General features: G+C 67.0%; 55 protein-coding genes and 1 pseudogene (2 of these 56 cut by a window edge). 33 read left to right on the top strand and 23 right to left on the bottom strand.

The annotated features are described in order from the left end of the window. Nucleotides 1-2,431: the 5' portion of an ABC transporter permease gene (locus tag BST40_RS00510; RefSeq protein WP_371686865.1), read on the bottom strand. Its footprint begins 89 nt before the window's first position; only the first 2,431 of its 2,520 coding nucleotides appear in the window; the start codon lies at nucleotides 2,429-2,431; its stop codon lies beyond the left edge, outside the window. Next, entirely contained in the window at nucleotides 2,425-3,120 is a 696-nt protein-coding gene (locus tag BST40_RS00505) for an ABC transporter ATP-binding protein (protein WP_075547168.1), read from the bottom strand. Before BST40_RS00505 ends, BST40_RS00510 begins: the two co-directional genes overlap by 7 nt. Nucleotides 3,121-3,385: 265 nt before the next feature. Here BST40_RS00505 and BST40_RS00500 point away from each other — a divergent pair, with 265 nt between their 5' ends. After that, a complete protein-coding gene (locus BST40_RS00500) occupies nucleotides 3,386-3,796 on the top strand; it encodes a hypothetical protein (RefSeq protein WP_075547081.1) in 411 nt (136 codons plus the stop codon). Between the two features lie 8 nt (nucleotides 3,797-3,804). On the opposite strand, the gene BST40_RS33105 is transcribed toward BST40_RS00500, so the two are convergent. From BST40_RS33105 to BST40_RS00475, 5 genes are all read right to left on the bottom strand, one after another. After that, entirely contained in the window at nucleotides 3,805-4,272 is a 468-nt protein-coding gene (locus BST40_RS33105; protein ID WP_131808292.1) for a hypothetical protein, read from the bottom strand. A 137-nt stretch (nucleotides 4,273-4,409) separates the two neighbouring features. Beyond that, the gene (locus tag BST40_RS00490; RefSeq protein WP_438269425.1) at nucleotides 4,410-4,856 is read right to left on the bottom strand and encodes a lipoprotein LpqH; all 447 of its coding nucleotides are present in this window, start codon (nucleotides 4,854-4,856) and stop codon (nucleotides 4,410-4,412) included. Between the two features lie 142 nt (nucleotides 4,857-4,998). Further along, nucleotides 4,999-5,607 (bottom strand): dTDP-4-dehydrorhamnose 3,5-epimerase, encoded by a 609-nt coding sequence (gene rfbC / locus BST40_RS00485; RefSeq protein WP_075547083.1) that lies wholly within the window; start codon nucleotides 5,605-5,607, stop codon nucleotides 4,999-5,001. Nucleotide 5,608: 1 nt separating this feature from the next. Continuing rightward, nucleotides 5,609-6,604, bottom strand: coding sequence for a dTDP-glucose 4,6-dehydratase (gene rfbB / locus BST40_RS00480; protein ID WP_075547084.1), 996 nt, complete (start codon nucleotides 6,602-6,604; stop codon nucleotides 5,609-5,611). A gap of 115 nt (nucleotides 6,605-6,719) precedes the next feature. After that, on the bottom strand, nucleotides 6,720-7,613 hold the full coding sequence (locus BST40_RS00475) for an LLM class F420-dependent oxidoreductase (protein ID WP_075547085.1): 894 nt from the start codon (nucleotides 7,611-7,613) through the stop codon (nucleotides 6,720-6,722). Nucleotides 7,614-7,867: 254 nt separating this feature from the next. Here BST40_RS00475 and infA point away from each other — a divergent pair, with 254 nt between their 5' ends. From infA to truA, 8 genes are all read left to right on the top strand, one after another. Beyond that, the gene (gene infA / locus BST40_RS00470) at nucleotides 7,868-8,089 is read left to right on the top strand and encodes a translation initiation factor IF-1 (RefSeq protein ID WP_003418601.1); all 222 of its coding nucleotides are present in this window, start codon (nucleotides 7,868-7,870) and stop codon (nucleotides 8,087-8,089) included. Between the two features lie 50 nt (nucleotides 8,090-8,139). After that, nucleotides 8,140-8,253, top strand: coding sequence for a 50S ribosomal protein L36 (gene rpmJ, locus BST40_RS00465; protein WP_003879483.1), 114 nt, complete (start codon nucleotides 8,140-8,142; stop codon nucleotides 8,251-8,253). 182 nt (nucleotides 8,254-8,435) lie between these two features. Beyond that, nucleotides 8,436-8,810, top strand: coding sequence for a 30S ribosomal protein S13 (rpsM, locus tag BST40_RS00460; RefSeq protein WP_023371064.1), 375 nt, complete (start codon nucleotides 8,436-8,438; stop codon nucleotides 8,808-8,810). A 3-nt stretch (nucleotides 8,811-8,813) separates the two neighbouring features. Then, nucleotides 8,814-9,242: a 30S ribosomal protein S11 gene (gene rpsK, locus BST40_RS00455; RefSeq protein ID WP_023371066.1), complete on the top strand. Its 429-nt coding sequence runs from the start codon at nucleotides 8,814-8,816 to the stop codon at nucleotides 9,240-9,242. A gap of 8 nt (nucleotides 9,243-9,250) precedes the next feature. Then, complete coding sequence (rpsD, locus tag BST40_RS00450; protein ID WP_023371068.1) at nucleotides 9,251-9,856, top strand: 30S ribosomal protein S4; 606 nt, start codon at nucleotides 9,251-9,253, stop codon at nucleotides 9,854-9,856. A 92-nt stretch (nucleotides 9,857-9,948) separates the two neighbouring features. Next, complete coding sequence (locus tag BST40_RS00445; protein WP_075547086.1) at nucleotides 9,949-10,992, top strand: DNA-directed RNA polymerase subunit alpha; 1,044 nt, start codon at nucleotides 9,949-9,951, stop codon at nucleotides 10,990-10,992. Nucleotides 10,993-11,024: 32 nt separating this feature from the next. Continuing rightward, entirely contained in the window at nucleotides 11,025-11,648 is a 624-nt protein-coding gene (rplQ, locus tag BST40_RS00440) for a 50S ribosomal protein L17 (protein WP_083153106.1), read from the top strand. Further along, nucleotides 11,593-12,492, top strand: a complete 900-nt coding sequence (truA, locus tag BST40_RS00435; RefSeq protein ID WP_082275407.1) for a tRNA pseudouridine(38-40) synthase TruA — start codon at nucleotides 11,593-11,595, stop codon at nucleotides 12,490-12,492. The genes rplQ and truA overlap by 56 nt, the downstream gene beginning before the upstream one ends. Here truA and BST40_RS00430 read toward each other — a convergent pair. From BST40_RS00430 to BST40_RS00420, 3 genes are all read right to left on the bottom strand, one after another. Beyond that, nucleotides 12,448-13,926, bottom strand: a complete 1,479-nt coding sequence (locus BST40_RS00430; protein ID WP_075547088.1) for an amino acid permease — start codon at nucleotides 13,924-13,926, stop codon at nucleotides 12,448-12,450. The genes truA and BST40_RS00430 overlap by 45 nt on opposite strands. An 84-nt stretch (nucleotides 13,927-14,010) precedes the next feature. Next, nucleotides 14,011-15,183 carry a PPE family protein gene (locus BST40_RS00425; RefSeq protein WP_075547089.1) on the bottom strand — a complete coding sequence of 391 codons (1,173 nt, stop codon included), beginning with the start codon at nucleotides 15,181-15,183 and terminating at the stop codon, nucleotides 14,011-14,013. A gap of 194 nt (nucleotides 15,184-15,377) precedes the next feature. Further along, nucleotides 15,378-16,598 carry a PPE family protein gene (locus BST40_RS00420; RefSeq protein ID WP_075547090.1) on the bottom strand — a complete coding sequence of 407 codons (1,221 nt, stop codon included), beginning with the start codon at nucleotides 16,596-16,598 and terminating at the stop codon, nucleotides 15,378-15,380. A gap of 1,448 nt (nucleotides 16,599-18,046) precedes the next feature. Between BST40_RS00420 and BST40_RS33610 the strand changes: the two genes are divergently transcribed. Next, nucleotides 18,047-18,334, top strand: coding sequence for an Mtp family mycobacterial-type pilin (locus BST40_RS33610; protein WP_082275398.1), 288 nt, complete (start codon nucleotides 18,047-18,049; stop codon nucleotides 18,332-18,334). Nucleotides 18,335-18,412: 78 nt separating this feature from the next. On the opposite strand, the gene BST40_RS00410 is transcribed toward BST40_RS33610, so the two are convergent. From BST40_RS00410 to BST40_RS00400, 3 genes are all read right to left on the bottom strand, one after another. Continuing rightward, on the bottom strand, nucleotides 18,413-20,089 hold the full coding sequence (locus tag BST40_RS00410; protein ID WP_075547091.1) for a purine-cytosine permease family protein: 1,677 nt from the start codon (nucleotides 20,087-20,089) through the stop codon (nucleotides 18,413-18,415). A gap of 266 nt (nucleotides 20,090-20,355) precedes the next feature. Further along, entirely contained in the window at nucleotides 20,356-21,012 is a 657-nt protein-coding gene (locus BST40_RS00405; protein ID WP_075547092.1) for a cutinase family protein, read from the bottom strand. A 40-nt stretch (nucleotides 21,013-21,052) separates the two neighbouring features. After that, on the bottom strand, nucleotides 21,053-21,856 hold the full coding sequence (locus BST40_RS00400) for a cutinase family protein (protein WP_075547093.1): 804 nt from the start codon (nucleotides 21,854-21,856) through the stop codon (nucleotides 21,053-21,055). Nucleotides 21,857-21,976: 120 nt separating this feature from the next. Here BST40_RS00400 and eccB point away from each other — a divergent pair, with 120 nt between their 5' ends. Beyond that, a complete protein-coding gene (eccB, locus tag BST40_RS00395; RefSeq protein WP_083153104.1) occupies nucleotides 21,977-23,368 on the top strand; it encodes a type VII secretion protein EccB in 1,392 nt (463 codons plus the stop codon). Here the strand turns inward: eccB and mycP are convergent. Both mycP and eccD read right to left on the bottom strand, forming a co-directional pair. Continuing rightward, complete coding sequence (mycP, locus tag BST40_RS00390; protein WP_075547095.1) at nucleotides 23,330-24,694, bottom strand: type VII secretion-associated serine protease mycosin; 1,365 nt, start codon at nucleotides 24,692-24,694, stop codon at nucleotides 23,330-23,332. The genes eccB and mycP overlap by 39 nt on opposite strands. Further along, the gene (gene eccD / locus BST40_RS00385) at nucleotides 24,691-26,061 is read right to left on the bottom strand and encodes a type VII secretion integral membrane protein EccD (protein WP_075547096.1); all 1,371 of its coding nucleotides are present in this window, start codon (nucleotides 26,059-26,061) and stop codon (nucleotides 24,691-24,693) included. The genes mycP and eccD overlap by 4 nt, the downstream gene beginning before the upstream one ends. A 115-nt stretch (nucleotides 26,062-26,176) precedes the next feature. Here eccD and eccCb point away from each other — a divergent pair, with 115 nt between their 5' ends. The 9 genes from eccCb (at nucleotide 26,177) to BST40_RS00340 (ending at nucleotide 36,119) form a co-directional block, all read left to right on the top strand. Then, on the top strand, nucleotides 26,177-29,794 hold the full coding sequence (eccCb, locus tag BST40_RS00380; RefSeq protein WP_083153102.1) for a type VII secretion protein EccCb: 3,618 nt from the start codon (nucleotides 26,177-26,179) through the stop codon (nucleotides 29,792-29,794). Next, a complete protein-coding gene (locus tag BST40_RS00375; RefSeq protein ID WP_075547172.1) occupies nucleotides 29,791-31,020 on the top strand; it encodes a type VII secretion-associated protein in 1,230 nt (409 codons plus the stop codon). Before eccCb ends, BST40_RS00375 begins: the two co-directional genes overlap by 4 nt. Before the next feature lie 87 nt (nucleotides 31,021-31,107). Continuing rightward, nucleotides 31,108-31,422 (top strand): WXG100 family type VII secretion target, encoded by a 315-nt coding sequence (locus BST40_RS00370; protein ID WP_255245940.1) that lies wholly within the window; start codon nucleotides 31,108-31,110, stop codon nucleotides 31,420-31,422. 21 nt (nucleotides 31,423-31,443) lie between these two features. Next, nucleotides 31,444-31,746: a WXG100 family type VII secretion target gene (locus tag BST40_RS00365; RefSeq protein WP_075547098.1), complete on the top strand. Its 303-nt coding sequence runs from the start codon at nucleotides 31,444-31,446 to the stop codon at nucleotides 31,744-31,746. A 252-nt stretch (nucleotides 31,747-31,998) separates the two neighbouring features. Then, the gene (gene rplM, locus BST40_RS00360) at nucleotides 31,999-32,442 is read left to right on the top strand and encodes a 50S ribosomal protein L13 (protein WP_023371098.1); all 444 of its coding nucleotides are present in this window, start codon (nucleotides 31,999-32,001) and stop codon (nucleotides 32,440-32,442) included. Then, a complete protein-coding gene (gene rpsI, locus BST40_RS00355; protein WP_075547099.1) occupies nucleotides 32,439-32,891 on the top strand; it encodes a 30S ribosomal protein S9 in 453 nt (150 codons plus the stop codon). The genes rplM and rpsI overlap by 4 nt, the downstream gene beginning before the upstream one ends. 138 nt (nucleotides 32,892-33,029) lie before the next feature. Beyond that, on the top strand, nucleotides 33,030-34,367 hold the full coding sequence (glmM, locus tag BST40_RS00350; RefSeq protein ID WP_075547100.1) for a phosphoglucosamine mutase: 1,338 nt from the start codon (nucleotides 33,030-33,032) through the stop codon (nucleotides 34,365-34,367). Nucleotides 34,368-34,410: 43 nt separating this feature from the next. After that, nucleotides 34,411-34,749: a hypothetical protein gene (locus tag BST40_RS00345; protein ID WP_075547174.1), complete on the top strand. Its 339-nt coding sequence runs from the start codon at nucleotides 34,411-34,413 to the stop codon at nucleotides 34,747-34,749. A 2-nt stretch (nucleotides 34,750-34,751) separates the two neighbouring features. Further along, nucleotides 34,752-36,119 (top strand): hypothetical protein, encoded by a 1,368-nt coding sequence (locus BST40_RS00340; RefSeq protein ID WP_075547101.1) that lies wholly within the window; start codon nucleotides 34,752-34,754, stop codon nucleotides 36,117-36,119. Nucleotides 36,120-36,124: 5 nt separating this feature from the next. Here the strand turns inward: BST40_RS00340 and BST40_RS00335 are convergent, their stop codons facing one another. From BST40_RS00335 to BST40_RS00325, 3 genes are read right to left on the bottom strand one after another with little or no spacing between them, the layout of a single operon-like run. Continuing rightward, entirely contained in the window at nucleotides 36,125-37,168 is a 1,044-nt protein-coding gene (locus BST40_RS00335; protein WP_075547175.1) for an LLM class F420-dependent oxidoreductase, read from the bottom strand. 26 nt (nucleotides 37,169-37,194) lie between these two features. Next, nucleotides 37,195-37,548: a nuclear transport factor 2 family protein gene (locus tag BST40_RS00330; protein ID WP_083153100.1), complete on the bottom strand. Its 354-nt coding sequence runs from the start codon at nucleotides 37,546-37,548 to the stop codon at nucleotides 37,195-37,197. A 43-nt stretch (nucleotides 37,549-37,591) separates the two neighbouring features. After that, nucleotides 37,592-38,431, bottom strand: coding sequence for a dienelactone hydrolase family protein (locus BST40_RS00325; protein WP_075547102.1), 840 nt, complete (start codon nucleotides 38,429-38,431; stop codon nucleotides 37,592-37,594). A gap of 99 nt (nucleotides 38,432-38,530) precedes the next feature. Here BST40_RS00325 and glmS point away from each other — a divergent pair, with 99 nt between their 5' ends. From glmS to BST40_RS00260, 13 genes are all read left to right on the top strand, one after another. Next, a complete protein-coding gene (glmS, locus tag BST40_RS00320; protein WP_083153099.1) occupies nucleotides 38,531-40,399 on the top strand; it encodes a glutamine--fructose-6-phosphate transaminase (isomerizing) in 1,869 nt (622 codons plus the stop codon). 55 nt (nucleotides 40,400-40,454) lie between these two features. Continuing rightward, on the top strand, nucleotides 40,455-41,180 hold the full coding sequence (locus BST40_RS00315) for a rhomboid-like protein (RefSeq protein ID WP_075547104.1): 726 nt from the start codon (nucleotides 40,455-40,457) through the stop codon (nucleotides 41,178-41,180). Nucleotides 41,181-41,210: 30 nt separating this feature from the next. Then, a complete protein-coding gene (locus tag BST40_RS00310; protein ID WP_083153167.1) occupies nucleotides 41,211-42,632 on the top strand; it encodes an NAD(P)H-hydrate dehydratase in 1,422 nt (473 codons plus the stop codon). A gap of 27 nt (nucleotides 42,633-42,659) precedes the next feature. After that, a complete protein-coding gene (gad, locus tag BST40_RS00305) occupies nucleotides 42,660-44,042 on the top strand; it encodes a glutamate decarboxylase (protein ID WP_089024955.1) in 1,383 nt (460 codons plus the stop codon). A 187-nt stretch (nucleotides 44,043-44,229) separates the two neighbouring features. Further along, nucleotides 44,230-45,390, top strand: a complete 1,161-nt coding sequence (gene alr, locus BST40_RS00300) for an alanine racemase (RefSeq protein ID WP_083153097.1) — start codon at nucleotides 44,230-44,232, stop codon at nucleotides 45,388-45,390. Nucleotides 45,391-45,449: 59 nt separating this feature from the next. Beyond that, entirely contained in the window at nucleotides 45,450-46,508 is a 1,059-nt protein-coding gene (locus BST40_RS00295) for an alpha/beta fold hydrolase (RefSeq protein ID WP_425270685.1), read from the top strand. Further along, nucleotides 46,501-46,956: a tRNA (adenosine(37)-N6)-threonylcarbamoyltransferase complex ATPase subunit type 1 TsaE gene (gene tsaE, locus BST40_RS00290; protein ID WP_075547107.1), complete on the top strand. Its 456-nt coding sequence runs from the start codon at nucleotides 46,501-46,503 to the stop codon at nucleotides 46,954-46,956. Before BST40_RS00295 ends, tsaE begins: the two co-directional genes overlap by 8 nt. After that, a complete protein-coding gene (tsaB, locus tag BST40_RS00285) occupies nucleotides 46,953-47,576 on the top strand; it encodes a tRNA (adenosine(37)-N6)-threonylcarbamoyltransferase complex dimerization subunit type 1 TsaB (RefSeq protein WP_083153094.1) in 624 nt (207 codons plus the stop codon). The genes tsaE and tsaB overlap by 4 nt, the downstream gene beginning before the upstream one ends. Next, nucleotides 47,573-48,043 (top strand): ribosomal protein S18-alanine N-acetyltransferase, encoded by a 471-nt coding sequence (gene rimI, locus BST40_RS00280; RefSeq protein ID WP_075547109.1) that lies wholly within the window; start codon nucleotides 47,573-47,575, stop codon nucleotides 48,041-48,043. Before tsaB ends, rimI begins: the two co-directional genes overlap by 4 nt. Then, nucleotides 48,040-49,074: a tRNA (adenosine(37)-N6)-threonylcarbamoyltransferase complex transferase subunit TsaD gene (gene tsaD, locus BST40_RS00275; RefSeq protein WP_083153092.1), complete on the top strand. Its 1,035-nt coding sequence runs from the start codon at nucleotides 48,040-48,042 to the stop codon at nucleotides 49,072-49,074. Before rimI ends, tsaD begins: the two co-directional genes overlap by 4 nt. 319 nt (nucleotides 49,075-49,393) lie before the next feature. Next, a complete protein-coding gene (gene groES / locus BST40_RS00270; RefSeq protein ID WP_003418028.1) occupies nucleotides 49,394-49,696 on the top strand; it encodes a co-chaperone GroES in 303 nt (100 codons plus the stop codon). Nucleotides 49,697-49,774: 78 nt separating this feature from the next. Beyond that, entirely contained in the window at nucleotides 49,775-51,406 is a 1,632-nt protein-coding gene (gene groL, locus BST40_RS00265; protein ID WP_083153090.1) for a chaperonin GroEL, read from the top strand. A gap of 87 nt (nucleotides 51,407-51,493) precedes the next feature. Beyond that, on the top strand, nucleotides 51,494-53,020 hold the full coding sequence (locus BST40_RS00260; protein ID WP_083153088.1) for an adenylate/guanylate cyclase domain-containing protein: 1,527 nt from the start codon (nucleotides 51,494-51,496) through the stop codon (nucleotides 53,018-53,020). Nucleotides 53,021-53,084: 64 nt separating this feature from the next. On the opposite strand, the gene BST40_RS00255 is transcribed toward BST40_RS00260, so the two are convergent. The 5 genes and pseudogenes from BST40_RS00255 to BST40_RS00235 all read right to left on the bottom strand — a co-directional run. Next, nucleotides 53,085-53,573: a hypothetical protein gene (locus BST40_RS00255; protein ID WP_083153086.1), complete on the bottom strand. Its 489-nt coding sequence runs from the start codon at nucleotides 53,571-53,573 to the stop codon at nucleotides 53,085-53,087. A 298-nt stretch (nucleotides 53,574-53,871) separates the two neighbouring features. After that, nucleotides 53,872-54,553, bottom strand: a pseudogene (gene sodC / locus BST40_RS00250) (superoxide dismutase[Cu-Zn]). A 55-nt stretch (nucleotides 54,554-54,608) separates the two neighbouring features. Continuing rightward, nucleotides 54,609-55,727, bottom strand: coding sequence for an ADP-ribosylglycohydrolase family protein (locus BST40_RS00245; protein ID WP_075547114.1), 1,119 nt, complete (start codon nucleotides 55,725-55,727; stop codon nucleotides 54,609-54,611). 69 nt (nucleotides 55,728-55,796) lie between these two features. Then, on the bottom strand, nucleotides 55,797-57,347 hold the full coding sequence (locus BST40_RS00240; RefSeq protein ID WP_083153084.1) for an MFS transporter: 1,551 nt from the start codon (nucleotides 57,345-57,347) through the stop codon (nucleotides 55,797-55,799). A gap of 36 nt (nucleotides 57,348-57,383) precedes the next feature. Then, nucleotides 57,384-57,671, bottom strand: the final stretch of a protein-coding gene (locus BST40_RS00235) for a PPE family protein (RefSeq protein ID WP_083153083.1). It continues 819 nt past the right edge of the window; 288 of the gene's 1,107 nt are visible here — the last part of the coding sequence; its start codon lies off the right edge, out of view; it ends in the stop codon at nucleotides 57,384-57,386.

Here is a 57,671-nt window from a genome sequence, read left to right as displayed (position 1 = left end):
CGATCGTCAACACGAGCGCTGAGGGGCCCGGCCGGAAACCAACCCCGAAGTTCATGACGTCCGCGCTGACGAGGCTGTACAGCCACTGGTCGGTCAGTCCGAACGCAAGCCCCGCGACACCACCGACAACCCCGATGCCCGCCGCCTCGGCCAACACCATCTGCACCGTGAACCGCCGACTGCAGCCCATTGCCCGCAGCACCCCGATCTCCCGGCGCCGTTGCAGCACCGACAGTGTCAACGTGTTGAGCAGCGCGACGCCGGCCACGAAGACCACGATGATCCAGACGGCGTCGGCGATGAACATGCTCTGCCGCAGCGGGGCTGCAGCGCCCGCCAGTGCCGCGCGACCGTCGTACACGTAATTCGGTGGCGGCACCACCCGTCGCACGTTGTCCGACAAGCGATGTCGATCAACGCCCGGGGCCGCGGTGATCTGCAGTGTGGTCGCCGCCGGCCGGTCGAACCAGGACCGCAGCTGATCCAGGCTCATCCCCACCGTGCCGATGACGGTGGAGAAGTACGGCACCAGCGCCAACACGGTGGGCCGTTGCCGTCCGTGCGGGGTGTCCAATGGCAGCTGATCTCCGACCCGCACCCGCAGCGCCGCACCCAGATTCCGGGTGAGCACCACGCCCCGCCCGGCCAGCACCTCCTCGCGCACCCGATCATCCAGCGCCCGGTAGAGCGAGTCGGCGGTTCCGGGGGAAAACCCGTCGAGCAGCACCCGGGTACCGCCCACCACGGCAAACGCAGCCGCTCCCTCGGTAACCCGGGCGACGCCGGGCACCGCTGCCAACTGTTCGGAAAGGCCTTGCGGCAGTGGGTCGGTGGGGTATCTGTCCGGCGGATCTGCGCTCACCCACACGTCGACGCCGGCCACCGGAGCGAAGATTTCCCGCGCGGAGGAGATCATGTCGGAGTTGGTGCCGGTGATCACCACCGTGGTGACAACCGCGATCAACACGGTCATGACGGTCGCCCAGACGCGCCGCGGCGCCCGTTGGATGGTCGCCGCCGCGAGTGCGCCCGCCGGTCCGAACCTTCGCGCCGTCGCGGCGACGGCGCCGACGACGGGCGCGGTGAGCGCAAACCCCAGCGCGATCTCGGCGCCGAACAGGGCAAGCATCGCGGCCAAGGCGTACCTGACGCGGTGGTCGACCACGACCAGGCTGGACGCCGCGAACATCGCCACGGCTGCGGCCCCGGTCGCGACCCGCAGCCAACGCGGCACCACATCTGCCGACGAGACCCCGACCGGCGCCAAAGCCTCGATCGGCGAGACCCGGTACACCTGCCGGGCGGCCATCGCGGACGCGGCCACGCTGGTGAGCATCGTCGTCGCCGAGGCAACCGGTAGCGCATAGCCGGGCAGCCAGTACTCGACACGAGCCTCCAGCCCCTGGGTCAGTGCCGGCGGAAGCCGGCCAATCGCCATGCGGCCCAAGACTATTCCGCCGCACGCCCCGATAGCTCCGCCGACCAGCCCGAGAACCGCGGACTCTGCGAGTAGGTCGCCGACTATGGCGATGCGCCGGCCGCCGATCGCGCGCAGCAGCGAGATGACGGGCCGCCGCTGAGCAATCGTCATGGTCATCGTGGTGTAGATCAGGAATGCGCCGACCAGCAAGGCAACCCCGGCGCCCATCAGGGCCATGTAGTTCATCAGCTTCACACCGTCGCCGGCCCGTGTCGCCCGCATGCTCGGGTTGGCCACAATGGCGCGACCGTTCACCGCGGCGACCACGCCGGCGCGCACCGCGGCAAGATCGGCCCCCGGCCGGGTGGTGATCAGTATCGAGTCCAGCCGGCCTTGACGCCCGGTAACGCTCTGCGCCAAGGCAAGTGGCGCCAGGACATAACGGCCGCCGTTGAGCTCGGCGAGTCGCCGGCCTCCGAGCACCTCGACGACGGTGACCGAGCCCGAGCCCAGCCGGAACGTCTCGCCTTTCGGGTGGCCGGCACCGGGTCCGACCCGAACTCCGCCGGGAGTCGTCGACGGCGCGTCCAACGGTTGTGCCCCAATACTTTTGAAGGCGTCTTTCAGGGCGCCGCTCAGCTCGGCACTGCGAGCGTCGGCGCCGAAAAGCAGTACCGGGCCCGACGCCGTGGGCGCCGACATCCGGATCATCGGCGCCGCAGTGCCGACACCGGGGACCGCCGCGACGTCGGCCGCGATCGTGTCGGGAAAGCCGGCATCGGTGATGCCCGAAACCTCGAGCGCGGCAAGGCCGGCGACGCCGTCGGCCAATCGGTTGACCGATCCGGTGATCGATCCGAAGATGCCGAATACCGCAACCAGGTACATCGCCGCCACTGCCATGACGGCGATGGAGGCGCTGGTGCGGCGGCGATGCACGGCAAGCTCGCGCAGGCCGAACAGTCGTAGCCGGCTTGCCGCAGCCGGCAATGTCGAGCCCGGTCTCACCATGGCGCCACCGCCGCGTCACAGCAGACCCGGCCGTCCTGCAGGGTGATCACCCGATCGGTGGTCGCCGCGGCGTCCGAATTGTGGGTCACCATCACCACCAGCCGACCGCGGCCCGGTTCGTGCGCCACCTCGGCGAGCAACGCCAAAATCGAAGCGCCCGTCGTGGAGTCGAGGTTCCCGGTCGGCTCGTCGGCAAGAATCAGCGGCGGGTCCATCATCAACGCCCGCGCCACCGCAACCCGCTGCATCTGACCCCCGGACAGTTCCGACGGCCGGTGCTCGGCGCGGTTACCCAGCCCCACCCGGTGCAACAGCTGAACCGCTTCGGCTTTGGCCCTACCCAGTCGGACACCGTCGAGCAGCTTGGGCACCGCCACGTTCTCCCACGCCGACAACGTCGGCAACAGGTTGAAGAACTGAAACACAAACCCCACACAACGATGCCGGAATTGCGACTGCTGCTCATCGCGGAGGCGGCCGATCTCCTCGCCGTCGAAGATGATGGACCCGGAGTCGGGGCTGTCCAACGCGCCCAGCAGATGCAACAACGTGCTCTTGCCCGCGCCCGACGGCCCGACGACCGAGACGAACCGCCCGCCTGCCAAGTCCAGGTTGACGCGGCGCAGTGCGCGCACGGTCTGGCCCCCGACCCGATACTGGCGGGCCACATCACGGAGTTCGATGGTCAGCTCGTGGCCGGGCGATCCGGCGGCACCGATTGCTGGCGCCGCGGTCCGCGGCGAGACCGAACCACCCTGCGTGCGACGGCCGCTACCCACATGCGTTACTACGAGACCGGTCGCGAATCGGTTCGATTCTGCCGGCGTCGAATATCGCGTTTCATCGTATCCTCGTCGGCGGGTGTAACCCGGCCTCCGGTGACGCGCTCGGCATCCGCGAGGTGAGCTATACCCGCGGGGAGCACCGGCTGGCGTTGAAAGAGCGAACACTGCAATGACTTCCACGGTAAGACTGCTTCGATTCTGCATCGCTGCATCGCTGCATCGCTGCATCGCTGCATCGGTGGCCGTCAGCGCCATCAGCCATGCTTGTCTCTATGTCCATGGATACCAACACATCCCGGTGATCGGCGCCGCTTTTCTCGTGGGGGCCAGTGTCTCGTTCGCAGTGGCGGTGTTGGTTCTGTTAGGCAGTCCGGGGTGGTTGTGCTGGGTAGCGGCGGCGGTCGCGGGCGGCTCGTTGACCGCTTTCGCCCGGTCGCGCACCGTCGGGATTTCCGGCTTTTCCGAACGTGGCTGGCATCCCGCACCGCACGCGGGGTTCAGTGCCGGCGCCGAACTGGTGACGGTGGCGCTGTGGGTCGCCGTCGTCGCAGCCCGCCGGAGGTCGTTGCGGCGGTCGTAGCTTCGGGGTTAGCGCAGCGCGGCCTGCGCGTTGGCGCGATAATGCGGCCGGCCGCGAGCAGCGGACTTCCTCTTCAGGAAGCGGGTTTTGCACGACAGCGCGGGCTTTTCCGCCAGGAACCAGCTCAGCGCGGCGATCGGCAGCGTGGCCAGGGTCGCAATGCCCCACAACGCAAATGGGTTCACGTTGTCCAGCCCGCCGATGACCAGCAACCGCTGGATGGGGAACGCGAAAATGTATACGCCATATGACAGATCCGTGCGCATGGAAAAGCGTACCGAGCTGAGAAGTTGACGGACCGCCGGGACATCCACGTCGCGGCCGGTGAGCGGAAAGCAGTGCCACAGGATCACCGCGATCGCCAGGGCGAGCCGAAATGCGTTCAGCGCGTTTTTTCGCGGGTCGAATTGCTCCCCGAGTGTCATCCGTTCCAGCCAGTCGTCGCGCTGCGTGCTCGGCGCGGCAGCTCCAGACAACAACTGGCCGATCGCGCTGCTACCTGGAGGTTGCGCTCCGGGTAGATTTACGTGGCGGACCAGGCGGATGTGCTGTTATTGCCGAACCTTCACCCGGCTTCGGACCGGTGACGGCATCGAGGTAGCCGATGCGGCTGCTAGGGGCAGGTGACGTCGACCTCGAACGGCTTGTGCACCTGCTGACCGGCATTGTCGACACCGCTGGCCACACCGGTGATGTGGTAGCTGTTGCCGGTTTTGGTGGCGCTGGCGTTCTCGTCGGGCACGCCCTCGGTGAAGCTCATGACCACGCCGTCGACGGTGCCCAGGCCGGCGCTGTGCACCACCGAGCCGTCCGGCTCCAAGCCGACGATGACTCCCGTCGCCATGTCGCCGACGGCGATGGAGAACCTGCCGGCATTCGTCGAGCACACCACCGGGCCGCTGACGTTTTGCGGCTGGCCGCCGATGACGACCTTGGTTTCTCCAGACGCGGCCGGGGTGCTGCTCGACGCCGGCGCCGACGTCGAACTCGAGGCGGCGCTCGACGACGTGGCGGTGCTGGATGACGGTCCGGACTTGTTGTCGTTGGAGCATCCCGCCATACCCGCGACGATTGTCGCCGCCCCGACGGCGATCAACAACTCACGCTTCACCAAGTTCTCCTTCGGATAGGTCCGCACCCGCGATACCGGCAGATCTTCTGAAGCAGTATGTATGGCGGCGTAGCCGACGTACAGATGCGAATTACTCGCCGCGCAGCGCGTCGATGAATTTCCGGGTCGCTGCCCAGGTCGGCAACACGCCCGTGGCGCGTACCTCGTCGAGACCGGGGGCCGCTGCGTCGCGGTCGGACAGGCTCGCCGCCACACCGTCGACCAACGGCCAATCGATCGCCAGCGATGGATCTGTCGCGCAGATCGTGTGCTCGCGCTGCGGGTTGTACTCCGCCGAGCACAGATACATCACGGTCGAATTATCTTGCAGTGCAAGGAAACCATGTGCCAAGCCTTCGGAGATGTACACCGTCCGGCGGTCTACGTCGTCGAGCACCACCGCATCCCATCGCCCGAATGTCGGTGAACCCAAACGGATGTCGACGACGACATCGAACACTGAGCCGGATACGCAGGTCACATACTTGGCCTGGCCCGGCGGCAACTCGGCGAAATGCAGACCGCGCAAGACACCGGCCGCCGATACCGAGCAATTGGCTTGCCGGACGTCCAGGCGATGACCCGCGAAAGCGCTGAAGTCGCGCTCGGTTAGCCATTCGAAGAACAGCCCGCGCGAATCGCCGTGGATGGCAGGGGTGATCTCCCAGGCGCCGGGGATGTCGAGTTCGCGTACCTTCATGTCACTGACCGCGCTGCTCGTAGCGTGCCTCCGCGGCGTCTTTCAGCGGTCGCCACCACGCTTCGTTGTCGCGATACCAGTCGATGGTGGTGCGCAATCCCTCTTCGAAATCGGTGTGCGCTGGCGCCCAAGCCAATTCGTCGTAGAGCGGGGACGGGTCGATGGCGTAACGCAGGTCGTGACCGATTCGGTCGGTGACGTGGTCGAAATCGTCGGGGTCGCGGCCCATCATCCGCAGCAGGGTGCGCAACACGGTCAAGTTGTCGCGCTCGCCCTCGGCGCTGATCAGGTAGGTCCGGCCTATCTGGCCCTTTTCGAGAATTCGCCATACCGCGCTGTTGTGGTCGTCGACGTGGATCCAGTCGCGGACGTTGGCGCCGCTGCCGTAGAGCTTGGGTCGCCGCCCGGTGAGCACATTGGTGATCTGGCGCGGAATGAACTTCTCGACGTGCTGATACGGCCCGTAGTTGTTGGAGCAGTTGGAGATGGTGGCGCGTACCCCGTAGGACCGCACCCAGGCCCGGACCAGCATGTCACCGGCCGCCTTGGACGCCGAGTACGGACTCGACGGGTTGTACGGTGTCGCCTCGGTGAACCGTTGCGGGTCGTCGAGTTCCAAGTCTCCGTAGACCTCGTCGGTGGAGATGTGGTGCAGCCGCACGCCGTGGCGCCGGACCGCCTCCAAGATCGTGTACGTCCCGATCACGTTGGTGTGCAGGAACGGTTCGGGGTCGTCCAGCGCGTTGTCGACGTGGGTTTCGGCCGCAAAATGCACGACCGCATCCGACGGGGCCACCAGCCGGGAAACCAGCTCGGTGTCGGTGATGTCGCCTTCGACCAGTGTGATCGCGTCCGCGATGTCGGCCAGCGAATCGCGCCGGCCGGCGTAAGTAAACGCATCGAGGACCGTGACCTCAACCTCGGGGCGTTCGCGCACGGTGCTGTGCACGAAGTTGGCGCCGATGAAGCCCGCTCCACCGGTAACTAGCAGCCGCATGGCCAAACCCTAACGGGTAGTCCCAGCGGCCCGGCCAGTTCGGTCGGTGCCGGCAACAACGTCTCCTCGGTCTGCGAGCCGCAGTGTTCGGGGTTGACCGAAACGACCTCCGTCACTAGGCCCGGGTGAGCCCGAGTGGACCGGCCAATTCGGCGAGCGCCGGGACCAGGTTCTCCGCGTTGGTCAGGATCTGAACGGGGACATGGTCGGCGCCGGCGTCGAGGTGCTGCTGGAGCCGTGCCGCGATCGCCTCCGGGGTGCCGTAGGCGACCACCGCGTCGACCAAGCGGTCGCTCCCCGGCCGGGCGACGTCGTCGTCGCTGAAGCCCAGCCGCTTCCAGTTGTTGCGGTAGTTGGTCAGGTTGAAATAGACGTCGAGGGCCTTGCGGCCCACCGAACGGGCCCGCTCGGGGTCTGTGGTCAGCACCACCTTGTGTTCGGGCGCCAGGAACGCCGACGGGCCGATCAGTTCGCGGGCCTGCGCGGTGTGCTCCGGGGTGGTCAGGTAGGGGTGGGCCCCGGCGCTGCGTTCGGCCGACAGCTTGAGCACCCGGGGACCCAGGGCCGCCACCACGCGTCGGTCGGCCGGCACGCCGTACTCGTCCAGCTGGTCCAGGTACTGCACCAGGGCCGCGTAAGGCTGTCGGTACTCGGCGGTCGCCTCGGGGTGGCCGACACCGATACCCAGCAGGAAACGACCCGGGTAGGCCTGGTCGATCCGGTGGAACGACTCGGCGACCGGCTTGGCAGCCGCCGACCAGATGTTGACGATGCCGGTGGCCACCTGAAGGGTGGTCGTCGCCTCGAGAATCGGTTCCACCCAGGCCAACTCCGCGGGTGGCGAGCGACCCACCCAGACGGCCCCGTAGCCCAGGGCTTCGATTTCTCTGGCTTGCTGAGGGGTTACGCCCCATCCGAAGGATCCGAACCGGCCGAGGTCCGGCTTGCCGGCGGCAGAACTGGTTTGATCGTCGGGAGCATTGGGGGCACTGGCACCAGAATCGGTCACGGTGGGTCCAACCCGCCGGTCCTGGCAGCCTATTCCTGCGATTCCTGCGATTGCTGCCGGGTTTTGCGTCGGACGCGGCGATGCGGGTATTGTGGACCAACGGTGCGGCGTCCGTGCCGGCTTCTGGCGTGCCCAGTCCCGAAATTTCTCGGAAACGCTTCGCGGAATTTCCACCACCGGCTCACGTTTGTAGTCCGGGCAGGTGCTGCGCCGAACCCGGTGCACTGACAAGAAGTGAGGATCGCCAGAACGCAATGGCCAAGAAGGACGGCGCCATCGAGGTCGAGGGTCGCGTGGTCGAACCCCTGCCCAATGCCATGTTTCGCATTGAGCTGGAAAACGGCCACAAGGTGCTCGCCCACATCAGCGGCAAGATGCGGCAGCACTACATCCGCATCCTGCCCGAGGACCGCGTGGTGGTGGAGTTGTCTCCCTACGACCTGTCCCGGGGCCGCATCGTGTACCGGTACAAGTAGCCCGCGCCGGCATTGAGACCAAACACCCAGAGAACAGGACCGAGACTGCCGTGAAGGTGAACCCGAGCGTCAAGCCGATCTGTGACAAGTGCAGGGTGATCCGTCGACACGGGCGGGTCATGGTGATCTGCTCCGATCCGCGTCACAAGCAGCGGCAGGGTTAGTCAAGCCGCCGGACCCGGCGGAGCACCACAGACAACTGAATGCAGACCTCCCAGCACCAATGAGCGGCTGGCATCTCTAGAGATGGGCCGGCTCATCCACGCCCGGACGGAGGCCGGGCCCCGCAAGTTTGGCGGGAACGGACTGGGACCACACCTCCGCCGAGAAAGAGGAAACGCCATCTATGGCTCGACTAGTCGGCGTCGACCTGCCGCGCGACAAGCGGATGGAGGTCGCCCTGACCTACATCTATGGCATCGGCCGTACCCGCTCCAACGAAATTCTGGCCGCCACCGGCATCGACCGGGACCTTCGTACCAGGGATCTCACCGACGACCAGCTCACCCATCTGCGTGACTACATCGAAGCGAACCTGAAGATCGAGGGTGACCTGCGCCGCGAGGTGCAGGCCGACATTCGCCGCAAGATCGAAATCGGCTGCTACCAGGGTCTGCGGCACCGCCGTGGGCTGCCGGTGCGTGGCCAGCGGACCAAGACGAACGCGCGGACCCGTAAAGGTCCCAAGCGCACCATCGCAGGCAAGAAGAAGGCCAGGTAACCGATGCCACCCGCCAAGAAAACAGCAAGCGGCGCCGCCAAGAAGGGTCAAAAGGGACAGAAGACCCGGAGGCGGGAAAAGAAGAACGTCCCGCACGGCGCCGCCCACATCAAGAGCACCTTCAACAACACGATCGTGACGATCACCGACCCCCAGGGCAATGTCATCGCCTGGGCGTCGTCGGGTCATGTCGGCTTCAAAGGTTCTCGGAAGTCGACGCCGTTCGCCGCGCAGCTGGCTGCGGAGAACGCCGCGCGCAAGGCACAGGAGCACGGCGTCCGCAAGGTCGACGTGTTCGTCAAGGGGCCGGGCTCGGGCCGTGAGACCGCGATCCGCTCGCTGCAGGCCGCCGGCCTGGAGGTCGGTGCGATCTCTGATGTCACCCCCCAGCCGCACAACGGCGTCCGCCCACCCAAGCGCAGAAGGGTCTAGCAGACAACATGGCTCGTTACACCGGACCCGTCACCCGTAAATCGCGCCGGCTGCGCACCGACCTTGTCGGCGGCGACCAGGCCTTCGAAAAGCGTCCCTACCCGCCCGGCCAGCACGGCCGCGCCCGAATCAAGGAAAGCGAATATCTGCTGCAGCTGCAGGAGAAGCAGAAGGCCCGCTTCACCTACGGCGTCATGGAAAAGCAGTTCCGCCGCTACTACGAAGAGGCCGTGCGGCAGCCCGGCAAGACCGGCGAGGAACTGCTGCGAATCCTGGAGAGCCGGCTGGACAACGTGGTCTACCGCGCCGGCCTGGCCCGCACCCGCAGGATGGCCCGCCAGCTGGTCAGCCATGGGCATTTCAGCGTCAACGGCGTGCACGTCAACGTCCCCAGCTACCGGGTGTCGCAGTACGACATCATCGACGTGCGAGACACGTCCCTGAACACCGTGCCGTTCCAGATCGCCCGGGAGACCGCGGGTGACCGGCCGATCCCGAGCTGGCTGCAGGTGGTGGGGGAGCGGCAACGCATCCTGATCCACCAACTGCCCGAACGCGCCCAGATCGACGTCCCGCTGACCGAGCAGCTGATCGTCGAGTTCTACTCCAAGTAACCGCACCCTCGGGGGGCTCGAAGGAGAACCGGTCCCCTAAGTACCCCGACGGCATCAAATAGCGGGTGCCGAGAAGGAGAAGAAGAAACACCATGCTGATCTCTCAGCGTCCCACCCTGTCGGAGGAAGTCCTCACCGACAACCGGTCCCAGTTCACCATCGAACCGCTGGAGCCCGGATTCGGCTATACCCTTGGCAATTCGCTGCGACGCACCCTGTTGTCGTCTATCCCGGGTGCGGCCGTCACCAGTATTCGCATCGACGGCGTGCTGCACGAGTTCACCACGGTGCCGGGAGTCAAAGAAGACGTCACCGACATCATCCTGAACCTCAAGAGCCTCGTCGTGTCCTCCGAGGAGGACGAGCCGGTCACCATGTACCTGCGCAAGCAGGGTCCCGGTGAGGTCACCGCCGGCGACATCGTGCCGCCGGCCGGTGTCACGGTGCACAACCCCGGCATGCACATCGCCACGTTGAACGACAAGGGCAAGCTGGAAGTGGAACTCGTCGTCGAGCGTGGCCGCGGCTACGTCCCGGCGGTCCAAAACCGGGCTTCTGGTGCCGAAATCGGCCGTATCCCAGTCGATTCCATCTACTCGCCGGTGCTCAAGGTCACCTACAAGGTGGAAGCCACCCGGGTCGAGCAGCGTACCGACTTCGACAAGCTGATTCTCGACGTGGAGACCAAGAGTTCGATCACGCCACGCGACGCGCTGGCGTCGGCGGGCAAGACGCTGGTCGAATTGTTCGGTCTGGCACGCGAGCTCAATATCGAGGCCGAAGGCATCGAGATCGGGCCGTCGCCGGCCGAGGCCGACCACATAGCCTCGTTCGCGCTGCCCATCGACGACCTGGATCTGACCGTCCGCTCCTACAACTGCCTCAAGCGTGAGGGCGTGCACACCGTCGGTGAATTGGTCTCGCGCACCGAGTCCGATCTGCTCGACATCCGCAACTTCGGTCAGAAGTCCATCGACGAGGTGAAGGTGAAGCTGCATCAGCTGGGTCTGTCGCTCAAGGACAGTCCGCCCACCTTCGACCCGTCGGAGGTCGCGGGCTACGACGTGGCCACCGGCACCTGGTCCACGGAGGGTTCCTACGACGACCAGGACTACGCCGAAACCGAACAGCTTTAATTTTGCGTCCGATCTAGACAGGAGCGTCAGCAATGCCCAAGCCCACCAAGGGCCCACGCCTCGGCGGGTCATCGTCGCACCAGAAGGCGATCCTGGCCAACCTGGCCACGTCCCTGTTCGAGCACGGCCGGATCAAGACCACCGAGCCGAAGGCTCGGGCGTTGCGCCCGTACGCGGAGAAGCTGATCACCCACGCCAAGAAGGGCACGCTGCACAATCGGCGCGAGGTGCTCAAGAAAATCCGCGACAAGGATGTGGTGCACACCTTGTTCGCCGAGATCGGGCCGTTTTTCTCCGACCGCGATGGTGGCTATATCCGCATCATCAAGGTCGAGCCGCGTAAAGGCGACAACGCTCCGATGGCCGTCATCGAGTTGGTGCGGGAGAAGACGGTGACGTCGGAGGCGGATCGGGCACGGCGAGTGAAGGCGTCCAAGGCTTCTCAGGATCCAGCAGCACCAGTGGCAGCGGCGGCGGCGCCGCAGGCGGCGGTCGAGCCTGAAGCCGCTGTCGGTGTGACCGCCCAAGAGGCCGCTGACGAGACCGCAGGGGCCGAGACCGGAGGGGCCGAGCCTGCCGACGGGGGTGGCGAGGCCGAGCCTGTCGACGAGGCCACCGAGGACACCCAGGACGCCGAAGGGGCCACCGAGGATTAGTGCGGACGTCCGGCTGCGGCTCGACATCGCCTACGACGGAACCGACTTCGCGGGCTGGGCGACGCAGCCGGGGCAGCGTACGGTCGCCGGTGTGCTCGATGCGGCACTGACGACGATATTTCGCACGCCGATACGGCTGCGTGCGGCCGGACGGACCGATGCCGGCGTCCATGCGAGCGGACAAGTGGCCCATGCCGATGTGCCCGTCGACGCATTGCCGAACGCCTATTCGCATTCGGCCCGCCCCGGCCAAGCCGAATTCCGGCCGTTGGTGGGACGGCTGGGCCGCTTCCTGCCCTCAGATGTCCGAGTTCTCGATATTGCCCGCGCCCCAGCGGATTTCGATGCCAGATTTTCCGCACTGCGTCGGCATTATGTCTATCGCCTGTCGACGGCGCCCTATGGGGTGGTGCCGCAGCTGGCTCGCTATGTGACCGCCTGGCCACGGGATCTGGATGTGGAGGCGATGGCCGTCGCGTCGCGAGAGCTGTTGGGGTTGAACGATTTCGCTGCCTTTTGCCGTCATCGAGACGGTGCCACCACGATCCGCGACTTGCAGCGGCTGGACTGGGCGCGTGACGGCGACTTGGTCACCGCGCATGTCACCGCCGACGCGTTCTGCTGGTCCATGGTGCGGTCGCTGGTCGGTGCCCTGCTGGCCGTCGGCGAGCATCGGCGCAGCATGACCTGGTGTCGTGAATTGCTCACCGCGACGGGGCGTTCCAGTGACTTCGCGGCTGCGCCGGCACACGGGCTGACGCTGGTCCGGGTGGACTATCCGCCCGCCGACCAGCTGGGGTCACGAGTATTGATCACGCGCGACCTGCGCAGGCGTACCGACTAGATCGCCGTTCATTTCGACTTGGAACCGCAGGTACTGCTCGACGCGGCTGGGTCGGCGGCGGACGAACAGCCAACTAACGGCAAGGATGACGAACCACACCGGAATCCACGCCAGGGCGGTTGCAGTTTCCGGTTTGGTGGTTAGCGTCCAGATCACGAACGCGAAGAAGACCAGGACCGCCCAGCACATCGCCACGCCACCCGGCATCTTGTAGCGAGAATCGGCGTGCCGCTGGGGATGCCGTCGGCGATAGACGAGGTAGCTGATGATGATCATCGTCCAGACAAACATGAACAGCGTCGAGGAAACGGTCGTGATGACGGTGAAGGCGCCGATCACCGTCCCGCCCGCGTAGAGCAACGGGATGGTGGTCAGCAGCAACGCCGCCGTCAGCAATAGAGCGGGCGCCGGAACGCCGCGGCGGTTGAGTCGGGCGAACAGCGCAGGCGCGTTGCCCTCGTCAGCCAGGCCATAGAGCATCCGTCCGGTCGAGAAAACTCCGGAGTTCGCGGAGGAGGCAGCCGAGGTGATGACTACGAAGTTGACGAAGGACGCCGCTGCGGCCAGACCGGCGAGGGAGAACATCGCGACAAACGGGGACTCTCCGCTGGCGAATCGCCGCCATGGGACGACGGTCAGGATCGCCAGCAGTGCACCGACGTAAAAGATGGCTACCCGCAGTGGGACCGCGTTGATCGCACGGGGCAGGGTGCGCTGGGGGTCGGCGGTCTCGGCCGCCGCAGTGCCGACCAGTTCCACCCCGATATAGGCGAAAAATCCAATCTGAAAACCACTGACCACACCCATGAACCCGGTGGCGAAGAATCCGCCGTCGTTCCAAAGATTCTCGAACGCCGCACGATCACCATCGGGCGAAACGAAATGGCCGGCGACCAGGATGGCGCCGATGATGACCAGGCAGAGAATCGCAACGACCTTGATCAGCGCGAACCAGAATTCGGTCTCACCGAACTTGCTGACGCCGAACAGGTTAATGGTCAGTATCAGGCCGATGGCGACAACTGCGGGTAACCACCTCGGCAAGTCCGGCCACCAAAACATCGCATAGCCCGTAATCGCGACGAGGTCGGCGACCCCGGTCACGATCCAAGCGAACCAGTACGACCATCCCATGAGGTAGCCGGCCGCCGGCCCGAGCAGGTCGGCTGCGCAATCGACGAATGACTTGTAGCGCAGGTTCGACAGCAACAGCTCACCCATCGCACGCAGCACGAAGAAGGCAAAGAAGCCGATGATTCCGTACACCAGCATTACCGCCGGGCCGGCGAGCGAGATCGTCCTGCCGGAACCCATGAACAGCCCGGTGCCGATCGCGCCTCCGATCGCGATCAGCTGAACATGGCGGTTGGAAAGACCCCTATGCAGATGCGGAGCATGGTCATCGGTGTGGTGAGTGCCGATATCGGACGACATAGGTGGATCCCTCGTAGATCGGAGCAACAGGATGCCGGCTGGCGGTGTCTAGGCTCGCGCAGTACGTGTGAACGAGTGAGAGCCTTATCCGGCACACGTCGGGCGGATCATGACTTTCGGACGAAAGCCGTACCGGGGACCGCTAGCCGATGTAGCTGCGCCTGCGCCGGTCAGCGGCACGCCACCGAACACATCGCCGCCGGAGGAAGCCGCTTCGGTCTCCACTATGTCGTTGACAAAAGGTGCGGACGCCGAACGCACCGCCGGGGTAAGCTCCGTGCCTGCCCCTGGCCAGGCGGCCGGAACCGACAGCTTGCCAATAGATCCCGCATTACCTAAGCCCGCGGCTACCTGCCCACCATTGCCGAGTATCCCGACGGCTTCTTTGCCGGCTTCCGCTACGGCGCCAGCAGCCGCCGCGGCGGCGTCTGGGCCGATCGCTCCGATCGCTCTTGCCGACGAGATGAGGCTGTTGCCGATACCGATACCGAAATACGGCAAGCCGGTCAGGTCGTACCAAATGTCGTACACCGGCCAAAGTAGGTTCAAGAAGTTCGTGAGCCAGACAATCCATGCCGGTGTTGACCCGGCAAGCGTGGAGATGGGCGATGAGAGTCCGTGAAGCGCCCCCGGCAGCGCGGAAACCAGCTTCATCAGCGTTTCCTCCGCGGTACCTGCTGCCGTGGCTGCGGCGTGCGCGACCGCGGCGGCTTGTGTCGTCGCTGCGGTCGGATTGGTGGTATGCGGTGGCGCGGTAAACATCGTCACTTGTGCCGCGTTCGCAGAGGAACCTGCATAGGCGTACATGGCCGCGGCGTCTTGGGCCCACATCTGGGCGTATTCGGCTTCAACGGCTGCAATCGCTGCGGTGTTTTGACCGAATACGTTCCTGGCAAGCAGTGTCGCAAGCTGAACGCGGTTGGCTGCAATCAGTGGTGGCGGAACCACTGACGATATCGCGGTCTCGTAGGCAGCAACCGCCATTCGTGCCTGGGCAGCTGCCTGTTCGGCTTGACTGGCGGTGGCTTTCATCCATGCCACGTAAGGTGCAACCGCTTCGGTCATCAATGCCGACGCGGGCCCGCTCCAGTACTCCTCATGCAGCGTCATGATCACTTTCTCGTAGCCGGCCGCGGCCGAAGCGAGCTCACTGGCCAAGCCGCTCCACGCTGACGCGGCAGTGACCATCGGCGCCGATCCCGGGCCGGTATACAGCCGCCCCGAGTTGAGTTCCGGCGGTAACGCCCCGAAATCCATCATCGGGAACTCCGTGCCTCGCCGCGGATTGCGTTCCGGGGGCTCATCGGTGGACAGTTATCCCGTAGCGGGATGGCCATCGCTGGCAACGCAGATCGCGGACCACGTTGTTGCCTGGACATGAGTGACATACCGTTTCCTTTCAATCGCCCTCGGGCTGAAGAATTTTGATGGGTTCGCTCGTTCCCACGGCGCTAACCGATCGCCTGCGGACTTAACACGCTGGGCCGGAACCCGTATCGGCGCTGGGTGAAGTTCGAAGCGCGTCGAGAGCCGCCCGTTGGCATGCCCCGAAGCAGGCTCGCTGGCTTGGTTGTTGTTGGTGCAGTGTGGAATACGGTGCGCGAGCTCGTCGCGGAAACGTCGTGGGGCACGGTAGGTGCAGTGGCCCAACTTGGTGGCGTCGACAAAAGTCCAATCTTCTCGGCTTGCCCCAAACTTGCCGACACCGAACCTGCGCCCAAGCCGGCCAAGCTGGGCTCGAGTGCGGCCGCACCCAAGCCGGCCGCCGGTGCTGCCGCTGCCGCCGCCGCACCCAGGGGCGCCCAGGTCATCGCCTGCCCTATCTGCAGGATGTTCAAGGTGTACCCCTGCGTGTCATAAATCAGGGACATGATGTCGACCAGGGTGAAACTCCAAGCGATCCACACGTTGAGCAGTGCTGGCCAGTTCGCCTTGAGCCATGTCAACACTGCCCAATACCACGGGGTGGGCGCCGTCGACGAAAGTTGCGCCAGCATATGCAGTCCCGCCAAGGCAAAGCTCATCGGGTGAGTCACCGATGAGACAATCGATTTCGACACGCCTGCTGCTGTCGTCGCCGCTCTTTCGGTCGCGGCCGCCTGCGCGGCAAGTCCGGGCGGGTTGCTGGTATCCGGCGGCGCCGTGAACGGGGTCAGGGTCGAGACAGCTGCCGAACTACTCGCATATTCGTTCATGGCGGCGGCATCTTGAGCCCACATCTCGGCGTAGAGGATCTCGGTGGTCGCGATAGCCGGAGTGTTTTGCCCGAAGAAATTCGTTGCGATCAATGCCAGCAACAAGGTCCGATTCGCCGCGATCAACGGTGGAGGCACCGTCATAGCGTGTGCGGTTTCGAACGCGGCGATCGCCGCGCGGGCATTGGTCGCTGTCATCTCGGCTAGCCCAGCGGTAGCCCGCAACCAGCCGACATAGGGCGTGATCGCCGCGAGCATGGCTGCCGACGTGGGCCCCACCCACTTGCTACTGAGCTCCGAAATTACCGAGTCGTAGCTTGTGGCGGCCACGGCAAGCTCGGCAGCCAGCTCGTCCCAGGCAGCGGCGGCCGCGATCAACGGCCCGGATCCGGGGCCGCAATACATGCGTCCTGAATTGATCTCGGGGGGCAGGACCCCGAAATCACATACCCATCGAGGGTGAGGCGCAGTCAGCATCGGCAAGCCACCAGCCGATCGGAAGTAGGCCGTGTCAGGCCCAACGCGATATCGCTGCTTGGGTCGTTTGCCTGGGCCGCCGCGAACGCGTCGACAGGCGTCGGCACCACCGGAGCTAGTAGGGGCAGCCCGGACACGACACTGCTGTAGGCGTCGGAAGTCATCTGACTGTCCCGAGCACGTCGGGAATGGTTATGCCATACCGTCCCGCTGCTGCCATTGGTAGACTTCGGATCCGTAGCTGGTTGATTTTGCACCGGCATGCACTGGGAATATTTCCTCCTATTGTTTACGGTCTATGCTTATTGCTCTCTGGTGGACGGTTGCATCCAGCCACCTTGCCGAAGCAATCGGAAACATTGATAACCGACCGGCTCGTTCGGATGCTGTGGCGACTCTGATTGGTCGTGTAATCGACAATCAGGCATCCGGAAACGATCTCCGCGTTGCCAGAAGAGGCTTGCCGACGAGCGCTCTCAACCGGCACCTACAGCTTTCACGACTTGCCTGAACATCAGCCGGACCGATGTTGAGTTCAATCGTATTCATCACCACCGACCCGGAGATATTCATAGTTGTTTGAGAAGGTGGACGGTATTGATACTGTCGCGGTCAACCACGACACTGCGCGAGACGTTAACGCCATGCCTCGGCGAGTCGCTGGACGGCCGGAGCGCTGCCATGTCGAATGGTAAGGGCGGGCTGCTGATCATTCCTTTCTGTCCGCTTACGTATTGGCAGGGCAACTTTGCTCACCGCTCGCACTGCCCAAGGGTCCCATTCGAGCTAGCCGGCGACACCCAGCTACGACGCGCGACCAAAGGTCGGCGCCACGAGCGGCGAGAAGTCGAGCCGACTGCATCATCCGCGCCGAAGCGCGGTCAGCAGGGCCAATCGCCAGGGTCGTGCTGGCTGAGCCTGCGAAAAATACCGACAGCGTCACCAACGCCCCTTGCGTTCGATCACGGATTTAGGACACGTCATCGGGCCTTGGCTGCAGGGTTCTGGCATACTATACGTATATACTAAGAACCCATACATCAGTATTGGTAATAGTTGCATACGTCGACGGTTTAGTCAATCGCTCGGCGCCGATCACGCGAACGCGCGGTTATCGACGAGCGTCAGCGGGCTGAGGAGGTTGCTGTCGTCGGGCCGCTCGGCCGTGTCGCCTCGGCCAAGCGACGCTTCCGTTCGACCTGACTATAACCGCGATAAAGGAAGTCGGGCGATACAAATTTCGAATGGCGTTATAACTTTAAGTTATTGGTAATCTTGCCGGCACTTCAGGTGCAAGCGCTCAGGGGTATGCAAGAGCGCGCAGATGACCTAGGCTGCGCTGTACGTGCACGAGCACTAATGTGAGGAAATGGCAACCCTGCAGCCGGGGACGCGCGCCATGTGACTTGTATTTCCGTTGAGACCGAGTATTAGCGCTGAGGTGGAACATGTTCAGGTTGGTTTACCGTGCATCTTTGTCGGCGACGCTCGCCGCGACCGCCGCGTTGTGTTCGACAGAATTCGCCTGGGAAGCGAACGCTATAGCGCAGCCCTCGCTGATGCCAACTTATTTCTGGTGTCCGGGCCAGCCATTTGACCCGAGTTGGGGACCAAATTGGGACCCGAATGACTGCCATGACGACAATCGCTACTTCCCGGGCCTTCAGGACCAACCGCCAATATACGACGATCCGGATGACGCGCCGCCTCCGCCGGCTGCTGGCGGCGGAGGTTAACGAGTAATCCGCTCATCGAATCGGAATTCCACACGCCTTACGCGTATTCTGTGAAGCGGCTCGTCACATTCTGAGCATCTAGGCGTTCGATGTCGACGCTGGGATTACCCGTGCAAGGATATGCTCGGCTCGCTTGTCGGTGGAGACGCACAACGAGCAGACGTGGGCGGTGTGTGTATGACAGGCCAGCATGTCGGGCCGCTCGAAATCATGACGGCAGACATGACAGTTCAGTTGCTCGGCCGAGGGGTTGCCGTGTTCGTCGTACATCGGCAGGTCGATGCCGTCGTGGGTGCGCCGAAGGTAGTACCGGCCGCGAGTGGCGATCGCCAGGACCGGTGGCATCACCACCGCGATAACGATTGCGACCAGGGGTGAATAGGGCCGCAGGGTCTCGCCGAGGCCGCCGAAGAACGCGACGATCGAGAGCCCTGCGGCCAACAGCAGGGAGCCGAAGCCGACCGGGTTGATGGCATACAACATGCCGCGGCGAAATTCCGGGGTCTTCGGCGACAGGCGCAGCAGGTACTTGTTGACGACGATGTCGGAAGCCACCGTCACCACCCATGCCATGCCGCAGTTGGCGTAGAACCCGAGGATCGTGTTCAGGAAGTCGAACATGTTGGCTTCCATCAGGATTAACGCGATTGCGAGATTGACGGCGAGAAACACGATGCGGCCGGGGTAATGCTTGGTGACGCGGGTAAACGAATTGGTCCATGCCAGCGAGCCTGAATAGGCGTTGGTTACGTTGATCTTGACCTGACTGAGGACCACCAGGATCACGGCGAGCGTCAGCGCCAGCCAGCCCGGCATCACATTGCGGTAAATCTGCATGAATTGGTGCACCGGAAGATTGGCGATCGCCGTGGCCCCGGCGATGTGGCAGATCAGATACACCGCCAGGAACAACCCGATGATCTGCTTGAGCGCACCGAAGACCACCCAGCCGGGCCCGGCCAGCAGCGTCCAGGTCCACCAGCTGCGGGCATTCGCCGGCGTCCGTGGCGGCATGAAGCGCAGGTAGTCGATCTGTTCGGCGATCTGGGCGATCAGCGATAGGCATACGCCTGCCGCCAACAGGACCGAGCCGATGGTGACGCCGCCGCCACCGTGCTTGCCGGCGTAGGAGAAGAACTCTCCGATGGATTCCGGGTGGCTGACGACCAGGTAGCCGAACGGGGCCACCATCAGCAGCAGCCATAGCGGAGTGGTCCAAAGTTGCAGCTGCGAAAGGACTTTCATCCCATACATTACCAGCGGGAAAATCAGCAGCGTCGAGCAGGCGTAACCCAGCCAAAGCGGTACCTGCAGGCCCAGATTGAGGCCTTGCGCCATGATCGAGCCCTCGAGCGCAAAGAAGATGAACGTGAAGGTGGCGAAGATCACGTTGGTGACCACCGACCCGTAGTAGCCGAAACCGCTACCGCGGGTGATCAGATCCAAATCGATGTTGTAGCGCGCCGCGTAGTACGCCAGCGGCAGCCCGGTGGCGAAGACCACGACGGCGAAAATTCCTATGCCCCAGAGGGCGTTCGCGGTACCCCAGGTGATGCCGACATTGGCGCCGATCGCGAAGTCGGCCAGGTAGGCGATTCCCCCGAGGGCCGAGATCCCCACCACCGCCGGGGACCACCGTCGGTAGCCGCGCGGGGCGAAGCGCAGCGGGTAATCTTCAAGCGTCTCGCCGGTGGTCGTGATGTGATCGAAGTCGCTTGGCGCCGTTGGCTTGACGTCTATATCGGTGCCCGACATCAACTCTCCTCAGCGCATTCGCCGGTCGATGGCAATCAGATTCCATGGTGTGCCCACGCACTTGCCTTCGTGGAAAGTGTGCAAGTGAACTCGTGCGGCTACGCGTTCGGTGAACGTCGTTGCGGTCCGGCGTGATCGTAACCCCGGGTTTCGACCGCGTGCCAGCTGAAAGCGCTCCGGCACAGCGATACCCAAGCGGTTGCTCAGTTGCCTCACAAGGTCAGCCGGACCGCCCGGCGGTCGCGGTCGGTGACCCGGCCGCCGCGTCAGATCTTGCCCACGACGAAATTGGCGGCTTGGTTGGTCAGTCCCGGCACGTAGCCGGTGTGGGCCTTCCACTGGTTGCCGTCGGAGCAGATTGGGTCGCCCTGGTTGCACAGGTTGAGGATTTTGCCCTCGAAATGCGGGCTCAGGGCATTCATGAGCCCGCCCGCGCGGCCGGACGGGTTACCGAAGAGGGTGACCGCGGCGACGTGATCTGCCGCTTCGGCCGGTAGTGGCTGAGTGAAGCCCAAGGCGGCCAGTGGAGCGGCGGTGACGATGTCGATGACCGCCGCGCCCTGGGAGTACCCGCCGAGCACCAGTTTGGTGTTCGGGCACGCGTTCGCCATCTGCTGCACATGGTCGCTGGCGTCGTTGGCACCGTCCGCGGCCGCCAAGAAGTCCTTATTGGCGGGGTAATTCACTCCGTATGCTCCGATGTTCCGGCCGGTCCGCTGGCGCAGTGAGGCGAGCATGGCGTTGCCCACCCGGCCGAGCCCGGGTGGCTCGCCGGTTCCCCGGGCGAACACGACTTCGACGTCCGGGCAGGACGCGGAGGCCCTGGGTGGCAGTGGCCAGGCAAGTGACAACGCGCCCGCCGCGAGTGCGGCGGCCGCCAGGCGGCTGATGAGTCTTGCTCTGCCCGTGGGGATAAGCCGCATGACGCGATCTTACGGGCTTATTGCACATGCGTTGCTGGCGTCAGTGAACCTGCACCACCGACCCGGGCGCTCCCACCACCGATCCGGGTACCCCGTCCGCCGGTCCGGGCGCCTGTGGAGCCGGTCCGGGCGCCGGCGGGACCGGGCCGGGCAACTGCAGTACCGGTGGCGTAGAGGAGGCCGCGAGCTTGGCCGCCACAAAGCTCGCCGCCTGGGTGGTGTAGGTGGGGACGTAGCCGTCGGTGTGGTCGCTCCACTCATTGCCCGGGCCCGCATGACAAATCGGGTCGCCGGGATTACACAGATCGATCGCCTTGGAACCCAGCAACGCGCTCTGGGTCGTCAACGACCCGCCGGAGCGGTCGGCCACGTTGCCGAAGACGGCGACCGCCGCGATGTTGTCGGCGTATTCGGCGGGAAGCGGGCTGCCGAAACTGATGCCCGCCAACGGAACTCCCGCCACGATGTCGATCACGTCGGCGCCCTGGGAGTAGCCACCGAGAACCAGCTTGGTGTTCGGGCATGACGAGGCCATGGATTTGATGTGTGCGATGGCGTCGTTGGCGCCGTCACCGGTATGCAGTTGAAGGCGGCTGGCGGCATAGTTCACGGCGTACACGCCGATGTTCTTGCCGGTTTGCTGGCGCAGTGAGTCGACGAATGCTTCGCCGACCCGGCCGATGCCGGGAGGTTCGCTGGTACCGCGGGCGAAAATGACCTCCGCGTCCGGGCAGTCGGTGGCGGCGGCCGACGGGATCGCGGACGAAACGGTGGACGGGGCGAGAACCATGCCGGCGGCGGCGACAAAAGCGCCGGCCAACAGGCCCATGGGGTGCGTGTTCACGCCGAGATTTTACCCGCTGCCGACCGCTACAAAACCTGCGACAATTTCCGGTCTGTGGATGAGTGACTGAAGAAGCTCCTGCTCAAGGCCTACTGTCTGGGCATGGACGGTGGGGATTAAATGTCCGGCCAATCGAGTGCAGGGCGGCACGTCAATGCCTACCGTTTTCTGCTCCGACGCCTCGAGTGTGTGTTGCTGCATCGGGATGGTGATCGGGGACTGCGGGCCCCCACGCTGGCGCTGGCGGTCGGCTGCGTACTGGCGACCGTCGCGGCGGCCGCCTGCGCGATCGGCGCGCTGGCGCAGCCGCAGCCGGGCCTCGGTGACGCGCACATCGTGATGGGCCGCGACACCGGGGCGCTGTACGTGCGAGTGGGCGATACCTGGCATCCGGTGCTGAACTTGGCCTCGGCGCGATTGATCGCAGCATCGGACGCCAATCCCCGGCGGGTGCGTGAGGCTGACCTGCGTCACACCAAACGCGGTCCGCTGCTGGGCATTCCGGGAGCGCCGCAGCTGATCGGGCCGTCGCTGGCCGCCGCCGAGTCGCGGTGGACCGTCTGCGACGCCGATCGGGGAGCGGCAACCACGGTGCTGGTCGGTCCTGTTTCCGAGACGTCGGTTCGCCGGCTGGCCCCCGAGCAGACACTCCTGGTCACCGTCGGGTCCGGTGCACCGGCGTATCTGCTGTACCACGGACGCCGTGCCGTGGTGGATCTTGCCGATTCCGCGGTGCTGCGGGCGCTGCGGCTGGAGGGCCGGACTCCGCGGGTCGTCTCGCAGTCTTTGCTCAGCGCCGTGCCGGAGGTCCCGCCGATCAGCGCTCCGCCGATCAGCCACGCGGGCGAGCCGACCACGGCCGGGTTTCCCGTCGGCACTGTGCTGAGCCTCACACGCGACGTGAACGAGGAGTTTTACGTGGTGCTGAAAACCGGTGTCCAACGGATCGGCCGGGTCGCCGCGGACCTGCTGCGGTTCAGCGACTCGCAAGGCAACATTCACGTCGTCGCCGCGGCACCCGATGCGATCCGCTCCGCTCCGATCGCAAACGTCCTGCCGCTGTCCACGTTCCCCGATGAGGTGGCGACCTCTGGTGCCGATAGCGCCACCACGTTGTGCGTGACGTGGCTGCCGGCGCAGTCGGATCGACCCGAACTCGCGTTCCTGACCGGCAGCGGCCTGCCGTTGCCGGCCGCGGCGGCCCCGGTAACGCTGGCGCAAGCCGATGGTCGCGGGCCCGCACTGGACGCGGTCTACCTACCGCCGGGTCGCAGCGCCTACGCGGCCGCGCGGAGCTTGTCCGGCGCGGAAATCCGGACGGTTTGGCGCTACCTGGTCACCGACACGGGTGTGCGGTTCGCGATCCGCGACGACGAGGCCGCACGTCACCTCGGGCTGCCGGCGCCGGTCCCGGCGCCGTGGCCGATAGTGGCGGCGCTGCCGCAGGGACCCGAACTCGGCAGGCAGGAGGCGTCAGTCGCCCATGACACCGTCTCGGCCCGACCGTCCTAGCCGAAGCCTGGTGGCTCCGAACGAGACCAGAACCGCCACGAGCACCACCAGGCCGATGGCGGTCCCGCCCAAAGCCGCGTCACGGCTGCGGTGATCGGCAGACACCGGCATCGTCGTGATCGGCGCGGCCGCGGTGTCGGGCTTGGCCGCGGGCGCCGGCGGCGCGGAATCCGTGCTCAGCGCGGCCGGGGCGTCGATGGTGCCGTTGCCGACCAGGGGATTCCATCCTGCCGGTGGGTGATGGGCGGTCGAGGTGATCCGCTGCATCACTTGTCGGGCGGTCAACGCCGGAAATCGGGCGCGAATCAAGGCGGCCAGCCCGCTGACGACGGGTGCGGCAAAACTGGTGCCGGACAGTGGCACCGAGCCATGTTGTCCGTCAAGGGCATTCACCAGCCCGCCACCAACGGGGCTCAGCGAGGTCACGTCCTCGCCGGTGGCGGCGACGTCGACCCATGGCCCGGCAAGGGTGAACGACGACGGTGCACCGGCCGGGTTCACCGACCCGACGGTCAGTACGTAGTCGTCATACCAGGCCGGACTGACCGCGACGGTAACGGTGTCCCGGGATACGTCGGGCCGCTGGGCCGGACAGCGCGCGCCGCCGTCGGTATTGCCGGCCGGGGCCACCACGACGGCATTCTTGACGTCGACCGCGTAGGCCAATGCGGCGCCCAAGGCACGGTCGTCGAGTAAGGGTTCGGCCGGGACGCAGGCGACTGACGAGATGTTGATCACCGACGCGCCGAGGTCGGCTGCGGTGCGGACGGCTTGCGCCATCGTGTCGACGTCACCGACCCCGGTGCCGGAGCGGTCGGCGACCGGAGCGAACTTGGCGCTGGACTGCCGGATGCTGATCACGGTGACCTCGGGCGCTACCCCGCTGAACCCGTCTGCGCCGGAATCCGTTGCGGCGGCTATGATCCCGGCGACGACGGTGCCGTGTGCGTCACAATCCCGGGTGCCGTCGCCGGCGGCGACGTAGTCGCCGCCGCCAACGAGGTGCGGCAGTCGTCGGTGCCGGGCGACGCCGGTGTCGATGACGGCGACCCGCTGGCCGGCCCCCCGGGTGAACTGCCAGAGCTGTGGCAACTCGAGATCCGCCAGTTGTGCGGTGGCGGCGTCGTGGCCGGGCACCGCGGTGGCCGCGGTGCAGACCTCGCGTTGCACGGTGGGTTGTGGCGGGGCCGGTGACGCCGCCGCGGGCAGCCACCTTTCGTCTACCCGCGGCGGCGACACGGCGTGCGCCGATGGCGTCACGCACCACGGCGCCGTGGTCAGCGCTACCACCAGCAGATGGGTGACGCGCACCGTCGCGATGTTCATATCAGGTCGAGGGCCCTAACGGCGTCGAAGACCCCGCATGTCCAGCAGACCAGCGGCGCCACGGCGACCCAGGCCGCCAACTCCAGCGCCTCGATACCTCGCCTGGCGACGGGCGAGAGCGACATCCCGGGAGCAACGAAGCCCAGAAACAGCGCCGCCGCGGTCAGTATCGCGGTCAGCGCGGCGATCCGGACTCCGTGCTGCATCCAGTTGGTCGTCGCGGTGAGAAACGCTGTTGTGCCAGTGATGATTCCGCTGACGACGAGCAGCAGCCACCGTGTCCGGTGGCGGTGTGCGCGGGCGCGCAGCAGCAACAGCGCGGCGGTGGTGGTGGCCAGGGGGACGCCGCGATGGGTGGTCAGCGCGGCGACGATTGCCCCGACGGCGGCGCAGCCGGAGAAGGTGGCCAGCAGGCTGGTCAGCCACTTGCCGGCGCGTATCGACTTGGTGGCCAGCACCTCGGCCGGCGGCAGGTCGTCGGGGTCGTCGTGGTCGATCGCCGGTGGCAGCCGTGGCGACAAGCCCGCCAACGCAATGGACATCCGCCCGCACACTTCCAGCAGACCCAACGATGCCAGCGCGGCCCACGAACCGATGACATACACCGGCGCCGCGGTCATCACCCCTGCCAGCGCAGCGACCGCGATGACGGTCGCGCAGCCCCCTATGGCGGTTAAAGGCGCTATGCCGCAACCGGTTACGCGAATACCCAGCACCGCCGTGACGGCCGCCGCCGTGGCGGCGAGCATGACGTGCGGAATACCCGGGGCACCGGGCACCGCCAGCAGACCGGCAACCGCGACGAAGACCGTGGCGATCACGCTCAACGTGAGTGCGGCGATCGGGTCGCGGTGGATCCGGTGTGCAATGCCCGCAAGTAGCAGAGCGATCACGCCGGCCGCCGCCGCGCCACCCGCCGTCGCGCCGTGTTGAGCGCCGGCGCGCAACGCATCCCGAATCAGCACCCCGGACCCGACAGCGGTCACAGCACCGGCCGCCAGCGCACCGGTGAGCGCAGCGGTGCGGCGACCCGGGCGGGGGGCCGCGGAGCCCAGCATTGCCGATACCGCCTCGGCCAGGTCGTCGTGGCGCTCGGCGGGCGGCTCGGGAACGGACCGGCTGAGCACCAGCACGGTGCCGTCGTGGATATCGCTGTGCGCCAGTGTCGTCGTTGATGCCAGTAATTGCCCGCCCGGCGTGCACAGGTGGTAGCCCGTCGCGGTGTCCCGCTCGAGGCGATCGCCCAGGACGTCGATGATCGGCGGGATCAACGCCGCGACCGGAAGCGCCGCGGGCAGTGACAGGTCGACGACCGTGGTGCCGGCATGAACCGCGACGCGGCGCAGGCCGGGATCGGCTGCAGACAACGGAGCTCCTCTCAGGTTCGGTCCAACGGACTTTAACCGGATTGCCCCGGAGTCGTTTTCGGCTGTGCACAGCTGACTTGCGGCCGGTCGCGGCGCTGCCTAGCGTCGTCGCACTGTGTCAGCCGAAGTGGTGGTCGCCGCACCACCGGAGGTCCGGCGATCCGCATCACCGGGTCTGCTGGTACGCGTTGCGCCGCTGGCGATATCGGTGGTGATGCTCGGCATAACGGCAGCGGCTTTCCTTTCGGGATCGTCGGCAGCCCGCAGCCCCGCGTTTCTGGCGTTCCCGGCGATGACGGTGGCGTCGCTGGTCGTCACCGCGATAAGCGGCCTCGGTCGCGGCCGCGATAGCGGCCTGGACGACGAGCGCCTGGACTACCTCCGATACCTGACTGGCCTGCGCGCAACGGTCACTGAAATCGCTGTGGCACAGCATTGCTCACTGAATTGGACGCATCCCGAGCCCGATATGTTGTTCACCGTGGTCGGTGGACCGCGGATGTGGGAACGTCGCCCGGCCGATGCCGACTTCTGCCGCGTGCGTGTCGGCCGTGGAACCCGGCCGCTGGCAACCCGTTTGGTGGCTCCGCAGCTGCCGGCCGGGCAGCCAGCCGATCCGGTCACCGTGACCGCGCTGCGCCGTTTTCTGCGTGCGCATTCGACGCTAACCGACGCACCTCTGGCGATCTCGTTACGCGATGCAGTCACCATCGAGGGCGACGCGGCCCGGGTGCGTGGGCTGATCCGCGCAATGGTCTGTCAAGTCGCGGTGCTGCACCCGCCGGATCAGGTGGCCATCGCAGCGGTGGCCAGCGACCGGAATCGCCGGCACTGGGACTGGCTGAAGTGGTTGCCGCACAACCAACACCAACGTTGTGTCGATGCGCTGGGCTCGGCTCGGATGGTGTATGCCACGTGGGCGGCGGCGCACGCCTCGCTTAGCGGTGCGGCGCTGCCGACCGTGGTGATCGTCGACACCGACGAACCCGCCGGCGCCTTCCCCGCCGGCGCGAAGATCCTCGCGGTCGGCCGCTGCGGTGGCGGTTCGGCCGTGGTGATCCGGCGTGGCGGCGAGGTCGAGACACCGGCGCGCGCCGACTGGATGGGGCCCGTCGACGCGCTCGTCTGCGCGCGGCTGCTGGCGGGGTACCGGGCCGGCGGCCGGGCGGACAGCAATGCCGTCGGCTCAGAGTGGGCCAACCTGGTCGGCATTGGTGAGGTCGATGCCTTCGACCCGGCTGCCCGGTGGCGCAACCGGAACGTCGGAGACCGGCTCCGCGCGCCGATTGGAACCGGGACCGACGGCACGCCCGTCGAACTGGACATCAAGGAACCCGCCGAAAACGGTATGGGGCCGCATGGCCTCTGTGTCGGTGCCACCGGGTCGGGAAAGTCGGAACTGTTGCGCACCGTCGCGCTGGGCATGATGGCGCGCAACTGCCCCGAGGCGCTCAATTTGCTGCTGATCGATTTCAAGGGCGGCGCAACATTTCTCGACCTGGCCCGGTCGCCGCACGTGGCCGCGGTCATCACCAATCTTGCCGACGAGGCGCCGCTGGTCGCCCGGATGCAAGAGGCCCTGGCCGGCGAGATGAACCGCCGGCAACAGCTGCTGCGGACGGCCGGCAACTTTGTCAGTGTGGCCGCCTACGAGAATGCGCGCCGCGGCGGTGCTCGACTGGCCGCCCTGCCGACGCTGTTCATCATCGTCGACGAGTTCTCCGAATTGCTGCGCCAGCACCCCGATTTCGCCGAGGTATTCGTCGCGATCGGCCGGCTCGGACGCTCGCTGGGGATGCATCTGCTGCTCGCCAGTCAACGGCTCGACGAGGGCAGGCTGCGTGGACTGGAAGCCCACCTTTCCTACCGGGTATGCCTGAAGACGTTGTCCGCCGGTGACTCGCGGGCCGTCTTGGGGACACTCGACGCCTACGAGCTGCCCAACACTCCGGGCGCCGGGTGGCTGCGCACGGCGACCGGCGAGCTGACCCGGTTTCAGACCGCGTTCGTTTCGGGACCGCTGCCGCGGCCCGCGGCTGCGGCTCGATCGGCCCTGCCGCAGGAGGTGCGGCTGTTCACATCGGAGCATGCCGGGGCGGTCACGGGCGCCGCCGAGGGCAGTGCTAAGCCCGCGCGCAGCGTGTTTCGTGCGGTGTTGGACCGATTGGCCGGTCACGGTCCACCCGCACACCAAGTCTGGTTGCCGCCGCTTCAGGAGGCACCGGCGCTGGATGCCCTATTGGCCGACGATGCGCGGCGCGAACTGATGGTGCCGATCGGGTTCGTGGACCGGCCGTTTCACCAGTCCCGCTCGCCGCTGACTGTCGACTTGTCCGCGGCCGCAGGCCATGTCGCGGTCGTGGGGGCGACCCGATCGGGCAAGTCGACCGCCTTGTGCACGTTGATCACCGCACTCGCGGCCACCCACGATGCGGGCCGCGTCCAGTTCTACTGCCTGGACTTCGGCGGCGGTGTTCTGGCCGCGATCCGCGATCTGCCGCATGTGGGGGCGGTTGCCGGACGCTCGGAGCCGGAGTTGGTCCGGCGCATCGTCGCCGAACTGGAGTCGGTGCTGCGGTCGCGGGAGTCGTCGGCATGCGGGCACGGCGGGAGCTGCGGCCGGCCCGCCGATGTGTTTCTGGTGGTCGACGGCTGGGCAACGGTGCGCCACGAATTCGGCGAACTGGAGGAGCCCATCACCGCGCTTGCGGCACAGGGCCTTTCATTCGGGATTCACGTGATGGTGTCGGCGTCGCGATGGGCGGAGATCAGGCCGTCGCTCAAAGACCAGACCGGCACCCGGATCGAGCTGCGACTCGGCGAGCCCGCCGAATCAGAAGTGGACCGCAGGCAGGCGCGGCAGGTGCCCCGCGACCGGCCCGGACGCGGGCTCGCGCCCGACGGTTCTCACATGATGGTCGCCCTGCCCGGGCCGAACGTAGTCGATCTGGGTCAGCACGGCGGTGACGCGGTCGCGCCGCCGATACCGTTGTTGCCCGCGCGGGTGGACTACGACAGGGTCCTGCGCCCCGCAGCCGGCCAGCATATCCTGCTCGGTCTGGATGAGCGCGAACTGCAGCCCGCTGCAATCGATTTCGAACAGCAATCCCATCTGGTGGTTTTCGGCGACAACGAGTGCGGGAAGTCGGCCACGCTCCGTCTGCTGTGCCGGGAGATCGGCCGGGCCAGAACCCCTGCCCAGGCCCGACTCTTCATCGTCGACTACCGGCGCGCCCTGCTCGGTGTTGTCGAGTCGGAACACCTCGGCGGCTATGCCATGTCGGCGCCCGCACTGGATGCAATGCTGCCGGGCGTCGTATCGCTGCTGCAGCAACGAATGCCGCCCGCCGAGGTCAGTCAGGCGCAGTTGCGTACCAGGTCCTGGTGGACCGGACCGGACATCTTTCTGGTGGTCGACGACTACGACCTGGTCGCCACAACCGTGGGTAACCCACTGCTGGCCGTGCTCGAATACCTGCCGTTTGCAACGGATCTCGGACTGCACCTGGTGATCGCGCGGCGCAGCGCCGGAGTCGCGCGAGCCATGTTCGAGCCGCTGCTGGCGGGTCTGCGTGACTTCGGCTGCATGGCGCTGATGATGAGCGGACGTGCGGAGGAAGGCGCGTTGTTCGGCTCGAGCCGCCCGGGACCGTTGCCCGCGGGCCGCGGCGTCCTGATCACCTGCACCGGTGACGAGCGGCGGGTTCAGGTGGCGTGGAGTCCGCCGCCATGAGCACGCATCCCGTGGTGATCGAGGCGGGCCCCGGCGCCATCCGCCGACTATGTTGTGGCGCAGGCGTTTTTGACGACACCGAGGTGCGCGCGGCTGCCCTGAATGCGATCGACGACCCGGTTGCGCTGGTCGGTGGGCGGCCGGTCGCCGTCTCGGCGCTCTGGTCGGCTACGTTGCGCAGACTGGCGCGCGACCACGGCGACGGCATGGTCGTCGTGCATCCGTCGTGGTGGCCGGTGGCGCGGGTAGCTGTGGTCACCAGGGCGGCCCGAGCGGTGGCTGCCGGTGACGTCGTGGTGCGGCCGCGGTCGTGGTTGCTCACCCGAGCCGCCGTAGGGGCCGCCGCTGGGGCCGCCGCGGAAGCCGTCGTGGTGGAGATCGCGGATCGGTTGGTGGTGGTCGTCGGCTCCGACGTGATGACCGCCGTGCCGCGCTTGGCGAAGGCTCGGGTGGAGGCCGACGAGGTCGCCGGGGTTGTCGCCGGCATAACCCGGGGCACCGGGGCCGCGGTGGTCATCGACGTGCCGGGCACTGTCGCGGGAGCGGCTGCGCTCGCGACGGCGATCGCGGGTGTGTTGCGGGCGCGCCAAGCCGTCGCCGAGGTCGACGATGCTCGACTGTCGCGGCTGGCGAAGGACGCGACGGAGAAGCCGACGGGGTTCTCGAGTGGATCCCCGGGTGTGCAGCGTGGCGCCCGCGCCGGCAGGTTCGCGGGGCTAGCGGCCGCCGGCGTCGCCCTGACGGTGCTGGTGGTAGCCGCAACGGCGCATCAGGGTGCGACGGCGGTGCCGGTGGTGTCGACGACGTTTCTGGTGGAGGGCCGCGTCGCGCTCACTGTTCCCGCCGGCTGGCCTACGCAGCGAGTGATCGGCGGGCCGGGTTCGGCTCGACTACAGCTCACGTCGCCGACAGATCCCGAGGTGGCGTTGCACATCACCCAATCGCAGGTGCCCGGGGAAACGCTGACGCAGACCGTCGAACGATTGCGACGGGCCGTCGATGCCGAACCAGCCGGTGTATTCGTCGACTTCAACCCGTCCGGCGTGAGCGCCGGCCGGCCCGCGGTGACCTACCGCGAGGCGCGCGCCGGACATGACGTGTGGTGGGCGGTGTTGCTCGACGGCGGCGTCCGGATCAGCATCGGATGCCAGAGCCGGCCCGGTGCGCAGGACGCCGTCCGCGACGTTTGCGAACGTGCCGTGCGGTCGGCGCATGCGGTCGGCTGAGCCGGGGAAATTTGGACGGAACCGAATGGCGTCGCCCGTAGTCGTACTAGGTGGTGAACAACTGGGGAGCAACTGGAGAGGAAAAAGGTGAGCCCGAACGCACTGAATGCCGATTTCGACCTGATGCGGTCGGTCGCGGCCACGACGGACGCGCGCAACGAGGAAATCCGGGCGATGCTTCAGGCATTCATCGGCCGGATGAGCAGCGTGCCGGCGTCGACGTGGGGCGGGATGGCGGCCGCGCGATTCAAAGACGTGGTGGATCGCTGGAACGCCGAGTCGACGCGGCTGTACCACGCGCTGCATACGATCGCCGAAGCCATCCGGCACAACGAGGCCATGCTGCATGAGGCCGGTCAAAACCATGCCCACCATATCGCCGCCGCCGGCGGAACTTTGTGATCGACAGGACCAGCATCCGAGATGACCACAGACCCCGCCTTGTCGTACAACTTCGACGCCATCGAATACGGCGTTCGTCAGGAGATCCACACCACCTCGGCGCGTTTCAACGCCGCGCTCGAGGAGCTGAGATCCCACATCGCGCCGTTGCAGCAACTCTGGACGAGGGAAGCGGCGGCCGCATACCAACTCGAACAACTCAGGTGGCATCAGGCGGCCAGCGCCCTCAACGAGATCCTGGTCGGCTTGGGAAATGCCGTCCGCGACGGCGCCGAGGAGGTGGCGCACGCCGACCGCCGGGCAGCCGGTGTGTGGGCGCGCTAGGCGACGCCTCAAGCTCTGTGCGGTCCCGGCGGAGGAGAGCCGTCGGGACCGCACAGTGATGTTGACCTGCGGCGGTCATCACCTGCCGCGATTTTGACCTGCGGGGATGGCCGTCGGTAAGCTGCTCCGTTGGCGTGCGGTACGCCGGGGCCTCGGGTCAATGTCGGTCGTCGAGAACTACCCCAACCGTGAACGCTTGACCGGCACCCGGCTCGCACCGGGATCCGCCCGAGAGAAAGTGTGGTAAGCGCTGTGCCTACATACGCGCCCAAGGCGGGTGACACCACGAGGTCGTGGTATGTCATCGACGCCACGGACGTGGTGCTTGGCCGCCTTGCCGTCGCAGCGGCCAACCTGCTGCGTGGCAAGCACAAGCCGACGTTCGCGCCCAATGTCGACGGTGGCGACTTCGTCATCATCGTCAACGCCGACAAGGTCGCCATCAGCGGCGACAAACTGCGCCACAAAATGGCTTACCGCCACTCGGGATATCCCGGCGGCCTGCGCAAGCGCACCATCGGCGAGCTGATGCAAAAGCACCCGGATCGTGTGGTGGAAAAGGCGATTGTGGGGATGCTGCCCAAGAACAAGCTGAGCCGTGAGATCCAGCGAAAGCTGCGCGTCTACGCCGGGCCGGAGCATCCCCACACCGCGCAGCAGCCGGTTCCGTTCGAGATCAAGCAGGTGGCGCAGTGACCGAAATCAGCGAGGCTCCCGCCGTCGAGAGCCAGCCAGTCCGGCACGAGGCGTTCGTGTTCGAACGGCCCATCCAGACCGTCGGGCGCCGTAAGGAAGCCGTGGTACGGGTGCGTCTGGTGCCCGGCACCGGCAAGTTCGACCTCAACGGCCGCACCCTGGAGGACTACTTCCCCAACAAGGTGCACCAGCAGCTCATCAAGGCTCCGCTGGTCACGGTCGATCGGGTGGAAAGCTACGACATCTTCGCCCACCTCAACGGCGGCGGCCCGTCAGGCCAAGCGGGGGCGTTGCGCCTGGGCATAGCCCGCGCGTTGATCCTGGCCAACCCGGAGGACCGGCCCCCGCTGAAGAAGGCCGGGTTCCTCACCCGCGACCCGCGCGCCACCGAACGCAAGAAGTACGGGCTGAAGAAGGCCCGCAAGGCGCCTCAGTACAGCAAGCGCTGATCGAACATCACTTTCGGGCCGCAACCGTGCTTTTTATGCATCGTGTGCGGCGTGTCGGCGCATCCGTGGGCACGGTTTCGGCGACAAAGAAGTGGGCACCTTTGGGTGCAGGACGTCAACTGTGAGAGGTTTGTCCGCATGGGTCGACTATTTGGCACCGACGGTGTGCGCGGGGTCGCCAACCGCGAGCTGACCGCAGAGTTGGCCCTGGCGCTGGGCGCCGCCGCCGCGCGGCACCTGGCGAGCTCGGGTGGACCGGGCCGGCGGGTTGCCGTGGTCGGCCGTGATCCGCGGGCCAGCGGCGAAATGCTGGAGGCCGCTGTGATCGCCGGGCTGACCAGCCAGGGTGTGGACGCACTGCGGGTCGGGGTGCTTCCGACACCGGCGGTGGCCTACCTGACGGGCGCCTACGACGCCGACTTCGGGGTGATGATCTCGGCGTCGCACAACCCGATGCCCGACAACGGCATCAAGATCTTCGGCGCCGGCGGCCAGAAACTCGACGACGTGACCGAAGACCAGATCGAGAACCTGGTCGCCTCCGGTCCCGGGTTGCGTCCGGTCGGCGCGGGAATCGGCCGCGTCGTCGACGCCGAGGATGCGGCGGAACGTTACCTGCGTCAGGTGAGCAAGGCCAGCACCACGCCGCTTGACGGTCTCACCGTGGTGGTCGATTGTGCTCACGGCGCCGCGTCGGCGGTGGCGCCGCGCGCGTATCGGGCCGCCGGGGCCAGGGTCATCGCGATCAACGCTGAGCCCAACGGCGTCAACATCAACGACGCCTGCGGATCGACGGACTTGGATTGTCTACGAGCGGCCGTCATTGCGCATCGTGCCGACCTGGGTCTGGCGCACGACGGAGATGCCGACCGCTGCCTGGCCGTCGACGCCAATGGTGAGCTCGTCGACGGCGACGCCATCATGGTGGTGCTGGCACTGGCCATGCGGGAAGCCGGCGAATTGACCGCCGACACGCTGGTGACCACAGTGATGAGCAACCTCGGCCTGCATCTGGCCATGCGCGCCGCGGGTGTCACGGTGCGCACCACCGCAGTCGGTGACCGTTATGTCCTCGAGGAATTGCGCGCCGGCGACTACAGCCTGGGCGGTGAGCAATCCGGCCATATCGTGATGCCGGCGCTGGGATCGACCGGAGACGGGATCGTCACCGGGCTGCGGCTGATGACCCGCATGGTGCAGACCGGCTCGTCGCTAGCCTCCTTGGCATCGGCAATGCAGACGTTGCCACAGGTACTGATCAATGTCGAGGTTGCCGACAAGGTCACCGCCGCCGCGGCGCCGTCGGTCCAGACGGCCGTCGACCGGGCTGCGGCCGAGCTGGGCGACACGGGCCGGATCCTGTTGCGTCCCTCTGGAACCGAGCCGATGATTCGCGTCATGGTGGAGGCGGCCGACGAGGACGTCGCTCGGCGGTTGGCGGCCAGCGTCGCCGATGCGGTCAGCGCCGCGCGCTGAATTTCGGCGGAACCCGGGCGCCGTATCCGGCGTCGAACCAAGCATGAGACTCGATCATGGGAAAAACTGCGCCGGCAGCGCTAGTGAAGCCGGCACCGCTATCGACGTGACGGCGGTGCTCGCGGTCGCTGACAAGATCGACGCCGCAGCCGAGCTTGTCGACGACGCAGCAGTAAACCTTTTGTCCCGGTTGGCTTTTGGCGGCTCCAGCGCCGGTCGGGCGCACACGCAGCGCGGTGAGGCGTTGCGTACGGTGCTGGACCGGCTGGCCGCCGAGTTGTCGCTATGGTCTCGTGCCGCCGCCGAGATCGCGGTCGCGCTGCGGACCGGCGCCCAGCGCTATGCCGATGCCGATCTGTTCGCCGCCGGCCGGATCGCCTGATCGTGGCCGATCGGCTGGACGTCGCCGAACGCCTCGCGGAAGGCCGGGCCGCGGTCGAGCGAACCGCGACCTACCTGCTGGCCTGCCAGCGCCTTGGCTACCACCATCCGGACCTGACAGCACGTCCCGCCCAGTTCAGCGACTGGTACGGCAGCGAAGAGGGACTCGACCTGCACGCGCTGGACTCCGACTGCGCCCAGCTGCGGGCTGCGGGTACGGCGATCAGCGAAGCGCTGCGGATCCAGCGTGCGCAGGTGCTCGAGCTGGCGGCCGCATGGACGGGATCCGGAGCCGACGCCGCCGTCGGCTTTCTGCAGCGGCATTGCGAGGGCGCAACCGCACTGGCCACCGAGGTGCGCGCGGCCGCGCAGCGCTGCGAGTCGCTGCGCGACAACCTGTGGCAGCTGATCGACTCCAAGGTGGCGACGGCCATCGCCATCGACGATCGCACGCTCGTGCCGCGGCCGCTGTGGTCGGCCGCGGCCGGTACGGTGCTGGCGGGAGCGGGAGACCGGTCTGGTGCCGAGGAAGTGCTTCGCGGCCAGGTAATGCCGTACGTAGACAACGATATTCGCGGCGACTGGCTGACTGCCATGCGTTCGACTCTGGCCGGGGTGGCGGCGTCCTACGACATGGTCACCGACCGGCTGGCCGCCGCGCCGCGGGCGTGCTTTGAGATTGCCGGCGACCTTGGCCCCGACTGGCGCCCCGACTGGCGCCCCGACTGGCGCCCCGGCCGGTCCTCGTGGCCGACCACGCCGAGGGCGGCAGCCATACCCGCGGCGGGCGTGCAGGATACCGCGCCCTCGGACCCGGCGCCGGCTCAGACGGCGGTTGCGCCGGCGACCCCCGCAGCCCCGACCACCGCGCCGACGCCGTCGGGACTGGGAGCCGCGATGGGCGATGGTGCCCCGGCTCCGCTCGACGGCTCGGGCGGATTCGGGGGAGCCGGCGGCCTGGGTGAGCTCGCCGGCCGAATTGTCGACGCGATGGCGGACCTGCTGGGGACGGCGACCGGACCGCTTGCCGACCCGTTGGTTTCGCAGAGTCCGGCCGTGCCCGACGATCCCCTCGGTGGCGATGTCGCCGACGACGCCGGAGCTGACGAGGCGGAAACTGTGGCCGCAGCTAAAGAAGCCGGCGAGCCGCGGGCTGCCACGGGGACCGACGCCGCCGCTGCATTGGCACCGGTCGCCCGACTGCCGTCCGGCGCCGAACCGCCGGCTGCCGGGCCGCCGGTGACTGAACCGCCGCCCAGCGGAGCACCGCCTGCGTCGGCTCCGGTGCACGGGTCTCCACCGCAGCCGGCCACGAATGGGTCGACCCCCTGCGAGATCGCCGCGGACGAGCTTCCGAAGGCCGGGCAGTGAGCGGGTCAGGGGGGACGCAGGCGTAGCAGTTCCTCGACATAGCGCATCGCTTCACCGGAGTCGCCGGTCACCGGTCTGACCATCAGCGTGGTGACACCGGCGTCGGCGAAGGCGGCCAGTCGTTCGGCGACGTGGCCCCGCGGCCCGACCAGCGAGATCCCGCGCACCAGTTCGTCGGGAACCGCATCGATCGCCTCTTGTTTGCGGCCGGCCAGATACAGCTCCTGGATCCGGTCTGCGGCCGCCCCGAAGCCGTACCGGGTGGCCAGGCTGTGGTAGAAGTTGCGGCCCTTGGCGCCCATGCCGCCGATATAGAGGGCCAATTGCGGTTTGGTCCAGCCCAACCGCTCCTCGACATCTTCCCCGATTGCCAGCGCGGTGCCGACCATCACGTCCAGCGGGCCTATCGCGGGATCTCGGTTGGCGGCACCGGCAGCCAGCGCTTCTCCCCAGACCCCGCGAGCCTTCTCCGGATAGAAGAACACCGGCTGCCAGCCTTCGGCGATCTCCGCGGTTAGTTCGACGTTCTTCGGTCCCAGCGCGGCAATCGATATCGGAATGCGTTCCCGCACAGGATGGTTGATCAGCTGCAGGGCCTTACCCAAACCCGTTCCGCGATCGGCCGGTAGCGGGATCTGGTAGTGCTTGCCCGCGTAGTGCAGCCGCTCGCGGCGCCAGATCCGCCGGCAGATTTCCACCACCTCGCGGGTACGGCCTATCGGGGCGTCGAATTCGACGCCATGGAAGCCCTCGATCACTTGCGGTCCGGAGGTGCCGATTCCGAGGTGGAAGCGGCCGTCGGACACGAAGTCCAGGCCGGCGGCGGTCATCGCCAGCAGTGACGGGGTGCGGGTATAGATCGGAAGTATCCCGGAGGCCAATTCCACGCGGGTTGTCCTGGCCGCCAGATACCCCAGGTGGCTGACGGCGTCGAAGGAATACGCCTCAGCCACCACTGCGATGTCAATGCCGGACTTCTCCAGTTCGACGACGCGGTCGACGGCTTCGTGAAAGCCGCCCGAGTAGTCCAGGGCGATGCCGATTCGCATCAACGACACTTACCACGGCGCCGGGATCAGCCCGTCGAGGTACCCGCCCAATACTCCGCGAACCGTTGCCGGTCGGCGCTGAGACGCACGATGTCGTTGCCGGTGAACGCCACGGGACCGTCCGGACCGTGGCCAGCGCCCACCCAGCGGCCGGCGACCCAGTCACCGTCGCACAGCGGGCCGATTTCGACAGCAAAGGTCAAGTCCGCGAACCTGGTTCGTGTGTCATCGATGATCTGCTCTAGCTCGGCGGGTCCATGGATGTCGCGCCCGGGCCAATGGCCCACGAAGTCTTCGGCCACTATTTCGGCGCCAATCCGGCGACCGGCCCAGAGTTCGGTAATCCAGCGGTCGTAGAGCACTTGCACAGTGGGCACCATGGAGAACTACCCGATTCTGGCTGTCAGCAGACCGCAGCGCGGGCTACTTCAAGAGCGTGACGATTTTCTCTTCGGGGGTCACCGGCGGAGCCTCCGGATCCAGCGCGTCCGTCTTGGGCAGCTGCGCATCGGGATCGGCGAACTCGCGATATGCCTTGTCCCCGCCGAGGGTGTACAGCAGATATCCGGTGAGCAGCGCCCGAACGCATCGCTGCGTCCTGCGGTCCGCGCCGGCCAGCCCGACCACCTTCGTCAACCGCCTGCCCTCGACCAGGCCGCCGGCCTTGGCTTTGCTGACGATGCGCAGCGTGGCCGCGTCCCAGACCTGCGACAGCTCCAGGGCATTGGACGTCAACGTCTTGGGATCTCCTGGTGCGCTGATGATCAGGCCCGGGACTTTCAGTGTCGCTGCGGGCCGCTGCGGCGGGGGAGCGGTCACTGTCGGAAAGATCGCCGCCACGGCTGCCGGCTTGGCGGGCATGCCGGCCGCCGCGAACACCGCGGCCGAGCCGCCGAAGCCGTGTCCCACCAGCCCCAGCTTGGCGGGGTGCACGCTGATCTTGCCGGGACCCAGCCGCACTCCCGCCACGATGTCGAGCGCAACACCCAGGTCGAAGGCCAGGTTCAGCACCGACGGCGCCAAGCCCCGTTGGGTATCGGGAGCTCCGGCCACGATGCCCCATGACGCGAGGTGTTCCAGCAGGCCCGAGTAGCGGGTGGCGGAGGTCAGCCAGTCGTGGCCGAAGGCGATGCCGGGCAGGTTGAGTCCGGCTTCGGGGGTGTACACCATCCCCGGTAGGCCGGCAAAGGCGAGGTCACCGCGCAGGACGCGGTGGGGACCACGGCGGCTGAGGGCGGCGAAGAGCTTGCGGGTGCGGGCCACCCGTCGACGTTAGCGGTGACGCTGAGGATGGGTCCAGTGGTCCGACTGCGTCGTCGGGATCGCGCCGTCTCGGCGGCGGCTGCACTACCCTGGTCTGCTATGTGCGGAATTGTCGGCTACGTGGGACAGCGTCCTGCCTGCGAGGTCGTCCTGGACGCGCTGCGCCGGATGGAGTACCGCGGCTACGACTCCTCGGGCATGGCCGTGGTCGACGGTGAGGGCAAGCTCACAGTGCGCCGCCGTGCCGGCCGGCTGGCCAACCTGGAGGCGGCGGTGGCCGACATGGCGCCGTCCGAGCTGACCGGCACCACCGGTTTGGGTCACACCCGCTGGGCAACCCACGGTCGTCCTACCGACCGCAACGCGCACCCGCACCGCGACGCGGCCGGCAGGATCGCCGTCGTCCACAACGGCATCATCGAGAACTTCGCCATGCTGCGCCAGGAGCTGGAGACGGCCGGCGTGGAGTTTGCCAGCGACACCGATACCGAGGTCGCGGTGCACCTGGTGTCGCGGGCGTATCACCAGGGCGACACGGCCGGCGATTTCGTTGCCTCCGTGCTGTCCGTGCTGCGCCGACTGGAGGGCCATTTCACCCTGGTCTTCGCCAACGCCGACGATCCCGGCACCATCGTCGCTGCCCGCCGCTCGACTCCGTTGGTGGTCGGCATCGGCGACGGCGAGATGTTCGTCGGCTCCGACGTGGCCGCGTTCATCGAACACACCCGCCATGCGGTCGAACTCGGCCAGGACCAGGCGGTGGTGATCACCGCGGACGGCTACCGGATCACCGACTTCGACGGCAACCCGGATGATGCGAATGCGAGAGAGTTTCATATCGACTGGGACCTGGCCGCCGCCGAAAAGGGCGGCTACGAGTACTTCATGCTCAAAGAGATCGCCGAACAGCCCACCGCGGTGGCCGACACGCTGCTGGGGCATTTCGTCGGCAACCGGATCGTGCTCGACGAACAACGCTTGAGTGATCAGGAACTGCGCGATATCGACAAGGTGTTCGTGGTCGCCTGCGGCACGGCATATCACTCCGGGCTACTCGCCAAATACGCCATCGAGCACTGGACGCGACTGCCGGTGGAAGTGGAGCTGGCCAGCGAATTCCGGTACCGTGACCCGGTTTTGGACCGCAGCACGCTGGTCGTGGCGGTCTCGCAGTCCGGGGAAACCGCCGACACGCTGGAAGCGGTCCGCCACGCCAAGGAGCAGAAGGCCAAGGTGCTGGCCATCTGCAACACCAACGGCTCCCAGATCCCACGGGAGTGCGACGCGGTGTTGTACACCCGCGCGGGCCCGGAGATCGGCGTCGCCTCCACCAAGACGTTCCTGGCGCAGGTCGCCGCCAATTACCTGCTCGGTCTGGCCTTGGCGCAGGCCCGCGGCACCAAATACCCCGACGAGGTCGAGCGCGAGTACCGCGAGCTGGAAGCGATGCCCGACCTGGTGGCCCGGGTCATCTCCGGAGTCAAGCCGGTGGCCGACCTGGCCTACCGGTTCGCGCAGTCGTCGACGGTGCTGTTCCTGGGTCGCCATGTCGGCTACCCGGTGGCGCTGGAAGGCGCGCTCAAACTCAAGGAACTGGCCTACATGCACGCCGAGGGTTTCGCGGCGGGCGAGCTCAAGCACGGTCCGATCGCACTGATCGAAGACGACCTGCCGGTGATCGTCATCATGCCTTCGCCCAAGGGCTCGGCCACACTGCACGCAAAGCTGCTGTCCAATATCCGCGAAATCCAGACCCGCGGCGCGGTGACCATCGTGATCGCCGAGGAGGGCGACGAAACCGTCCGTCCCTACGCCGATCACCTGATCGAAATCCCCGCGGTGTCAACGCTTTTGCAACCGCTGCTGTCGACCATCCCGCTTCAGGTGTTCGCCGCCGCGGTCGCCCAGGCGCGGGGTTACGACGTGGACAAGCCGCGTAACCTGGCCAAGTCCGTCACCGTGGAGTAGCGGACGCACGGCCCGACCCTTCACGCGGCAACGCCGGGCATGCAAAAGTTGACGCGTGACGAATGTATCGGTATCGGCGCGAGTGCGCAGCTGGGCGCTTGCGGTGTGGCATTTCGTCAGCAGCGCGCCATTGACGTACACCTGGCTGTTGGTACTGGCGATCACGACGATCATCCAGAACCAGCTCACCGGGCGGCAGTTGCACACCGTCCTGCTGCACCGGTCGACCAACATTAGGCACCTGGGGCGAGATCCGCTGGAGGTGCTGTTCTCCAGCCTGTTGTGGATCGACGGCCGGAACCTGGAGCCCTACCTTTTGCTGTTCACGCTGTTTCTGGCTCCCGCCGAGCATTGGCTTGGCCAGTTACGTTGGCTCACAGTAGGACTGACCGCTCACATCGGCGCTACTTATTTCAGCGAAGGTTTGCTCTATTTCGCGATCCAAATGCGTGACGCATCCGAACGTCTGGTGCAGGCGCGCGATATCGGGGTCAGCTACTTCCTGGTGGGGGTGATGGCCGTGCTGACCTACCACATCGCCAAGCCCTGGCGGTGGGGCTACCTGGGCGTGCTGTTCGTCATCTTCGGTTTCCCGCTGATCACCATGGACAAGACCGAACTGGACTTCACCGCGATCGGACACTTCACGGCCATCCTGATCGGCCTGGCTTTCTATCCGATGGCTCGAGAACGCCACCGGCCGGCGTGGAATCCGGCGAGGCTCAAAGAGATTTTCCGCAAGCGAGGCTCGCAGGAGGCGCCGGCCCCCCATACCGTCTAAGCCACTCGCACGCATGGAATGCTGACACCGATGCGGCATTACTACTCTGCAGACCAGATCCGGGACGCCGAAGCACCGCTGTTGGCCAGCCTGCCCGACGGCGCGCTGATGCGGCGGGCGGCCTACGGACTGACCACCGAGATCATCCGGGAACTGAGCGACCGCACCGGCGGGGTCGCCGGCCGCCGGGTGTGCGCGGTCGTCGGATCCGGCGACAACGGCGGCGACGCGCTGTGGGCAGCCACCTTCCTGCGCCGCCGCGGCGCGTCGGCCCGCGCGGTGCTGCTCAACCCGGAACGCACCCACCGTAAGGCGCTGGCAGCGTTCACCAAAGCCGGCGGTCGCATCGTCGAAACGGTTTCTGCCGCAACCGATCTCGTTATCGACGGGGTGGTGGGCATCTCCGGCTCGGGGCCGCTGCGGCCCGCGGCGGCCGAGGTGTTCGGCGCCGTGCACGACGCCGGGATCCCGGTGGCCGCCGTCGACATCCCCAGCGGCATCGACGTCGCGACCGGGGCGATCACCGGCCCCGCGGTGCGCGCCGCGCTGACCGTCACCTTCGGTGGCCTCAAACCGGTCCACGCGCTGGCCGATTGCGGTCGCGTCGCGCTCGTCGATATCGGGCTCGAGCTGCCCGACACCGATCTGCGGGGGTTTCAGGCCGCCGACGTACTCGCGCGCTGGCCGGTGCCCGGCCCCGACGACGACAAGTACACCCAGGGCGTCACCGGCGTCCTGGCCGGGTCCTCGACGTATCCGGGCGCGGCGGTGCTGTGCACCGGTGCAGCGGTTGCGGCCACCTCGGGGATGGTCCGCTACGCCGGCAGCGCCCACGCCGAGGTGCTCTCCCACTGGCCGGAGGTGATCGCGTCGCCCACCCCGGCGGCGGCCGGACGGGTGCAGGCCTGGGTCGCCGGGCCGGGACTGGGTACCGATAACGCCGGAGCCGCCGCGTTGTGGTTCGCGCTGGAAACCGACCTGCCCGTCCTGGTCGACGCCGACGGGCTGACCATGCTGGCGGCCCACCCGGAGTTGGCGGTCAATCGCCGGGCGCCGACGGTGCTGACGCCGCATGCCGGGGAATTCGCCAGGCTGGCCGGCGCACCGCCGGGCCCCGATCGGGTCGGCGCCTGCCGCAGGCTCGCCGACAACTTCGGCGCCACCGTGCTGCTCAAGGGGAACGTCACCGTTATCGCCGATCCAGGCGGCCCGGTGTACCTGAGCCCGGCCGGACAATCGTGGGCGGCAACCGCCGGTTCCGGTGACGTGCTGTCCGGGATGATCGGTGCCCTGCTGGCCTCAGGGCTTGCACCGGCCGAGGCGGCCGCGGCAGCGGCCTTCGTGCATGCCCGGGCGGCCGGGCTGTCGGCCATTGATCCAGGGCCGGGCGGCGCGCCGACGTCGGCGTCGCGAATCTTGCACCACATCAGGGCCGCCCTGGCCGCTCTGTAAAGCGCTGTCACAACGAAAGGACCCGCCGTGCCCCCCAGCGACCCGTCCGTGCCCACGCACTCGATTGCTCCGGCCTACACCGGGCGGATGTTCACCGCTCCCGTCCCGGCACTGCGGCTGCCCGAGGAATCGATGGATCCGGAAGCCGCCTACCAGTTCATCCACGACGAACTCATGCTCGACGGCAGTTCGCGGCTGAACCTGGCCACCTTTGTCACCACCTGGATGGACCCCGAGGCCGGGCAGCTGATGGCCGAGACGTTCGACAAGAACATGATCGACAAAGACGAATACCCGGCGACCGCGGCCATCGAGTCGCGCTGCGTATCGATGGTCGCCGACCTCTTCCACGCCGAGGGGCTGCGCGACGACGACCCGGGCAGCGCCACCGGGGTGTCGACGATCGGCTCCAGTGAGGCGGTAATGCTGGGTGGGCTGGCCATGAAGTGGCGTTGGCGGGAAAAGACCAAGGACTGGAAGGGTCGCACACCCAACCTGGTGATGGGTTCCAACGTGCAGGTGGTGTGGGAGAAGTTCTGCCGTTACTTCGACGTCGAACCCCGTTATCTGCCGATGGAAAAAGGGCGCTACGTCATTACACCCGAGCAGGTCATCGATGCCGTCGACGAGGACACCATCGGTGTGGTGGCGATTTTGGGCACCACCTATACGGGTGAGCTGGAGCCGGTTGCCGAGATCTGCGCGGCGCTGGACGCAGTGGCGGCGGGTGGCGGTGTCGACGTCCCGGTGCACGTCGACGCCGCCAGCGGCGGCTTCGTGGTGCCGTTCCTGCACCCCGACCTGCAGTGGGACTTCCGGCTGCCGCGGGTCGTGTCGATCAACGTCAGCGGCCACAAGTACGGGTTGACCTATCCCGGCGTCGGGTTCGTGGTGTGGCGCGGTCCCGAGTACCTGCCGGAGGACTTGGTGTTCCGGGTCAATTACCTCGGCGGCGACATGCCGACGTTCACACTGAACTTCTCGCGTCCGGGCAACCAGGTCGTCGGCCAGTATTACAACTTCCTGCGGCTGGGCCGCGAGGGTTACACCAAGATCATGCAGGCGCTGTCGCAGACGGCGCGGTGGCTCGGCGAGCAGCTGGAGTGCGCCGAGCATTGCGAGTTGATCTCGGACGGTTCGGCGATTCCGGTGGTCGCCTTCCGGCTCGCTGGGGACCGCGGTTACACCGAGTTCGACCTCTCGCACGAGTTGCGGACATGCGGATGGCAGGTGCCGGCCTACACCATGCCGGACAACGCCACTGACATCTCCGTACTTCGCATTGTGGTGCGGGAAGGGCTGTCCGCCGACCTGGCCCGGGCATTGCATGACGACATCTCTACCGCGGTGCGGACGCTGGACAAGCTCAAGCCCGGCGGGCATTACGACGCCCAACACTTCGCGCACTAGCGCCGACCCGTTGGGAGGCGGGCGGCGTCATGTCACATCCGTCACACTGGCCTCTGCCGGGGACGGTGCGCGTTGTGCCTGCCAACGTAGAGACGGGTGTGACCCATGTGACCAACGCCGCGTAGTTTTCCCGTTCTGGGAGAATGGCTGCGAACCCGACATCCAGACGAGTGGGAGCACGACTTCGTTGGCCGTTACGCCGATATCCCGGACACCGGGCGTCCTGGCCGAGGCCGTGGTCGACCTGGGCGCCGTCGAACACAACGTGCGGGTGTTGCGCGAACACGCCGGGAACGCACAGATCATGGCCGTCGTCAAGGCTGATGGCTACGGCCACGGCGCGACCAGGGTTGCCCGGGCGGCGCTGGCGGCGGGGGCGGCCGAACTCGGTGTCGCCACCGTCGACGAGGCGCTGGCGCTGCGCGCCGACGGCATCACCGCGCCGGTGCTGGCCTGGTTACATCCGCCCGGCATCGATTTCGGGCCTGCGCTGATTGCCGACGTCGAAATCGCGGTCTCGTCGGCACGTCAACTCGACGAACTGCTGGATGCGGCGGCCCGTACCGGCAAGACGGCGACGGTGACCGTCAAGGTCGACACCGGGCTGAACCGCAACGGCGTGGCGCCGGCGCTGTACCCGGACATGCTGGCCAGGTTGCGTCAGGCCGTCGCCGAAAATGCGATCCGGCTGCGGGGGCTGATGTCGCACCTGGTATATGCCGACGCACCGCAACAGCCCATCAACGACGTTCAGGCCCAACGATTCCGGGGCATGCTGGCATACGCCCGCGAACAGGGCGTCGGGTTCGAAGTGGCGCACCTGTCGAATTCGTCGGCGACCATGGCCCGTCCTGACCTGACCCTCGATCTGGTGCGGCCGGGCATCGCGGTGTACGGCTTGAGCCCGGTTCCGGAGCTGGGCGAGATGGGCCTGGTGCCGGCGATGACCGTGAAATGCGCTGTAGCCCTAGTCAAATCGGTTCCCGCGGGAGAAGGCGTGTCGTACGGGCACACCTGGATCGCGCCGCGGGACACCACGGTGGCGCTGCTGCCGATCGGCTACGCCGACGGCGTGTTCCGCTCGCTGGGCGGCCGTCTGGAGGTACTGATCAACGGCCGCCGCCGACCTGGGGTCGGCCGGATCTGCATGGACCAGTTCGTCGTCGACCTCGGCCCCGGCCGGATCGACGTGGCCGAAGGCGACGAGGCCATTCTGTTCGGGCCTGGCACCCGCGGCGAGCCCACCGCACAGGACTGGGCCGATCTGGTCGGCACCATCCACTACGAAGTGGTCACCAGCCCGCGCGGGCGGATCACCAGGACCTATCGCGAGGCCGAAAACCGTTGAATCCCAACGAATCCCATAAGAGTTACCAGGGTAGAGCCTGGCTTGCGGGAGGCGCCGGGCTGACCGCGGTCGCCACGATCGTCGGAGCCGCTGCCCGCCGGTCGCTGGCCGAACGCAGCGGCGTCGTCGAAGACCCTTACGCCGACGAGGATTTCGAGCGGCTGGACAGCGAGCGCGGCCACGTGGTGACCACCCCCGACGGGGTGCAGCTGGCGGTGCGCGAGGCCGGGCCGATCGACGCCCCGGTGACCGTGGTGTTCGCACACGGGTTTTGCCTCCGCATGGGCGCCTTCCACTTTCAGCGGATGCGGCTGGGCGAACACTGGGGCTCGCGGGTGCGCATGGTCTTCTATGACCAGCGTGGGCACGGCCAGTCCGGCGAAGCCGCACCCGAGACCTACACACTGACCCAGCTGGGCCAGGACCTGGAAACGGTGCTGCGGGCCACCGCGCCGCGCGGGCCGACTGTGCTGGTCGGTCATTCCATGGGCGGCATGACGGTGTTGTCGCATGCCCGCCAGTTTCCCGAGCACTATGGACGCCGGCGACGGATCGTGGGGGCAGCGGTGATCTCCTCGGCCGCCGAAGGGGTGACGCGCTCACCGCTCGGCGAGTTCCTGAAGAACCCGGCGTTGGAAGCCGTGCGGTTCACCGCGCGCTCCGCGCCGAAGCTGGTACACCGGGGCCGTACCGTGTCCCGGTCGCTGATCGCCCCGATCCTGCGCGCCGCGTCCTTCAGTGACCTGCAGGTCAGCCGGAGCCTGGACGCGTTCTCGCAGCGGATGATGAACGACACCCCGATCGCCACCCTGGTGGAGTTCCTGCAGGCCCTGGAAGTCCACGACGAAACCGCCGGGCTGTGGACGTTGCTGAAGGTCCCGACCCTGATCGCCTGCGGCGACCACGACCTGCTCACCCCGGACGAATACTCGAAGAAGATGGCGGCTTCGCTGCCGCGGTCGGAACTGGTCATCGTCAGCGGGGCAAGTCATCTGGCGCTGCTGGAGAAGCCCGACGCCATCAACGAGGGATTGATTCGGCTGGTCGACCGGGCCACTCCGGGTGCAATGACGTTGCGGTACCGGCAACTGCGAGAACAGTTGAGACGCCGTGGCTGAGCAGCAGAAGCTGGAGCGTGTCGAGGACACCGTCGCCCTGGGAGCCCGGTTGGGTGAGCAGCTGCGGGCCGGCGACGTTGTGGTGCTGTCCGGTCCGCTGGGCGCTGGAAAGACCGTGCTGGCCAAGGGAATTGCCGCAACCTTGGATGTCGAAGGTCCGGTCACCTCGCCAACCTACGTGCTGGCGCGGGTACACCCGGCGCGCCGCCCCGGCCGTCCGGCGATGATTCATGTCGACCTGTACCGCTTGCTGGACCGGCCCGGTGCCGCTCTGCTCGGCGAACTCGACTCCCTGGACCTCGACACCGAACTCGACGACGCGGTGGTGGTGGTCGAGTGGGGTGAGGGCCTGGCCGAACGCCTTTCGCAGCGCCACCTCGACGTCCGGTTGGAGCGAGTCAGCCATTCCGACGTGCGGATCGCGACCTGGCAGTGGGTGTGTTCATGAGCGTCGTCCTTGCCATCGACACCGCGACCCCGGCCGTGACCGCGGGCGTGGTGCGCCTCGATGGCTTTGTCACGGTGGCGCAGCGGGTCACCGTCGACGCCCGAGCACACGCCGAACGGTTGACACCTAACGTGCTGTCCGCACTTGCCGACGGGGGGCTGAGCATGACCGACCTGGACGCCGTGGTGGTCGGCTGCGGGCCCGGACCCTTTACCGGGCTGCGGGTCGGGATGGCGACGGCCGCGGCCTACGGGCACGCGCTGCAGATCCCGGTGTACGGCGTGTGCAGCCTGGACGCCATCGGCGGCCACACCACCGGTGACACGCTGGTCGTCACCGACGCACGCCGGCGCGAGGTGTACTGGGCTCGGTACCGCGACGGGGTCCGCACCGTCGGGCCGGCCGTCAACGCCCCGGCCGACGTCGATCCGGGACCGGCCCGCGCGGTCGCGGGCTCGCCCGAGCACGCGTCGTTGTTCGGCCTGCCACGGTGCGAGCCGGTGTACCCTACGCCGGCCGGGCTGGTCGGCGCGGTGCGCGAATGGAGCGACGACCCGCCGCCGCTGATGCCGCTGTATCTGCGACGCCCGGATGCCAAACCGTTGGCGGCCGGCGCATGACTGCCCACACCGAACCCGTCATCCTTGGTGCGCTGACCCCCGCCGATGCCGGGCGATGCGCCGATCTGGAAGCGCAGCTGTTCGACGGCGACGACCCGTGGCCGGCGGTGGCGTTCGAACGGGAACTGGCCAGTGCGCGCAACCACTATGTAGGTGCGCGCTGCGGCGACGCCCTGGTCGGCTATGCCGGCATTTCCCGGTTGGGTCGCATCCCGCCCTACGAGTACGAGGTGCACACCATCGGGGTGGATCCGGCCTACCAGCGACAGGGCATCGGCCGCCGGCTGCTCAACGACCTGCTCGATTTCGCCGATGGCGGCGTCGTATACCTGGAGGTCCGCACCGACAACGAGGCCGCCCTCGCGCTGTATCGCAGCGTGGGATTCGAGCAGATCGGCCTGCGCCGGCGCTACTACCGGGTCAGCGGCGCCGACGCCTACACGATGCGACGGGAGGCGCGCGAATGACTATCGTGCTGGCCATCGAAACCTCGTGCGACGAAACGGGAGTCGGCATCGCGCGGCTAGACGCTGACGGCACGGTGACATTGCTGGCCGACGAGGTGGCCTCCAGCGTCGACGAGCACGTGCGCTTCGGCGGGGTGGTCCCCGAGATTGCCTCCCGGGCACACCTGGAAGCGCTTGGTCCCGCGATGCGTCGGGCACTGGTGGCGGCCGGTGTGAAACGACCGGACATCATCGCCACCACCATCGGCCCGGGCCTGGCCGGTGCGCTGTTGGTGGGGGTGGCCGCGGCCAAAGCCTATGCGGCGGCGTGGGGAGTGCCGTTCTACGCCGTCAACCACCTGGGCGGGCATCTGGCCGCCGACGTCTACGAACACGGCCCGCTGCCCGAGTGCGTGGCGCTGCTGGTGTCGGGCGGGCACACCCACCTGCTGCAGGTGCGGTCGCTCGGTGAACCGATCGTCGAGCTGGGCAGCACCGTCGACGACGCCGCCGGTGAGGCCTACGACAAGGTGGCACGGCTGCTGGGCCTGGGTTATCCGGGCGGCAAGGTGCTTGACGACCTGGCCCGCACCTGCGGCCGCGAGGCCGCGGAGATCCCCGTGTTCCCGCGCGGCATGACCGGGCCGGCCGATGATCGCTACGCGTTCAGCTTCTCCGGGCTCAAGACCGCGGTAGCCCGCCACCTGGAAAGCCATCCGGACTTCCGGCCCGCCGACGTCGCCGCCGGATTCCAGGAGGCCGTCGCGGACGTGTTGACCAAGAAGGCGGTGCGCGCGGCCACCGACCTGGGGGTGTCGACCCTGCTGATCGCGGGCGGGGTGGCCGCCAACTCCCGGCTGCGCGAGCTGGCCACCCAGCGCTGCGCCGAGGCGGGGCTGAGTCTGCGTATCCCCAGGCCCCGGCTGTGCACCGACAACGGCGCCATGATCGCCGCGTTCGCGGCGCACCTGGTTGTCGCGGGGGCGCCGCCGTCACCGCTGGATGCAGCCACCGATCCCGGCCTGCCCGTGGTAACAGGGCAGGTAAGCTAGCCCTTTGCGCGAAATTGCCGTCATGGCTGTGGTTGGTGAGCGGACCACAACCATGGCGGCAATCTCGGTGTCGGCCGCCTCCGCAACGCAAACACGCAGAAGCACCGGGGTGCCCTTGAGTGCTAGCACTCTCATGTATAGAGTGCTAGGTGGCAGTCGGACGACCCCTGTTGCCGGCACCCGCGACGACGGCGCGAGGGCACGGAAGAATGCCGAATCACCTGGTAATTCGGACGGTTCCGGGGCAAGCCCCGGACCGACCGCCAACTCCGGTCCGGGCCTGAACCCGGACCCGACCCAATAGTGGAGGGCTCCAATCGTGGCGAAGGTGAACATCAAGCCACTCGAGGACAAGATTCTCGTGCAGGCCAACGAGGCCGAGACCACGACCGCGTCCGGTCTGGTCATTCCCGACACCGCCAAGGAGAAGCCCCAGGAGGGCACCGTCGTCGCTGTCGGCCCCGGCCGGTGGGACGAGGATGGCGAGAAGCGCATCCCGCTGGACGTCGCCGAAGGCGACACCGTCATCTACAGCAAGTACGGCGGCACTGAGATCAAGTACAACGGCGAGGAATACCTGATCCTGTCGGCACGCGACGTGCTGGCTGTCGTTTCCAAGTAACAGAAACCGTGTTCCGCCCCGGCGATCCCCGTGCTCGGCCACGGGTGATTTCCGGGGCGGCATGCGTAAAGGAGCCTGATGAGCAAGCTGATTGAGTACGACGAAATCGCGCGTCGCGCAATGGAGGCGGGCGCGGACAAGCTCGCCGACACGGTAAGGGTGACGTTGGGCCCGCGTGGTCGGCACGTGGTGTTGGCCAAGTCTTTCGGCGGACCCACTATCACCAACGACGGCGTCACCGTCGCGCGTGAGATCGACCTGGAAGACCCCTTCGAGAACCTGGGCGCCCAGCTGGTGAAATCGGTGGCCACCAAGACCAACGACGTTGCCGGCGACGGCACCACGACCGCCACGGTGCTGGCCCAAGCTCTGCTCAAGGCCGGTTTGCGGCTGGTCGCTGCGGGTGTCAACCCGATCGCACTCGGCGCCGGCATCGGCAAGGCTGCCGACGCGGTGTCCGAAGCGCTGCTCGCGTCGGCCACACCCGTATCGGGCAAGGATGCCATCGCTCAGGTGGCGACGGTGTCCTCGCGCGACGAGCAGATCGGTGAGCTGGTGGGCGAGGCGATGACCAAGGTCGGCGCCGACGGCGTGGTCAGCGTCGAGGAATCCTCGACATTGAGCACCGAGCTGGAATTCACCGAGGGGGTCGGCTTTGATAAGGGCTTCTTGTCGGCGTACTTCGTCACCGACTTCGACTCGCAGGAGGCCGTGCTCGAAGACGCGGTGATCCTGTTGCACCAGGAGAAGATCAGCTCGCTGCCGGACCTGCTGCCGCTGTTGGAGAAGGTTGCCGAAGCCGGCAAGCCGCTGGTGATCATCGCCGAGGACGTCGAGGGCGAGGCGCTGGCGACGCTGGTCGTCAACTCCATCCGCAAGACGCTGCGAGCGGTCGCGGTGAAGTCGCCGTACTTCGGCGACCGGCGCAAGGCGTTCCTGCAGGACCTGGCGGCGGTGACGGGCGCCGAGGTGGTCAACCCCGACGCCGGCCTGGTGCTGCGGGAAGTGGGCCTGGAGGTGTTGGGCTCGGCCCGTCGGGTGGTGGTCAGCAAGGACGAGACCATCATCGTCGACGGCGGCGGCGCTCCGGAAGCGGTTGCGGCCCGGGTCAATCTGCTGCGCGGCGAGATCGAGCGAAGCGACTCCGACTGGGATCGCGAGAAGTTGGGTGAGCGGCTGGCCAAGTTGGCCGGCGGGGTCGCCGTCATCAAGGTGGGTGCCGCCACCGAGACCGAGCTCAAAGAACGCAAGGAAAGCGTCGAGGACGCGGTCGCTGCCGCCAAGGCTGCGGTCGAGGAGGGCATCGTCCCCGGGGGCGGCTCCGCGCTGATTCAGGCCCGCCAGGCGCTGAAGGATCTGCGCGCGTCACTGTCGGGCGATGAGGCGCTCGGCGTCGACGTGTTCTCCGAGGCCCTCGCCGCACCGCTGTACTGGATCGCCACCAATGCCGGGCTGGACGGCGCGGTCGCGGTCAGCAAGGTCAGCGAGCTGCCCGCCGGACACGGCCTCAACGCCAGCACGCTGACCTATGGCGACCTGGCCGCCGACGGTGTCGTCGACCCGGTCAAGGTGACCAGATCCGCGGTGCTCAACGCCGCATCGGTGGCCAGGATGGTGCTCACCACCGAGACGGCGGTGGTCGAGAAGCCCGCCAATGCGGACGAGCACGACCATCACGGTCATGGTCACGGCCATCACCACCATCACTAGGTAAGCGGTGACGAAACACCCCGGCCCCGGCGGCCGGGGTGTTTCGTGTCTCCGCCGGTCACGGGGATTTAGGCTTAGTCTCCCGGCATGGACCGTATCTGGCAGTGGGCGTGGGATCAGTACAGAGCGAGGTACTCGTGGGCGATCTTCGCGATCAGTGTTCTCGTGGCGCTACCGATCTGGCTTGTGTCGTCGATAATCCTTACGGCTTACGAGCATTCCGATCATTATTTCGAGACGGCTGCAGTGACGGTTGTCGCCGTGCCGGTGGCTGTGTACGCCACTGTTCTTCCTGGCCTAGGCCGAATCCGCTCCGTCGAGCAGTGGGCGGCGGGCCAGAAGGTCGATCCGGCGACAGCCCTGGAAAACACCTATGCGTACGCTCGCGAGGCGGTTCTCCGAGGCGTGGTTGTCACCGCTGTTTGGGCTGCCGTGCTTTCTGTCGTTGTCGGTGCGATCGCGGGGGCGACCTGTTCGCGGCTTGTCCAGTACGGCATATGGGGTGCCGTCCTCGGAACTGCCACCCAGGCCGCAAGCCACAGCTTCGTGGAAGCATCGCTTCGGCCATCGCGAGTCGCACTCACTGGTGATACGGGGATCGGTGATTCCCTGCCCCGCTCACGTCCGACTTTTGCAGCGTGGTCCAGCGTATTCATGGTCAGCGTCGCGTTTGTGTTCGCGCTCGCGGGCGCGATGCTGGGGGCAGTGTTTCATCGGGTCAGTGAGGTTCCCTTATTCGCCGTCGTGATCGCCTGTGGATTGGCGTTTGGCATGGGGGTACCGATCACGCTCGCCTCCGCGTTTTCACCCTCCTTGCAAACCGTTCGCGACCTCGCCGAAGGAACTGAACGTGTGGCGGCGGGTGTTTACAGCCAACGCCTGCCTGTGGCTCAAGACGATGACCTCGGTGCGCTCGCAGCATCGTTTAATCGCATGCAGGCGGGTTTGGCTGAGCGGCGACGCCTGCAGGCGGCGTTTGGAACCTATGTCGACCCGGCCCTCGCAGCACGGCTGCTTGAGCAGGGTAATGATGTGTTCACCGGGGAGCGCCGTGAGGCGACGGTGATGTTCGTTGACATCCGCGACTTCACGCCGTTCGCCGAGGCACACAGCGCTGAGGAAACCGTTGCCCGCCTCAACGCGTTGTTCGAGATCGTCGTGCCTGCCGTCGTCGAGGCTGGTGGCCACGTGAACAAGTTCCTCGGCGACGGCGCTCTGGGCGTCTTCGGCGCTCCGAGCGATCTCCCGAATCACGCGGACGCCGCAGTGGGCGCAGCGGCATCGATCAGCCGCCCTGTCGCCGAGCGATTCGGCGGGGAGCTTCGCGTCGGCATCGGGATAAACACTGGTGTAGTGATCGCCGGAACCATTGGCGGCGGCGGCAAACTCGAATTCACCCTCATCGGTGACGCCGTCAATGTGGCGGCCCGCGTCGAGCAACTCACCAAAACCACCGGCAACACTATCCTTCTCACCCAGCAGACCGTCGACGCATTGGTTTCCCGACCGCCGGGACTTACCGACCGGGGTGCACATGCGCTGAAGGGCAAGTCAGCCCCCACAGAGGTTTTCGGCCTCGACCCAGCGGTCACACCCTCGCATCGCCTCGGCTGAATGGCGAACGCTCGCCAGCCGGCGGATGCCAAAGACGACGGCCACGGTCATCGCCCCGTTGGGCTCACTGCGACACCGGCTGAATGGATACGAGGCAGAACCAGCCAGGGTGATCGTCGTAGGGCGTGAACCGGACAACCAGCACGCCGGGAGGAAACCGGCTGGCGAAGTCATTGAGGGTCCTGGGTAGCAGGTATACGGCCTTGGCGTCGTTGTACCAACTGGGATTGGACGGGTCGACGCTGAGGTTGCCGATGCGTTCAATCTCGGCGTCCCAGCGTTGCACCGGGTCTGGCGGTGTACCTCCGAATCCCGCCGACTTCAGGTACGCATCCGTTGGTCCGGTAAGGGTAATTGCCGCCCCGCCACCGACTGGCGCGCCGGTGATTGTTCCATCGGTGACATCGGCTGTCACCGACTTCAGCCGCGCCGTGCAGACGTTTTCGACGACGTTAGGCGGAACGCACAAATCGGGCAGCGGGGCGCCGTGAGCCTCGGCGACATTCACAAGGGCCGTAAAAGACAGGACGGCTATGGCTCCAATGGTGGTCATCCGACGGCTGCATTTTTTCGGCATCGGTATGTCCCTCTCTCGGAAGGCGCCGACCGCCTGGGGCCGTTCGGCAGTGAACTCTATCCCGACCGGTTCATCACCGGAGGTAACTGCTGAGAATCGAGGCAAGCGGGGGCCGATGTTGGGCGTGCATCCTCGGTCGAGTTCGCGAAGTGCACGATGGCGCTGCGGTGATTGTCGAGCAACCCCCGAACAGACCAGGCACGCCTGGACGTCGCGGGAACAGCCGAAAACAACCAGCCCTCAAGCTGATTGGCGCTGCATGACCCATTACGGGTCAACTCTTAGGTGTGGCCGTGGTGGACGAGCTGGCCGCAGGCGCGATCACACCGCAGGCCACCCGCTTACCCGAATCACCGGTGGCGAGTGTCTCTTCGTCCGGGCCCGGTGTGCCGTTCTTCTGGGTGTAGCGGGCGGGAGGGATATTGCCGAAGTTACCCGGGTCCTGGTGAATGATCAGCGCGGTGCCCGAGCCGTTTCGCAGGTCCGCCGCGGTAAATGAGTTCGAGGTGGTGACAAGTTCGCCGCGCCGTCGGAGCGCACCTCCAAGGAAGTCAGGTCGCCGCTGGCGGGATGACCGGTGTGACCCGGCGCCTGGTGGTGGCTCCCGGCGGAGTTGAAGTCGCCGGATGCGCCTCCCGTCGGTGCCACGGAATTGGCCTCGCATTTACCCACCGAGTGGATGTGGAGCCCGTGGAAACCGGGCGTGAGGATCTGGTTGGGGACCGTTTCTACGGTCATCGTCACGAAGCCGTTGGCGAAATCGAAGGTGGCGTTGCCCACCGGAGTTCCGTCGGCGCTCTTCAACTGCGAGGTCATCCGCTCGGTGCCGGGCGGCGGGGCGGTGAGCGGCGACGTATTGGGCTGGTGGTGTTCTGGTTGGTGCACGCAGCTATCGGTGCGATGGCCGCGGTAAGCACCGCGGCCGCACCGGCCGCAGGTCTTTTCAAGCCCGTCATGGCCTGCGCTTACCCGGATCAGCCGACGCCAAACCGCGGCCTCGGCGGTAAGCGGTCAATACCCCGGATACTTGCGCCAGATGCGCTGGGCGTCGTCGTCAAAGCTGTGCTCGGACAGATGCCAGGCCGCATAGTCGTAGAGGTCGTCGGCGATCTCGCTGATGACGTCGCGAAGTTCCAGCGGATCCAGCCATTCGCTGGAAATGGCGCCCACGCCGAGCGCTGCGCCGAGGAGGTTGCCGGCAATCGAGCCCGTCGAATCCGAGTCGCCGTCGTGATTGACCGCCGGCACAACACCGTCGGCGAATGACTCTGCTACCAGCGCGCAGTACAACCCGATGGCCAGCGCCTCCTCGGCGACCCACCCTTGCCCCAACCCGGCAATGGCCTCATGGGCCTGATGGCGGGGCCCACCGCGACGTGCCGCGGCCTCGGCCGCCTCGACCGCGGTGAGGGTTTCGTGATGGTCAGCGAACTCGATGAGGATGCGTTTGGCCTCCGGCAGCGCTTCCGTCAGCGGTATTCCAAGGACCAGCTGGTAGATGAGTGCCGAGAAGACCCCGGCCGACAACGAACCCGTGGGGTGACCGTGTGTCAGGGCCGCAAGTTCGGTACCGATCCGGAACGCCAGCCGCAGGGTGGCCTCGGGCCGGCGCGCGACAAACAGCCCCACCGGCGCCACCCGCATGACACCGCCACAGCCCTTGCTGTTGTTGTCCGCGGCCTCGCCGAGGTGGCGCATGCTGCGAAGCGCCGAAACGCAGGTAGTGCCCGGCGCGCGCTGGCTGTGCAGCCGGCGCTGCTGATAGAGCCAGCCCGGCTGGCCTTCACCGAACGGCTCGCCGATCCCGACTCGGTGCATGGGAGTTTCACTCTGGGTGCGCAGCCACCGCAGATAGGCGTTGGCCGTGACCCCGGTGTACGTCGATACGCCCTTCATGCGTCCGCGGACCCAGTACCGCAGCAGCCCTTCGGCGGTGAACAGGGTCATTTGGGTGTCGTCGGTGACCAGGCCGACGCCGCCGTAGGCGGGTGCATACGCGGTGATCCCCTCCGGGCCGAACTGGGCCAGGATCTGCTCGCGGGTGTGGAATTCGACCGGCGCGCCCAATGCGTCGCCCACCGCCCCGCCGAGCAGGCAACCGACGAAGCGTTCACGGTCGTTGACAGTCATGCTCGCCGACGCTAACGGAGCCGGCCGCACCCCGCCGGTCAATCCGGCGGGGCCCGGCCCCACCAGCCGTTATGCGCTCTGATCTGCTCGATTCCGTGGCAGCAGCACCCAGACGGCGACTGCCGCGGCCAGCGGGATCAGGGCCATGGCCAGGCTGGTGGTGCGCAATGCCGAGGCAATGAGCTCCTGGGTGTCTGCCAAAACCCGATGTGCCAACTCCGGGTTGAGGGCCGCGAGGCTGCCGAGGTGGCCGCCGCCGTTCGAGCGCGATGCCTCCAACGCGTTGGCGGCCTGAGCGGGAGAGATACCCAAGCCGGCGAACCGCTGCCGGGCCCGTGCGGCATAGAACGTGGTGGTCAGCAGGGTAACCACGGTGGGGCCCAGGGAGTAGAAGGATTGGCCGGCCCCTGGTTTGACCGACGACACCGATCCCTCCAGCCCCGGCGGGGCATAGCTCATCATGATGCTGGCCTGCGGGGGCTCGACCATGGCAACCCCGACGCTGAGCGTCACCACCCCCAAGCCGATCACCGGGAGGGATGTGCTCACCCCGAAGGTGGCGAACATGCAGCTGGCCAGGGTGAGCAGTCCCAGACCCCACAGCATGGTGGTACGCGCCGACGTCCGCATCATCATGCGACCGCCCAGGACGGCCGCGGGTGCTTGCACCGCGGCGGCCAGCACCAGCAGCAGGCCCAGCACGGTCGGTGAGAACCCGCGGACCACGGTGGTGTAGTAGCCCAGCAGGAGCACCCGGCCGGCCAGCAGGAAGTTGAAGGCCAATCCGGTGATGACCGCGGCGTTGAAGGGGCCGGCCCGGAAGATCCGCAGGTCCAGCGCCGGTTGGTCGGTGTGCTGCTCCCACCAGACGAAGAAGACTCCGCCGGCCAACCCGATCAGCAGCGGCGGCACGGCCGCGCCGGGGCCATGAGCGAGGCGGGACAGTCCGTAGACCAGGCTGACCATCATGAGCCCGGCTGCGCCGATGCCGGGGTAGTCGATCCGGCGGCCCCGGATGCGGAACGTTTCGGGGACGAACCGCAACGTGATCGGAATGGTGATCAGCGCCGCGGCCGGGGCGACGACCAACGCCCAGCGCCACCCCAGCGACTCGACCAGGATGTCGCCGATCAGTGGTAGCGGCGCCCCTACCAGGAATGCCGTTCCGAGGAAGAGGCTGATGGCCTTGCCTCGCTGCGCGGGCGGGAAGGTGGCGTTGATGATTGCCAGGGAGAGCCCCAGCAGAAAGGCGAAACCCGCACCCGTCAGCGCACGGGTGATCATCAGGATCACCGCGTTGGGCGAGAGCGCAGCAAGCAGACCGCTGACGATCACGCCGGCCAGGCCCAGCAGATACATCCGGCGTTTGCCGTAGATGTCGCCCAGCGTGCCGGCGCCGAGGATGGTCGCGGCCAGAGTCAGCGTGGCCAGACTTGCGGTGAATCCGGCGGCGGCGGTACTCATATGCAGGCCCTCGCGCACCGGCACCAGGCTGCTGGAGAAGATGGCCGGGTCGGCACCGGTGATGGCGAAGCCCAGACCCATGGCCAGCACGGTCATCCATTGGGCGAACGTCAGCTTGTCCTGGGCCGACCGGGTTTGCGTGTCGGGCGCGGTCATGGGGTTCCTCCGTTATTGCGTGTGGGGTGGGTCGGGTTAACCGGCGGCGGGCGAGCCGACGATCACGAAGCGCTGCGCAAGGCCGTATCGGGATGCGCTGGCGCCGCTCGTGTTGGCGGCTCTGCCGGCCGCCGGCAGACCGCCCAGCATGGGGGCCGCCGCATCCGGTGCAATCTGGGACGTGGACGCCAGCCCGGTGTTCGGCAATGCCGTGGCGGCGTGGCTGATGTTCGGGGCTGCGGCGCCCCAACTGTGTGGTACCGACAATGCCCCGATCGAACCGGCCCGGCCCATACCCGCCGACACCATCCCGGCCCGGCCCAG

The organism is Mycobacterium persicum (genome assembly GCF_002086675.1).
In the GTDB taxonomy this organism is placed as follows: Bacteria; Actinomycetota; Actinomycetes; order Mycobacteriales; family Mycobacteriaceae; genus Mycobacterium; species Mycobacterium persicum.
This window is presented reverse-complemented; position numbering and strand designations above follow the sequence as displayed.

Bases quoted from the DNA above. Each gene is read 5' to 3' on its own strand.
- BST40_RS00500 (WP_075547081.1), top strand. From the start codon at position 3,386: ATGACTTCCACGGTAAGACTGCTTCGATTCTGCATCGCTGCATCGCTG.
- BST40_RS00490 (WP_438269425.1), bottom strand. From the start codon at position 4,856: ATGGCGGGATGCTCCAACGACAACAAGTCCGGACCGTCATCCAGCACC.
- rfbC (WP_075547083.1), bottom strand. From the start codon at position 5,607: ATGAAGGTACGCGAACTCGACATCCCCGGCGCCTGGGAGATCACCCCT.
- rfbB (WP_075547084.1), bottom strand. From the start codon at position 6,604: ATGCGGCTGCTAGTTACCGGTGGAGCGGGCTTCATCGGCGCCAACTTC.
- infA (WP_003418601.1), top strand. From the start codon at position 7,868: ATGGCCAAGAAGGACGGCGCCATCGAGGTCGAGGGTCGCGTGGTCGAA.
- rpsM (WP_023371064.1), top strand. From the start codon at position 8,436: ATGGCTCGACTAGTCGGCGTCGACCTGCCGCGCGACAAGCGGATGGAG.
- rpsK (WP_023371066.1), top strand. From the start codon at position 8,814: ATGCCACCCGCCAAGAAAACAGCAAGCGGCGCCGCCAAGAAGGGTCAA.
- rpsD (WP_023371068.1), top strand. From the start codon at position 9,251: ATGGCTCGTTACACCGGACCCGTCACCCGTAAATCGCGCCGGCTGCGC.
- BST40_RS00445 (WP_075547086.1), top strand. From the start codon at position 9,949: ATGCTGATCTCTCAGCGTCCCACCCTGTCGGAGGAAGTCCTCACCGAC.
- rplQ (WP_083153106.1), top strand. From the start codon at position 11,025: ATGCCCAAGCCCACCAAGGGCCCACGCCTCGGCGGGTCATCGTCGCAC.
- BST40_RS00430 (WP_075547088.1), bottom strand. From the start codon at position 13,926: ATGTCGTCCGATATCGGCACTCACCACACCGATGACCATGCTCCGCAT.
- BST40_RS00425 (WP_075547089.1), bottom strand. From the start codon at position 15,183: ATGGATTTCGGGGCGTTACCGCCGGAACTCAACTCGGGGCGGCTGTAT.
- BST40_RS00420 (WP_075547090.1), bottom strand. From the start codon at position 16,598: ATGCTGACTGCGCCTCACCCTCGATGGGTATGTGATTTCGGGGTCCTG.
- BST40_RS33610 (WP_082275398.1), top strand. From the start codon at position 18,047: ATGTTCAGGTTGGTTTACCGTGCATCTTTGTCGGCGACGCTCGCCGCG.
- BST40_RS00410 (WP_075547091.1), bottom strand. From the start codon at position 20,089: ATGTCGGGCACCGATATAGACGTCAAGCCAACGGCGCCAAGCGACTTC.
- BST40_RS00405 (WP_075547092.1), bottom strand. From the start codon at position 21,012: ATGCGGCTTATCCCCACGGGCAGAGCAAGACTCATCAGCCGCCTGGCG.
- eccB (WP_083153104.1), top strand. From the start codon at position 21,977: ATGTCCGGCCAATCGAGTGCAGGGCGGCACGTCAATGCCTACCGTTTT.
- mycP (WP_075547095.1), bottom strand. From the start codon at position 24,694: ATGAACATCGCGACGGTGCGCGTCACCCATCTGCTGGTGGTAGCGCTG.
- BST40_RS00375 (WP_075547172.1), top strand. From the start codon at position 29,791: ATGAGCACGCATCCCGTGGTGATCGAGGCGGGCCCCGGCGCCATCCGC.
- BST40_RS00365 (WP_075547098.1), top strand. From the start codon at position 31,444: ATGACCACAGACCCCGCCTTGTCGTACAACTTCGACGCCATCGAATAC.
- glmM (WP_075547100.1), top strand. From the start codon at position 33,030: ATGGGTCGACTATTTGGCACCGACGGTGTGCGCGGGGTCGCCAACCGC.
- BST40_RS00345 (WP_075547174.1), top strand. From the start codon at position 34,411: ATGAGACTCGATCATGGGAAAAACTGCGCCGGCAGCGCTAGTGAAGCC.
- BST40_RS00335 (WP_075547175.1), bottom strand. From the start codon at position 37,168: ATGCGAATCGGCATCGCCCTGGACTACTCGGGCGGCTTTCACGAAGCC.
- BST40_RS00330 (WP_083153100.1), bottom strand. From the start codon at position 37,548: ATGGTGCCCACTGTGCAAGTGCTCTACGACCGCTGGATTACCGAACTC.
- glmS (WP_083153099.1), top strand. From the start codon at position 38,531: ATGTGCGGAATTGTCGGCTACGTGGGACAGCGTCCTGCCTGCGAGGTC.
- BST40_RS00310 (WP_083153167.1), top strand. From the start codon at position 41,211: ATGCGGCATTACTACTCTGCAGACCAGATCCGGGACGCCGAAGCACCG.
- tsaB (WP_083153094.1), top strand. From the start codon at position 46,953: ATGAGCGTCGTCCTTGCCATCGACACCGCGACCCCGGCCGTGACCGCG.
- rimI (WP_075547109.1), top strand. From the start codon at position 47,573: ATGACTGCCCACACCGAACCCGTCATCCTTGGTGCGCTGACCCCCGCC.
- tsaD (WP_083153092.1), top strand. From the start codon at position 48,040: ATGACTATCGTGCTGGCCATCGAAACCTCGTGCGACGAAACGGGAGTC.
- groL (WP_083153090.1), top strand. From the start codon at position 49,775: ATGAGCAAGCTGATTGAGTACGACGAAATCGCGCGTCGCGCAATGGAG.
- BST40_RS00260 (WP_083153088.1), top strand. From the start codon at position 51,494: ATGGACCGTATCTGGCAGTGGGCGTGGGATCAGTACAGAGCGAGGTAC.
- BST40_RS00255 (WP_083153086.1), bottom strand. From the start codon at position 53,573: ATGACCACCATTGGAGCCATAGCCGTCCTGTCTTTTACGGCCCTTGTG.
- BST40_RS00245 (WP_075547114.1), bottom strand. From the start codon at position 55,727: ATGACTGTCAACGACCGTGAACGCTTCGTCGGTTGCCTGCTCGGCGGG.
- BST40_RS00240 (WP_083153084.1), bottom strand. From the start codon at position 57,347: ATGACCGCGCCCGACACGCAAACCCGGTCGGCCCAGGACAAGCTGACG.